This window comes from Lentibacillus salinarum (genome assembly GCF_042679865.1).
Taxonomy (GTDB): domain Bacteria; phylum Bacillota; class Bacilli; order Bacillales; family Amphibacillaceae; genus Lentibacillus; species Lentibacillus salinarum.
Window position 1 is genome coordinate 1 of sequence record NZ_JBHTNH010000008.1, and the last position, 56,059, is coordinate 56,059.

Genomic DNA, 56,059 nt, shown 5'->3' on the forward strand with positions numbered 1-56,059 from the left:
AGGTCAAGGACAAGCAGCTGGCGCTGTGGCTCAGAGCAATCTCTTAATGATGACGCTTTACCAAAAAAACGGCAGCTGAACTTTCTACAGGAAAAGGGTCATTTACACAAGATTATTGACACACCCAGCAAATCACAATAATTTAAAAAATATAAGCGTCAATATTCCCAAAAATGCCTTAGTCTCTGTATGTGGCGTATCTGGTTCTGGTAAAAGCACCTTAATGTTGGAAGCATTTCCAGAAAGTTATCCAGAAACCATCATGGTAGGGCAAGGCAGTATAGGCATCTCTAACCGTTCGACACTCGCTACATATATGGGAATGATGGATGATATTCGCTCCATATTTTCAAAAGAAACAGGCCAACCAGCCGGTTTGTTTAGCTTTAACTCCTTAGGTGCATGTCCTGTCTGCAAAGGAAAGGGGGTCACAACACCGGATGTAGCATTTGCAGATCCAGTGACTATTCGCTGTGAAGCATGCAGCGGAACGAGATATTCAGACGAAGCACTGTCATATCGATATCGAGATAAAAATATAGTCGAGATTTTAGATTTAACGATAGACGAGGCTATGAATTATTTTAAAGAACATAAGATTATAAAAAGAGTGACTACACTAAAAGACGTTGGGTTAGGGTATCTAACCTTGGGACAGACGACAAGCTCTCTAAGCGGCGGGGAAGTTCAGCGTCTAAAACTTGCAAGCCATTTAAAAAAAGAAGGACAAATCTATCTATTAGATGAACCATCCTTAGGACTACACACAAAAGATAATGGAACACTCTTAGATGTCTTTCAAAATCTGGTAAACAGAGGTAATTCCGTTATAATAATCGAACACAACCTAGACTTTATAGCGACGAGCGACTGGGTAATAGAACTGGGTCCAGGAGGAGGAAAACAAGGCGGACATATTATATGTGAAGGTACACCAGAAGAGATGTTAAATGCAGAAACATTGACAGCGAAATGGTTAAAGGATGGCGCCTATCTGGAATAAGATGGTTGACGGAAAGTCGATGTAAAAATAAAAATGGTACGAGGAGGATTAATGATGATAAATGATTCGGATTTGAAGCATCTGCGACGTTGCATTGAACTAGCAAGGGCTGCTCTGGCGAATGGTGACGAGCCATTTGGTTCAGTGCTCGTCTCAGCCAACGGAGACGTGCTTGCGGAAGACCATAACCACGTTGCAAGTGGTGACCATACTCAACACCCGGAGTTTGCTTTGGCGCGCTGGGCAGCCAGGAATATGACACCTCAAGACAGAAGCAAGGCGACAGTATATACCTCAGGCGAACATTGCCCTATGTGCGCTGCAGCCCACGGCTTGGTTGGTCTGGGTCGAATCGTTTATGCAAGTTCGTCCGAACAGCTGGTACAATGGTTGAGTGAAATGGGGATTACTGCATCGCAATCGCGCGTTCGTCATCTTCCAATCCAAGATGTTATTCGTGATACCACAATAGATGGCCCTGTTCCTGAACTCGCGGAGCAAGTTCGCCAACTCCATCGTCAGTTTTACGCGAGGAGACGTTAGGGTATCACGCCCTTGGTGTTTAAAACTTACACACGAGGGAGAAAATACAGTGCAGGAAAAGTAAGACATTTAGATCCAACGATACGTTCTCTTACAAGATATAAGGGAGCTTTATTGTCTTTACTTCAAAAAGACTATTTTCTGATGCTCTATAGATGGACGCTTTAGTTGAACAAAAAATTTATCAAAAATACGCTCGGGCCAATATGTTCCGTGCGTATTTTTTGCTTGTAACAGGTGTAATGAATGATGTTAGTGACTAAATGAATTGCGAACAGGACAGTTCCCGGGGGCGAGGCGTATGAACGGAGATCAACAAACCCATAACAGCGCTCGAGCTTTTTTAAACAAAATTTAACCTTTGTTGAACCAGGATTTAAACCTTGTCATTTATCATTAAAGCAGAGGTGAAACAAATGGGACATGTGATACAGACAAATCAATTAGTCAAACAATTTGGGCGTGAAAAGGCAGTGGACAGCATCAGTCTGGCCATAACTGAAGGGGAAGTGTATGGCTTTCTCGGACCGAATGGAGCCGGAAAGACAACCACCATCCGGATGCTGCTTGGGCTGATGAAACCAACATCTGGCTCGATTCATATCTTTAACCAGGATTTAAACAAAGAACGAATTGGGATTTTAAAACATGTCGGATCGCTCGTGGAAAATCCATCGTATTACCCACATTTGACGGCAAAAGAAAATCTTGAAGCGATCCGGAAAATCTATAGAGTTCCCAAATCACGGATTGGGGAAGTGCTGGAAGTTGTCCGCCTGCAGGATGTGGCCAACAAAAAGGTTAAAGAATTTTCCCTTGGCATGAAACAGCGGCTCGGGATCGCGATTGCCCTATTGCATCAGCCAAAGCTGCTGATTTTGGATGAACCGACGAATGGACTGGACCCGTCTGGTATCATTGAAATCCGTAATTTGATTAAACGCCTGCCGGAAGAATTCGGCATGACCGTCCTGATCTCAAGTCATCTGTTATCTGAAATTGATCAGATTGCCACATCGGTCGGGATCATTTCGGAAGGGAAGATGATTTTTCAGGATTCGATTGAAAAACTGCGTGAACACGCGCAGCAAAGTGTTGTCCTACGTGTCAGTGACAGCATCGAGGCAAGTCAGGCACTCCTGATCAGGGGCATTAACGCGGAGAGCCAGGACGGGTGTGTTTACCTGCATGAAAACTCGGATGAGCACGTCGCACAAGCCATACGGATGCTTGTTCAGGACGGTTATGCGGTTTATCGGGCCGAAGAAGAAAAGCGGTCACTCGAGGATATTTTCTTGCAGATGACAAAGGGGAATGCGTTATGATCGGACTACTACTGCATTCGGAATTTTTGAAAATCAGGCGGAAAGGATTTTGGCTACTAACGCTGATTGGTCCGCTCGGTGTTGTTTTTCTGCAAATGGTCAATTATGGAGTCCGCAAAGACTATCTTCTCCAGCAAAGTGATGATGACTGGAGCCATTACCTGGCGAATGTGAATATGTTCACGCCGCTTGCATTGGTGTTGGGTATTGTAATCTTGACGTCGCTCATGGCCAGTGTGGAAAATGAAACGAATGCTTGGAAGCAGCTAATGGCCTTGCCCGTTTCTAAAATGGCGATTTATTTATCAAAGTTTACCGTTATTGTCACGCTTCTGCTGGTGGCGTCCATTTTATTGCTGATTTTCACACTTGGTTTCGGTATGTATCTTGATTTGGGTGATAACGTTCCATACCTTGAAGCCGTAAAATTTAGTTTTTATCCGGTTATGGCCGCGTTACCGGTACTGGCATTACATCTTTGGATTGCGTTAATAAGCCGTCATCAGGGTGTTCCGGTGACAGCGGGCGTAGTAGGTGTCATTTTAAACTATATGGCGTATAACTTGCCGGACTGGCTGATCTGGAAGTGGCCGGCGCTGATGAATGGCTGGGCGGAGCCGCTCACCATTGTCTCGCTTGGGATTGGCTTTGGCGTGCTGTTATATGTGGCCGGGATGATCGATTTTGCGCGAAGGGATGTGACGTGATATGTTTCTTTCAGTTTTGCAGTCGGAATGGTTTAAGTTCCGGAAGTCTGGGATGCTGCCTGTTTTATTTGTGGGGCCAGCCATCGCCCTGATGACCGGTCTCATGACCAATCTCGCCGGCATGGAGACGGGGGCGAACGACTGGTATCTGCTGCTGCAGTTCATGATCCTGCCATATGCGTTATTGTTTTTGCCGCTGATGACAGGCATATTGGCAGGTTTAATCTGCCGGTATGAGCACCAGGCAGGCGGCTGGAAGCAATTTCTGTCGCTGCCGGTCTCGAGAGGCAGTGTCTTCACTGTGAAATTCCTGTTACTGATGGCAGTTGTCTTCGTTATTCAGCTGTTGTTTCTCGGTGCGGTTTATCTGGCAGGCACTGTAAAGGAAGTAGCCGACCCGTTTCCAATGATGATTATCTGGAAAAGTGTCCTTGGCGGCTGGGTAGCCACATTGCCGCTTGTAGCCCTGCAATTGACGCTGTCGATCCTGTGGAAAAGCTTCGCGGCGCCTTTTGCGGTGAATGTCATTTTTACCCTTCCATCGATATTAGCGGTTAATTCTGAAACGTACGGTCCTTTTTATCCGTGGGGTCAGCCATTTTTAATGATGTACGGCGGCGGGGCGCAGGAGAGTGTGTTCTTTGTTCCGTGGGAGCAGGTGCTGACGGTTGTGGGCGGTAGTCTGATTGTATTTTTTGCTGCCGGCTGGCTTTATTTTCAGCGCAAGGCTGTCTAAACTGACTGTCTGACCAAAACAAATAACCACCTTATGAGCCTGGCAAGCATGTAGGGTGATTACGTTACGCGGCATGTAAGTCGCCCCTTTGTAGGGCTATTGTACACGGCCGCCGGTGCTCAGCATTGGCGGTCATTTTCTTTATCTATAGTATAACGAATATCGCAGCAAATGAACACGGTAAAAAAATAAAGATAAATAAAAAATCATGGGAACACTTGTTCTAAACAATGATTTGTGTTACTATTTTTATAGTGAAGACACCTTGGCATTCCACTTCATAAACCACAAGGGATGTGCTAAAATGCCATTAGCTACTGTCGTACGGGAACAAACAAAAACCTCTGAGTACACCAAACACGATCTGCTATTCAAAGAACTTATTCAAACCTTCTTCAAAGAATTTATCGACATATTTTTCTCGGATGTTCACAGGCATATCGATTATCATGACATGACATTTTTGTCCGAAGAAGTGCATACCGACTTGCACGATGGAAAAACACGAAGGCTGGATATTATCGTTGAAACGAAGCTTAAAGGCGAAGGTTCTGTCATTATCGTTCATGTCGAACCGCAAAGCTATGGGCAGCCGGACTTCCATGAACGGATGTTTCACTATTATAGTCTACTGTATAATAAGTATCGTAAGCCTATTGTTCCGATTGCTGTTTTCAGTTATGACGAAAAGCGTTATGAGCAGGATGCGTTTACAATTGAGTTTCCTTTTTTCCATGTTTTGACGTTTAATTTTTTAACATTGGAGCTTCGAAAAAAGAATTGGCGTGACTATATCGAATCAGACAATCCCGCAGCTGCGGCATTGCTCAGCAAAATGGGGTATACCAATCAGGAACGGATTGAAGTGAAAAAGGAATTTCTACGAATGTTAGTAAGAATGCCATTAAACCCGGCCAAGGAAAATATGATATACGGCTTTTTTGAAAGTTATCTAAAACTTAACGAAAAGGAGGAGGCAAAATTGCACGAAGAGTTAGGTAAAATGGAGGATGGTGAGAAGGTTATGGAGCTAACAATTTCTTATGAGGAAAAAGGGAAGAAAGAAGGCAGAAAAGAAGGAAGAATTGAGGGCGAACAGGCAGCAAAGCAAGAAGTTGCTGTTGAAATGTTGAGAAAGGGAGTTTCAATTGAATTTATCGCTGAAGTCACCCATCTTGAACAAGTTGAAATTGAAAAGCTGAGAAATAGGTTATAACAGTCATCGGCCGCTGTCGTAAGTTTAACAGCGGTCATTTTAATCCTATGAATCATTGAGCGAAATCCGATTTCCTAGTAAATGAATACTTTAAATGGTTTCATTCGTATTAGATAAAGGAAGTTCAATTCATATTGGCGAAGTAGTCTTGTGTGCATTATTAAAAGGGATCAGTATGGCTGATTTTTGCCCGTGAATATCTTTCAGCACGGGTCGTTCAAATCAACTAGGTTTCAATCTACAACAATGATTGTACTGATAGATTCTAAAATGCGCTGATAAAATTTGTTCAAATTAAAATCTTGGGGGAAAATAATATGACCCAAACAAAAATAGGCATCGATGCTGGGGGAACACTCATCAAAACTGCATATATTGAAAATGAGAGGATTCAATACCGGTCGTTCCCGTCACAGGCCATTGATGACGCCATCAAGTGGCTGCATGATTATTTCGAAAAGCCGGCTATATGTGTGACAGGCGGAAGAAGCCAGGTGCTTGCAAAAAAATTGAACGTGCCAGCTAAAACGGTTGTCGAATTTGATGCCACAACAGAGGGGATTACCTATCTGGCAGGCCCGCAAACCCTTGGGCGTCAATTTTTATTTGTCAATGTCGGTACTGGGACGTCGATTCATCATGTGACAGATGGCAGACAGGAGCGCATTGGTGGATCAGGTATCGGCGGCGGGACATTATTGGGTCTTGCCTATTTGACGACGGGCATGCAAGACTATGAAGAAATTGTTCGAGCGGCCAGCGATGGTAACCGGGAACACGTGGATTTGAAGGTAAAGGATATTTTTGAAGGATTACTGCCGCCGATTTCAGGCGATTTGACCGCCAGCAATTTCGGCAAAGCTGAATGGATGCGGGAACACAAGCCCTCCGATTCGGATATGCTGGCAGCTATCATTGGTCTTATCGGCGAAGTCATCGTGACAATCAGCACACAGGCGGCAGCACAATATGACACTGGAGCGATCGTTTATATTGGCTCATCATTCCGCTCGAATCCGCTTCTGCAAGATATTTTAGTGGCATACACGAGGCTGGTTGGGAAGGAACCGGTGTTTTTACCAAATGGCGAATATAGTGGCGCTATTGGCGCCCTTCTGGCTATTGACTGAAGGAGGAATTGTATGCGTCATGAAGACCGCAAAATCAATCATCTTGGGCAACGTGTAACAGTAAAATGGTTTTCGTTGCCTAAACCTGCTCGGTATGGTCTTGTTTACACCGGGCTAGGGCTGCTTGTTTATGCTGCTAATAAGGCGATATGGTTTTAATGCTTAATATCGTTTATTTGATGGGAATGTAAGCGGGGGATTAAAAGGAATGAAATGTTTATGACGGGACGCTCTGAATCATTCCTGCCGTTTTGGTTGTCGTAATTCTTAGCTGCGCCGATCTTCTGGGCCATAACGATTATTTGGTTCGTGCTTTTGGCTGTCATATCCGTGCTGCAAATCTGGTATAATGATGTTATGTGGAAACGGGAAAAGACTTGAAAGGTTCTCATATTCCAAATCTAATCAAGCAAAATGGCAGGTGTTCATGTCATGACGTTAGAAGGCAGCAGTAGTTTAGCTATGATCATTTTCATTATATCGATTATCATTGCGTTGGCTGCCAGTTACCTATATGGCTGGAAGATGACTGAAATGACCGGCTGGTTTGGGTCGCACGTTTTTGTCGCAAGTGTTATCAATCTATTTCTGTGGGCGTGCACGATATTTATCTGGTTTTTTTACGCATTTAAGGTAAGCGTCGGACTCTTTTTCGGCGGATTAATGCTGGGATCTGTATTACTGGTGATCAGTGAAGTGGCACTTATCATAACATTATTCGTCCGGCGAGATAAATTGCTAGAAGTTTACCACGAGCAGGCGGACAGCGCATCTGAGGCGGATAAGTTGTCAAGGAGGGGAGAAAATTAATGGATTTCACATTATTGGCCCTGGGCATTGCTGCAGCTGGTTATTTTATCGGTGATGGGTTGAAGAATTTTAAGAATCCAAGAGCGATCGACTCGATGGAAAGTATATTTGGAAACGATGATCACGAATTAATTAAACATAGTGATGTCCATTATTTCATGGGTGTCTCCAAAAAGGATGCCGAGATGTTACTTCGTGATTATCCAGATGTGCCGCACATTAAATTGAACGGCGAAGTCTATTATCCGAGAAAGAAATTGCGGGAATGGTTGGAGCGTTTAGGCGACTGAATATAGCACTAACGGAGGACAATATGAAGAATCTATCTTTGTTCGGCAAACTGAATCTTGGCCTGGGCATCATCTTCTCCATTATGGGGATTTATCTCTTGATTCAACGATTTGACGGAAGTTTCGTTTTCAAAGAGCATTATCAGGCATTGGGTTTTATATGTTTGGGTATAGCATTATGTTTTGCGTCGTCTTTGAGTAAAACTGAATAAACGAAAGGTGGCCTGCATTAATCGTGGTTCAACGTTTGAAAACGCCCCGAATCCTAGGGGGTATGTCGCTTGTATTACTGGTAGCCGCTATGACTGCTTTGTCAGTGTTCACGATAACACTAGAAGATAATATAACGTTGCGCACACTGCTTACCGATTTCTTCAGCAACGACCCTAAGGCTCAAAGGGAAAACGTGGATGCTGCTGTCATTGAAAACATTACGGGGGATACGATCGTTTTCTTAAAAGGGATATTAATCTTCCCCATTGGTTACTTAGGGCTGTTAACCATCGCGAATGGAACGGCGCTTTTCCTTACAAAGCGTTACCCTTATGGTTCTGCCGTTACATTCATAGTGGTTGGTGCTCTTTCATTTTTCACAGTGATGACGCCTCTCTTGTTAGTTCCGGCCGGGATGATGATGCTGAAGCGAATGCCGAATAGGAACGTAAACCAATAAGTAACCGCCATTGGATTTGATCATCACGTGAAACGTGGCTTTTAAAACCTGTGATTTAGGCAAGAATCGCAATCAACGTTCCAACCGCTCCTTTAATCGCATCTTTCATTCGTCGCTGATACCTATCGGTGATCATGTTGGATTTGTTCTCTCTCTGTCTGTAACGTCCCTTTTTTTCATTCTATCGCCTTTAAATACAGATCCAAAGAATCCTCTGTTTCCTTGGCGACCAGTTGAATAAAATCATCATATTCTTTTTGGGTATTGGCTTTAGCCAAAGTATCATAATAGTCCAATCGATTTTCAACTTTGATAACAATTGGTGGAAAGCCATCTTTCATGAGTTCCAGATTTAATAGCAAACGTGACACGCGACCATTTCCGTCGATGAAAGGATGGGTCCCGACAAAAATGGTATGAAAAACCGAGTAAACGTTTGGATACACAAATTATAGAACTGTGTTTTGCAAACCAAAGCAGTCCGATCGGTTCATCGCTTATGCCAAATTGCCACGATTATAGTTTATCTCCAATGATCCCCCATTTCATCTAAACTGCCAGCTCGTCGTCCGATAAGATCAACTGCACTTTCAGCGTATTTTCTTAATACGCTTACGATGTCACACGATACATCGGATTGTTCTTTACAGGAATATAACTTTGGATTTATGTTTTAACGGGCGATGGTATTGTATAATATAAATAAGCAGAAGACAGTATTACGCATCAAAGGGCGAGGGACGAGGTCAAATGCGTAGAAGAGAGCGGTGGAAGATATGGCAGAAGAAAACAAACTGAAGGAAATCACCGAAAACCACCTGGATGGACAAATCCACATATATTTGGGCGATGAATTATTATCGTCACCGCATATTAAGGCCGTCATGGACGGTGAGTCATTTCAATTTACCGGGAAGTACGCGGAAGATAAGGCAGAAAAATTTATCGAAGCGGTGAAATATGAATAGCGGGCTTTTCCAGTTATAAAGGGGAATTGTTATGCGTAGTTTATTATTGATGCTTTTATCAGCCCTATTATTAACTGGCTGCGGGTCAGGAACAACGGAGGATGAAACAATGACAGAAGAAGGGCCAATTGCTCGGGAAAAAACGGAATTGTCATTTCAAATGATTGATCCGGATGAAGCACCGGCCAGGGTGCAAACATGGCTGGAGAAAAATCGATCAGAGGAAGCAAAAAAGGTATTCCATGCGGACGGGAAGACATATGTGATCATATTGCTGGGTCAAAAGTCAACCGGCGGGTATGCGGTTAATATTGAGCGGATGGAACTCGCTAAAATTGTATCGCCCGAGTCCAAGCAGGGTAAAGGAACGGTCAACGTCACCTACCATGTCACGAAACCGGAAGAAGGCAGTTTCAACATTCAGGCGCTCACGTATCCGATGGCGATTGCCGAATTAAACGGTGAGCTTGCGTACGGTTTCCAGTTCAATTCGTCATCCAAATCGGGGGGACTTGACGACAAAAAAGCCGATGATGACGATACGGAGGATAACCCCGAAATCATCAAGCCCCAGGTGCTGACAAGCGAGGGGAACATGAAAGAAAGTGACGGCTGAAAGGAAGAGCATGCCGATGATCATCAGGCCAATTGACGTAAGTGATGCAGAAGCATTTTTAGAACTGAACAAGCGCATTGATGAATCCGGATTCATGCTGCACGAGCCCGGTGAACGAAAAACAACAGTCGAGCAGCAAAAACAGGCAATTGAACGGGCTTCATCCGAAGAGCGGTCCGCCTTTTTTGTGGCGGAATCTGATTATCAACTTGCCGGCTTCATTGCAGCATTTGGCGGCAAAATGAAACGGAATCAGCACTCGGCGTATCTGGCACTGGGTGTGCATGATGCTTTCCACGGACAAGGCATGGCAACAAAACTGATCACGAAGGTGTATGAATGGGCTGAAGCTATCAGCATATCCAGGCTGGAGCTCACGGTCATCAAAGATAATGTGAAAGCCCTTAAGCTCTATCAAAAAATGGGTTTTCAGATTGAAGGAGAAAAGGTTCATTCATTGATGATAGATGGTAAACCAGTGAATGAGTATTATATGTATAAGCTGGTATAGATGTGCAGCATGTTCCTGATGTATTAAGTAAGGGTGAGAGGGAAAATTTTACCGATGAATAACGATCAAAAGATATCATTAACTGTGTTAATTGGTGTTCCGATTCTCTTTTTAATCATCACACTTATAACCGAAAGATGGGGTTTCTTTTTATGGCGTTTATCTCCCAGTTTTACTGCAGGTAGTACGGGATTTTTCCATGCCAAAAATGACGGGGATAAATAAGATAGAGGGGGCGTAAGGCGATATGAATCGGACGCCAGTCGTTGTTTCGGTTGCAGCTGTTTCCGGCGGAGGGAAAACTGCTGTCATCAACCGATTGCTTGAACGGGTTGATTATTCAAAGGCTTTGTATTTTGACAACTATGTATTTGAAGGCCCGGATGATCTTGGGAAATGGGCAGAAAATGGAGCGGATTATAACGGTTGGGATCTTTCACCGCTTATTCAAGATGTTGAATGTCTCCTTACCAGCAATCACCTTCATTATATTTTTCTGGATTATCCATTCGCTTATTTGCATGACGATATGAACGGTCTCATTCATCTCTCCATTTACATTGATACACCACTGGATATAGCGATGGGAAGGCGGATACTCAGAGATTTTGCGATAGGTCCAATTGAAAACGTTCATAAGGCTTTAATAAATTATCTATCTAGTGGAAGAAAAGCTTATTTAGAAATGGAAAAGAATGTTAAGCCGAACTCAGACATTGTTATTGATGGATCAATGTCCCTGGATACAATCGTTGAGCAAATAATAAAGAAAATAGGTGACTTTTATGCCAAATAAAAACCCAAAACTACCCTTATCAGCTGAAGAAAAAGAGCATCTAAGAAAATATAAAATCAAAATAGGTGATATCCGCGAACTGGAAATGGATGATCTAGCCCATAGTTTGAAGGTGTCAGAGGAACGGGCAAAATTTATCAAGGCTTTAGCCACGTTTCAGCAGATCCCTTCAATCGGCCATCAATTCGCGGATACACTTGTTGATAACCTTGGTTTTCATAGCCTGGGCGAATTGAAAGGCAAAGATGGCGCAATATTGTTGGATCAGCTCGAGCGCGATCTGGGGCATTGGGTTGATCCCTGTGTCGAGGATCAAATCAGATGTGTTATCCATCATGCCAATCATCCCGGATCGACGAAGCAATGGTTTGATTTTACCGAAGAACGTAAAGCGTATCGTGAATCAAACGGCTATCCGAAAACAAGGCCGGAGAAGCCATTTATGATATAGAACGATTTTACGAATTATCTTTGCAGGGGAACGCTAAAGGTTGTGTTATAATAAAAAGCCTTTTTCAAACGAAAGCCAACATATCAATTTAATCAATGGTATAATAAGCAAAAAAGGGGGGAGAAGGCTGATGGAAGAGACGTTAAACCAAATTTTAAGTGAATTGAAGGAATTACGAACTGGCTTAGATGGCGTACGTACAGATATAACTGATATGCGCACAGATATAACCGACTTGAAACAGGGGCAGAAAAGACTTGAAGACAGACAAGGAAAATTAGAAGCAGGCCAGCAAAATCTTGCAAATCGACAGGAGAAACTGGAAACCGGACAAAGAAATCTGGCAGACCGTCAAGAGAAACTGGAAGCTGGGCAGAGAAATCTGGCAGACCGTCAAGAGAAACTGGAAGCTGGGCAGAGAAATTTAGCAGACCGTCAAGAGAAACTGGAAGCTGGGCAGAGGCATCTGGTAGACCGTCAAGAGAAACTGGAAGCTGGGCAGAGAAATCTGGCAGACCGTCAAGAGAAACTGGAAGCTGGGCAGAGAAATTTAGCAGACCGTCAAGAGAAACTGGAAGCTGGGCAGAGAAATTTAGCAGACCGTCAAGAGAAACTGGAAGCTGGGCAAAGAAATCTGGCAGACCAACAAGAGAAACTGGAAGCTGGGCAGAAAAGACTTGAAGAAGGTCAGGAAAATCTTCAGAAAAACCTGGTTGTCAGCTTGGGCCAATATTCAGAAACGATTATTAATCACTTTGATGATAAGACAGATGTGCTGAACAATCGCGTATTTAAAGTGGAAACAGAAATGAAAACCCTAAGCAGGCAGCAGTAAGGTGAATCCTTGCTGTTTTTTTGTGCGGTGAAATACATCTTCGTTTGCCACGGATAAATTCTATACAATGACAAACCCTACCAGTAGAGAGTTTGAAAAGGTGGGGATTTACATGAACGTAGCAGATATTATGACCGTAATCGGTTTTGTGGTTGTGACGGTTATCGTTCTGATGCTTCTCATAATCGCTGTTTACATATTCTTTGTCGACCGAACGCAACGGCAGCACCCGGTCTTGCGCAATTATCCGGTTGTCGGGCGGGCGCGATATTTTTTTGAAAAAATTGGTCCGGAATTACGGCAGTATTTTTTCAATAATGACCGTGAAGGCAAGCCGATTTCCCGGGATGAGTACCAGCATATCGTGAAAAAGGCGAAATATAAGCGGGATGTGGAAGGTTTCGGGTCCCAGCGTGATTTTGAAAAAGAGGGTTACTATATCCGCAACAGTATGTTCCCGAAGTTGACGGAAGAATTGAAAATGGACCGGGAGACCAAGCTGACAACGAACCGTTATTTGTTGACGAAAGATCCGCTGTTTACGCAGCGGGAAGAGCATTTGGAGGAAGAGCAGTCGCCGGTTTACCTGCTTGATGAGGATGATGCCATTGTCATCGGTGACAGCACCTGCCGAGAGCCGTTCAGAGTCCGCGGGCAAATTGGTATGTCGGCAATGAGTTACGGATCGCTTGGTGAACGCGCAATCACGGCCTTATCGGAAGGATTGGCCATGGCCAAAGGGGCGTGGATGAATACAGGTGAAGGTGGTCTGTCGGATTATCATTTAAAAGGTGGCGGTGACCTGATCATGCAGATTGGTCCCGGCATGTTTGGCCTCCGGGATAAAGAAGGGAATTTTAACTGGGATGAGCTGAAGGAAAAAAGTCAGATTCCGCAGCTTAAGGCGTTTGAGGTGAAATTGGGCCAGGGTGCGAAAACGCGCGGCGGCCACGTTGATGCCGAAAAGGTAACTGAGGAAATTGCCCGTATCCGGATGGTAGAGCCGTATACCTCAATTGACAGCCCCAACCGTTTTCCGGAATTCAGCGATTTAACCTCACTGTTTGAGTTCATTGAACAGGTCCGGGAACACTCCGGCAAACCGGTTGGCATGAAAATCGTCGTTGGTAGTCATTTCGAAGCTGATGAATTAGCCCAACAGATACGTGACACCGGCAAAGGACCGGATTTTATTACGATTGATGGCGGTGAAGGCGGGACGGGTGCCTCGTATCAAGAGTTGACCGATAGTGTCGGGCTCCCGATTAAATCCGCCCTGCCTTTGGTGGATAACGCTTTGAAAAAATATGGTGTTCGGGATCCGGTGAAAATCATCGCTTCCGGTAAGCTGTATTCACCGGACCGGGTGGCGATTGCCCTGGCCATGGGCGCTGATATGGTCAATATTGCGCGCGCGTTTATGATTACGGTCGGCTGCATTCAGACGCTAAAATGTGCCTCCAATATTTGCCCGGTCGGTGTTGCGACGACGGATCCGGATCTGCAGAAGGCGCTCGTCGTTGATGAAAAGAAGTACCGGACTGCCAATTATCTGGTCACCATGCGTAAAGGGCTATTCCGGGTGGCAGCAGCAGCAGGCTTGGATTCGCCGGTCCATTTTAAGCGGGAGCATGTTGTCTATAAAGATGAAAAAGGCAAAACATGGTCACTTGATGACATTTATCAGTCGATGATTGATCCCGGCGGCGAAGGGTCGATGAATGCGTGAATGGAACGTCAATAAAAAACAAGGCGATTGCCCGATTGCAATCGCCTTGTTTTTCGCTGTCATGTCGTCTCAGCTGTGCTGTTTTTATGTGCTAAATAAATTTTCTTGGAAATCAGCGTCTGTCCGATAATGAACAATCCCCCGACGGCCCAGTACAACGGCAGCGCTGCCGGTGCATTCAGGGAAATGATGCCGATCATGACCGGTGAGACCAGACCAAGGATAGCCATTTGCTTTTTTTGCTGCGGTTCCAGACCAATTTGCGTTACTTTGAACTGAATAAAATAGATCGCAACCGCGATAAGTGTCAGGACAATATCGGTCTGACCAAGGTCAAACCATAAAAATTGATGGGCGGCAATTTCGGGTGTGCGGCGGATTGCCCAGTAAAAGGCGATCAAAATCGGCATTTGGATCAGCATTGGCAGACAGCCGGCCAATGAAGCGAGCGGATTGACGTTGTGTTTTTGATACAGTTTCATCATTTCCTGCTGCATGTTCATTTGCGATTCCCGGTCTTTGTGATCTTTGTATTTTTTCTTGATGGCGTCCATTCCTGGTTTGAGTTCTTTCATCTTATCCTGCATTTCCAAACTGCTTCTCGTCTGCTTCAGCATGAATGGCATTACGACAAGTCGGATCATAAGCGTTATCACGATGATCGACAGGCCGTAGCTTCCGTTGAAAAAGGATGCCAGCCCTTTAATCAATAAAGAAAAATTGTAGACAAAGAAGTGATTGAAAAAACCTTCCGTGTCAGCATTGACCGGTTCATCAATTGATCCGCAACCGGCCAGGAAAATGATCAGTATCAGTCCGATCAGGCTATATTTTTTGGCAAACGTGAATACAGATGTTCGTTCCATCGTGGCCCTCCTCGTTTTTTCATTGTCGTTTTGAAAAAAGAGAGGGTGTGGTCGTCTGTGTCATCATCCGGCGCGTCAATTCGCTTGGCTTTCTGTACAATCCAGTCCATGATATCTGTCGCCTCTCCGATGGATGCCTGGATGGGGGCTGACTGGATTTGGATCGCATGAGATTCTCTTGTATAGACATGCGCATGCCCGATGAATTGATGCAAATCGAACTGGGTGAGATTAATCGTGCCGATAACAGACAGGCAGATGCTGAAATAAACGTAAAAAGGTGACGTATCAGCAAACAGTTCGTGCAATATCTCAATTATCATCTGTATTCACCTCCTTTGTTCCATTCAAATTTCTGCACGACTTAATGATACTACAAATCAATGAAAATCGTAAGGGTGAAGTGGTTCCACGAGTAAACGCTATGACCGATTCGTTGCTATATGGCTGCCGAGCACGACTAAGTTGAAAATGGCGCCGCTAAACCCGACCAGCACTCTATACGACGAACTGGCGTTATTCGAGAGTCGTTCGGTCGTTTAGAAGCACTCTATACGACGAACTGGCGTTATCCGAGAGCTGTTCGGTCGTTTAGAGGCGCTCTATGCGACGAACCGGCGTTATTCGAGAGTCGATCGGGCGTTTAGAGACGCTCTATACGACGAACCGGCGTTATCTGAGAGTCGATCGGGCGTTTAGAGGCATTCTATGCGACGAACCGGCGTTATTCGAGAGTCGATCGGGCGTTCAGAGGCGCTCTATGCGACGAACTGGCGTTATTCGAGAGTCGATCGGGCGTTTAGAGATGCTCTATGCGACGAACTGGCGTTATCCGAGAGTCGTTCGGACGTTCAGAGGCGCTCTGTGCGACGAACCGGCGTTATCTGAGAGTCGTTCGGGCGTTTAGAGGCATTCTATGCGACGAACCGGCGTTATTCGAGAGTCGTTCGGGCGTTTAGAGGCGCTCTATGCGACGAACTGGCGTTATCCGAGAGCCGTTCGGGCGTTTAGAGGTACTCTATGCGACATTCCGGCGTTATCCGAGAGTCGTTCGGTCGTTTAGAGATGCTCTATGCGACGAACCGGCGTTATTCGAGAGTCGTTCGGACGTTTAGGAGCACTCTATGCGACGAACTGGCGTTATCCGAGAGTCGTTCGGTCGTTTAGAAGCGCTCTATGCGACGAACCGGCGTTATCCGAGAGTCGTTCGGTCGTTTAGAGGCGCTCTATGCGACGAACCGGCGTTATCTGAGAGTCGTTTGGTCGTTTAGGAGCGCTCTATGCGACGAACCGGCCGATTCCGAGATCTGATCAGGTGTTTAGAAGCACCTATGCGCCTAGGCGCCAACGACTGTTGCAAAAACCGCTATACATGTCCAATTCGCGCTGATAAACCGCGGGAAATCGCCGCTAGCCTCAATAGCCTTTTCGGTTAATACATGAGCAAATCCCGGCAGTTGACGTTATGGTAAAGGTCATGTTTAATTTTAAAAGACGCGTCGGATCGGGAGCTCATTTTGTTTGAATGCATCAATTCTATGGAATAGTCAAGGATACGAAGCCAAAATGTTACAAAGCATTCGATGACAGCTGCGAGGAAGGAGCATCTTTTTTATGGGCATCTATCAGTTCGAGGACATGAAGCGCTATAATCAATCGTTGCTCGTTGCCGGTATTATTATCATCGCCTTTAATCTGCGTGCGGCGATTACGTCTGTCGGGCCACTGGCAGATGCGATCGGGGCGGATTTGGGCCTGTCCAGCTGGAGCGTCGGGATTCTGACGAGTCTGCCGCTTGTGGCGTTTGCGGTGATGTCGCCGGTTGCCCCGAAACTCGGTAATAAATACTCAAATGAAATTGTGCTGATTGCCAGTATGGTCGTGCTTCTGGCTGGGATTGCAGTGCGCCTGATTCCGATGCCGGTCTTTTTGTTTGGTGGGACAGTGTTGATTGGGCTGGGGATTGCTGTGTCCAATGTGCTTTTGCCTGGTGTGATCAAAGAAAGGTTCCCGAATCGGGTTCCACTGATGACCAGTGTCTATTCGGTAGCCATGGGACTGGTGGCGGCGCTGGCATCCGGGCTCAGTGTGCCGCTTGCAGATAATGCCGGACTTGGCTGGGAGTGGTCACTTGCTGTCTGGGGGCTGCCCGCGCTGGCCGGTGTTGTTATCTGGGTGTATTTTGTCAAGCAGCGCCGGGCGGCCAATGAAGTAAGTGTGCATTACGTCACGGCCAGTGATGTGCGGATGTGGAAGTCGCGTCTTGCTTGGGAAGTGGCGGTCTTTCTCGGTTTGCAGGCGTTGTTATATTATGTCGTGATTGCCTGGCTGCCGGTTCTCTTACAGGATTATGGGGCAGACAGCGGTACGGCGGGCTGGCTGTTGTCATATGCACAGCTTATCGGATTGCCCGCCAGTTTACTGCCGGTTCTGGCCGGAAAGTTTAAGTCGCAAAGCTTCCTCACGGCGGGAATCAGTCTGGTGGCATGTGCCGGGATAGCTGGATTGCTGTTTGGCCAGTCAAGTATTATGATGGTAGCAAGTGTTACATTACTCGGTATAGCGACGGGCGGTATGTTCCCGTTGGCGCTCGCCTTTCTGGGCATGCGGACGTATGGGGCACAGCAAGCGGCGGAGTTATCCGGGATGGCCCAGGCGCTTGGTTATTTTTTGGCGGCGCTTGGGCCGACGTTGATCGGCTTTTTGAACGACATGACGGGAGGCTGGCAAGTGCCGCTTGTTGCTGTGCTTGTCCTGAGTGCCGTCATGACAGTAGTCGGTTATGGCGCCGGACGGAATCGCACGGTTGAAGATGAACTGACGGATATGGCTTGGCGGGAAAAGACAAAGGCTGCAGACTGACGGCCTTTAGGCTGGTAAGATAGGTTCTATCGGCCAGTCATTTTTAGGGAAGATGGGTGATGCTCATGGATGTTCTGCTCGTTATGGCAGGCGGGTTTTTGGGAGCGATGGCGCGTTATGGGCTGGGTGAGTGGGTTTATACCGATGACTTTCCACTCAATACGCTTGTGATTAATTTAGCCGGTTGTCTCTTTCTCAGCTGGTTTCTGACGTTTATCGGTTTACGTGGTTGTGTGTCCCGACAGATGTCTTTACTAATAGGGACGGGGCTGACAGGCTCATTCACGACATTTTCGACGTTTTCGCTGGAGACGCTGCAACTGGTCCAGGCAGGTTCTGTTTTCGATGCTGTTCTGTATAGTTTAGCCAGTACAGTCGGTGGCCTTCTGCTCGCGTATGTCGGCTACTCGTTAGCGTTGTCACAGCATAAGGCGGGTGGTGCTGCATGATGTGGCTGATTGGACTCGGCGGCTCATTGGGTGCGGTACTGCGTTATTGGCTGAGCGATGTGATTAAAAAACGGCATACACAATCGTTTCCGGCCAGCACATGGGTTGTAAATGTTGTTGGCTCGTTTCTGCTTGGCTGGCTTGCCGGTCTTTATGCAGCCGATGCCATCGGTGAGGGGTTATGGTATCTGTTTGGCATAGGGTTCTGTGGGGCCTTTACGACGTTTTCCACATTCGGCCGTGAAACGATGCTATTACTGCAGGCAAATCAGGTGAAAACAGCAGCAGTGTATGTCGTCACCTCTGTTGCTGTCGGCCTGATGGCAGCGGGGGTGGGTTTGTGGATTTGAATGGCGTGCCTTGACGGCTGTGGGATGCGCAACCACATGAGGCGCGCGCCCCTGGTCGTAACGCGCGCCGTGTTCAAACGCATTCGCACAATGACCACGCCGGGACGCGCAACCAGTCCATCAACGCGCGCAGCATCCATGTAACGTGCGCAGCACCCGCCAAAAAACGCATGCGAAAACGGCTGCTACGCAAGCAGCCGTTTTCACACCATTTATATTTAGCTTCCCGTTTCCTTATACCCCGTGTGGGCTTTAACTTTCACTTCATCATACCGTTTCGCATCGCGTTCGCTGGACAATATGGTGCCCAGGTAACCGCCAAGAAAGCCGATCGGTACTGAGACGAGTGCCGGGTTGCTGAGCGGGAAGAACGGCTCACCGACGAACAGAGCAGCACCTTGTTCTGGTGAAAAGACACTCGGACTCATGGATACCAGAACCAATGCCGAGATCAGGCCGGACAAGAGGGCTGTAACCGCACCCGCTGTATTGAATCGTTTCCAGTATACCGTATACAAAATGACCGGTAAATTGGCGCTTGCACCGATACAGAAAGCGAGTGAGACGAGAAATGCCACATTCAAATACTGGGCAAACAATGACAGGACAATCGAGAGCACTGATACAGCCAAAGCTGCATAACGCGCTGCCAGCATTTGCTGCTTGTCGGACGCTTTCCCTTTTTTAATGATTTGCCCGTATAAATCATGGGCAAATGCCGATGCACCGGACAGGACCAGACCGGCAACAACGGCCAGAATGGTAGCAAATGCCACGGCAGAAATAAATGCGAACAGGAATTCTCCGCCGATCGCCTCGGCCAGCAGAGGGGCCGCCATATTGCCGCCAGGGTTCGCCTCAACAATGGCAGTATCGCCTACGAAAATCGCCGCTCCAAAACCAAGAAACAGCGTCAGGACATAAAAAATACCAATGATCCACGTGGCGGTAACAACAGATTTTCGGGCTGTTTTGGCATCTTTAACCGTGAAAAAACGCATGAGAATATGCGGCAGTCCGGCTGTTCCCAGAACGAGCGCCACCATCAGCGAAATTGTGTCCAGCGGCGCTGTATATTTCAATCCGGGCATCAGGTAGTCAGCCCCGTGAACTGTGGCGGTTTTCGCCTCGCTGAACATGGACCCGATATTAAAGTTAAAGTGTAATAGCACAAGAAACGAAATGATCAGCATACCAGCCATCAAAAGGACTGCTTTGACAATCTGCACCCAGCTGGTGGCAATCATGCCGCCAAACAATACATAAATGGTCATCATGACACCGACAATCAGGACAGCGATCGTATAAGGAATATCAAACAGCAACTGGATAAGAGCACCGGCCCCGACAAGCTGGGCAAGCATATAGAATATGGATATGGTAATCGTGCTCAGTGCTGCGGCTCCTCTGACTTTTTTGGCATCAAACCGGGCGTTGATCATATCGGCAATCGTATACTTCCCCAGATTTCGCAGTGGTTCTGCCACAAGAAATAAAACCACGAGATAGGCAATTAAAAAGCCAATGCTGTAAAAGAAACCGTCAAACCCATAAAGGGCAATCGATCCGGCTATCCCGAGGAAAGAGGCCGCCGATAAGTAATCCCCTGATATGGCCAGCCCGTTTTGAAAACCGGTCAACTCGCCGCCTGCTGTGTAAAAGTCCCCGGTTGTCTGGGTTTGTTTGGATGCCCAGAACGTAATGGCAAGCGTCAGAGCCACGATAATCAGAAACAGCGTAATAACAGTCGGGCTCATCGGGCATTCCCTCCATTCCCGATCTGATCTTCAATGATCCGGTCGGCCTGTTCATCGAACGAAGCAGCCTTTTTCACATAGATCGTGCACAATACCCACGTCATGATAAATTGGGCAAACGCAAACAGCCATACCCAGGAAATGTCCCCGATGACCGGGGTGTTCAAAAAAGTTGTGTAAGATGTTAAAACTGGCAGCAAAAAGTAAAAAATCAGGAAAAAAATCGTATACGGGACAATGAATTTTTTCTTATCCTGCATAAATTGTTTAAACTGGCCGCTTTGGACCACTTTTTCATAATCAACCGTCTTGTCTGTCTGCGTTTGCAAATCCGTTGCGTCAGGCATCATAAACCTCCTCAGATAAATTTTAGGGGGACTCCCAGTCAGGTTCTGGAAAACCCCCGCTCAAACTGTGAATTATTTTTCCATCGTGGATAAATCACCTGTCGGCAGGTCAAGCTCCCATGCCTTCAAAACCCGGCGCATGATTTTGCCACTTCGGGTTTTGGGCAAAAAGTCGCGGATTTCGACTTCCCGCGGTGCTGCATGCGCGGCCAATCCTTTTTTAACGAATTGCTTTAGTTCTTCCTGTAGGTCGTCATTTTTCGTGTAGCCATCTTTCAGCGCGACAAATGCTTTGATAATATGGCCGCGCACCGGATCAGGTTTCCCGATGACGGCTGCCTCAGCAACGGCCGCGTGCTCGACTAGTTTGCTTTCCACTTCAAACGGTCCGACCCGTTCCCCGGATGTTGTGATCACGTCATCATCGCGGCCCTGGAACCAGAAATAGCCATCTTCATCCCTGGAAGCCAAATCACCGGAATCGAACCAGCCCTCGAACGGGAAGTATTGGTTAAACCGTTCTTCATTGTTCCAGACTGTCCGCAGCATCGAAGGCCAGCCGGCTTTGATGCATAGTTTGCCCATTTGCCCCGGTGGCAGTTGGTTGCCCGCTTCATCCAGAATGGCGGCTTCCACACCCGGAAATGGTTTCCCCATCGAGCCCGGCTTCATCGGCATGGACGGATAGTTGGCAATGACAACGCCGCCGGTCTCAGTCATCCACCAATGGTCATGGATGCGCACGTTGTAGGCATTCATGCCCCAATGGACAACTTCAGCATTAAGCGGTTCACCAACACTGAGCACGTGGCGCAGTGAATTTAAGTCAAAATTTTCCGTGACAGCTTCACCCGCTGCCATTAGTTTGCGGAATGCTGTCGGGGCGCTCAGCCAGACGGACACCTGATATTTTTCGATTGTGCCGTACCAGTCTTCCGGGCTGAAGCGTCCACCGCGGACCAGGTTGGAGGTTCCGTTCAGCCACGGCCCGAAAATACCGTACGAGGTGCCAGTCACCCAGCCCGGGTCAGCCGTGCACCAGAAAATATCATCCTCTTTCAGATCCATGATCCATTTGGCCGTCTGGTACTGCTGGATCATGGCATTGTGGACGTGTAGCACCCCTTTTGGCTTCCCGGTTGACCCGGACGTGTAATGCAGAATCATACCGTCTTCCCGGTCCACCCATTCGATGTCCAGATGCCGTGAAGCGTTTTTCATTTCGTCTTCATAGCGATAAAATTGAATGTCCTGATCATCTTCAGGCGCTTTACCGTCACCAACCAGAATAATGGTCTCCAGATGCGGCAGTTCGTTGTACGGGACCCGGTCAACGAGTGAAGGCGTCGTCATCAGTACTTTGGCCTCGCTGTTTTCCAGACGGTCACGAACGGCCTGTTCCATGAAGGCCTCGAATAACGGACCGGCAATCGCGCCGATCTTCAACATCCCCATCATGCTCACGTATAGTTCCGGCGAGCGCGGCAGGAATAAAAAGACACGGTCGCCTTTTTCCACGCCAATCCTGCGCAAAACGTTTCCAAATTGATTGGACAGGAACTTCATGTCCTGAAAGGTATATGTTTCATCGCGTTCATCGTCGCTGTAATAAAGGGCCGCTTTGTTCTTCCGCCATGTTTCGGCATGCCGGTCGATCGCCTCATAAGCCATATTGACCTGACCGGTTTCATACCAGGAAAACGCCTTTTCCACCTCATCCCAGGAAAAATTCGCCCGGGATTCATCGTAATCGGGCATGTTGGTATGCGTCTTAGCTGGTGCAATCGTATTACCCACGTTCACTCCCCCTCACGAAAAAATAATCTGCGGGATGCAAAAGCTGCCTATGGTTATCTATTAGCCGAACGTCATCACCTCCACCTATTGTAAGCGCTTACGTTATAGTATAGATGATGAAGGGACCTGCTGTGGGGAATTTTGTTTCGATTGCAGCTGGTTATGTTTGAATTGCCAAAATTAACTGATGAATGGTCAGCTTTTAAATGTTTCCAGCAGCACTTTTCTTGCTGAACGGCTGACGGGCAATGTCGTCTGGTCTTTGTCTGTCAGCGTGACATTGTAGGCGCCGTTAACCCATGGGGTAATTTCCTTGATGTAATTCAGGTTCACCAAATAGCTTCGATGGGTCCGGAAAAAGGAAAGCCCATGCAGCTTGTCCTCCAATTCCTGCAGTGTCATCCGGCACTCGATCACTTCATCCTGTGTATGAATGGCCAGCATGCGGTTGTCCGGGACAGCGTAATAAATGGCCTCAGGCGCGAGGACAACCATGCGTTCACCGTCGTCAATAAGCAGTTTTTCGGTAGCCGGATCGGTTTGTGTCTCAGCATGCTTGTCTTGTTTCATGCCGGTTTGCGCCATTTGTTTGCGGATCCGACGCATTGTCTTTTGAAAACGGACATCATCATAAGGTTTCAGCAAATAATCGACAGCTTCAATCTCAAACGCTTCCATCGCATATTCATCATAGGCTGTCGTGAAAATGAACAGCGGCGGGTGAAGATAAGCAAGCTCGACTATTTGCTTCACGGCATCCACTCCGGTCATCCCGGGCATTTCCACATCCAGAAAAATAACGTCAGGTTCGTATTCAACATACAGGTTAACCAGCTGATTGCCCGTTTCAGCACTGGGACAAAGGACGACATCCGGTTCCTTTTCCAATAAATAAATCATGTCCTCCCGCGCCAGCTGTTCATCTTCGGCAATCATGGCGTGAATTGATCTCATCATCATACCTTCTTTCTTTAAGGCTGTTTTTTAAAAGGTTGTTGTTTTAAATACAAAACCCATAAACTGCGACGTAACTGCTGTTGGATTGTTTTCTATAAGTACGTGTCACTCCCGCCGTCCGGGATCGCTACGGGCGGATGCTTTCCGCGGGCACGGCCTCAGACCCCTCAGAAGCAAAGAACGCTTCTTCCGGGGTCTTCGGACACGTGCTGTTCCCGCAGGAGTCACCGCCCTCCACTCACCCGGACTAGTAAGTTAGTCAAGTTGAGTGATGCGATTTACTATTACTACCACGGTTAGTAAATCCAAACTAGCGGAGGAAAAGCACAGAGACTCCTGTGAGAGAAGACTCCTAGATGAGACCCCGCAGTGCGACGAGCAATCTTTTCTGCGAGGAAGCTGAAGCGTTGCCCGCGGAAAGCGACTGCCCGGAGCGGAAATCAACGTAGCAGTTACGTCGCAGTTTATTTCAATTGCGAAGGTTAAAAAGCTGCAAAATTTGCGAGTATAGCCTTTTTAATGATCCTTGAATGGAATCGTAAAATAAACTTCACTTCCCTGATCAGGCAAATTGCGTATAAACAGCTGGGACCCGTCGCCAAGTAGACTGATCAGCCGCTGGTTCACATTGTATAAGCCGGCGCCGCTGTTAGACTGGCCGGTCAGCGACGTATCGCCGGCAATATTTAACCTATCCTCCGGGAAGCCTGACCCGTTATCACGGACGGCCACACGAACGGTCTGATCCTGCCTGGTGATCGTGACGGACACGTCGCCGCCATCGGTCACATCTTTCAACCCGTGCCGGACGCTGTTTTCCACAAGCGGCTGAATGGTTGACGGCGGGATTGAACCCCCGTTCAGCGCATCCGGTACGGAAACATGAATCTTCAGCCGGCTGGAAAAACGGGTCTGGATGATGTCGATATACGCTTTGACGTGCTGGTATTCCTTTTCCAGCGGCACAAGGGATGCTGACACCAGCCCAATATTAAAACGCATATAATGGGCCAGCTGGACCGTAATACGCCGGGCCTTTTCCGGATCTTTCCGGAACAATGCCGCAATCAGATGCAGCGTATTAAACAAAAAATGCGGATTGATTTGGGCCTGCAGGTTTCGTAATTCGGCATCACGGATATGCGTTTTTAATTTTTCCGTGGTGATTGTATTCAGCTGATTGGAAATGAGCTGTCCCAATCCTTTAGCCAGAACAAGCTCCACCGGTCGGATGTGCTGAGCTTTCTGGAAATAAAATTTAATCAGACCGGCTGAATCATGTTCATCCATGATCGGAATCATAATCGCCGCTTCAAAGGGACAATTATCATGCCGGCACTGGATTTCCGCACGTGAATAGGCGACCTGCATCTGTCGGGAAGCGATCGCCTGAAGGGATAACGTTGTCATGATCGGGTCCCCTTCCTGGTGATGGTCCGTCCCCATCCCTCTGTGGGCCAGAACTTCCCGTTCGCTCGTGACGGAGACAGCAGCCAGTTCCAGACGGTCATAAAGCAAATCAGCAATACCGGCAGCCATCTCCCTCGCTGAATCTTTCTTCAAAAACGGAAGCGCCTCCTCTGCGATGGCGAGTGCCTGTTTGGTTGCCTGCGCCGCCTCATGTTCCTGCTCTCTTAGTACAATGCCGATCATCGCGGTAAAAATGGCAATCGAAATGCTGTTGGACAGGACAAGCGGTAGACCAATCGTGTTCACAATGTCGATCATGGCCACGGAATCCGGCTCCGCGATCAGCAACATATGCATGTGCAAAACCGGCGGAAACACCCCGATAAACAACGCTTTCATTGGGGAAATGACCCGCTCGTTGGAGAAAAAGCGGGCGGTCCATCCGGCCAAAACGCCTGTCAGCGGATTGACAAGACTGTTCGCTAAAAAGCCTATGCCGCCGAGGAAAAAAAGATGTGTCCCGGCGATAACCCCAGCACCTAAACCGACGACGGGGCCGCCCAACAGACCGGCAATAACAATTGCTACCAGGCTGGAGCTGACAATCATCTGGTTATCATCTACGGCTGTCAAAACAAAAGCATGTGTCGCAGCCGTTCCTTCTTCCAGCACAACCCCTGTAATCGTCCCGGCGATTCCAAACAGGCCGAATACACAGGCATGGACAAGCGTCATTTTCCGGCTGAATTCCCGTTCCAGAAGCGACCTGAATCCGGACGTACGTGTCAGCACAAAGGCGATTACGAGCAACAACCCGAGCCGTTCAAATAATGTGAGTGTTAACGCTGTCATCGGTGCTCATCCCTTGTGTCAATCCCTGTCTGGGCTTTAACCGAAAACTGCCGGAATACTTTTAGCGTTTGCGGTGCCGGCTTTGACAGCACTGACCCGATATAGGCTCCCAAAAACCCGATCGGAATCGCCATGATGCCAGGATTGGCCAGTGGGAAAAGCGGCTCATAGGGAATCCAGCCGCCATCCGGATTCATAATATGCGGCCCCAGCAGCAAGAGCGTTAGTGAGGCGATCAGACCGCTGACCATCCCTGTCAAAGCGCCTGTTTCGTTAAAGCGCTTCCAATAAATCGTAAAGAGAAGCACCGGCAGATTGCTCGCTGCCGCCACGATAAAGGTGAGCGAGACGAGAAATGTGACATTGATATTTTTCAAACCCAGCGCAAACAATGTGGAAACAAGACCGACGACAAAGGCTGTCCACTGTGCCGCCCGCAATTGGTTTTTCTCGGTTGTTTGGCCCTGTTTAATAATGTGGAAGTAAACATCATGGGAAAAAGCAGTCGTGGCCGAAATGACCAGACCCGCAACAACCGCAATGATCGTCGTAAAGGCAATCGCTGCGATGAAGGCCATCAGGAAGTCCCCGCCTAACTCCCCGGCCAGCAGCGGTGCAGCAAGGTTCCCAGTCGGATCAAGGGTCACCAATTGCTGATACCCGATCAGAGCAACGGTACCGAACCCTAATACAAGGGCGATGATGTAAAATGCCCCGATAATCCAGCTGGCGGTCAAAAGCGATTTGCGCACTTCCCGGGTATTGCGGACTGTAAAAAAGCGGATGAGAATATGCGGCAGTCCCGCCGTCCCAAGGATTAACGCCAGATGCAGCGATAATTTTTCCAGTGGCTGATCATATAAATTGCCGGGCAGGAAAAAGTGCTCCCCCAATGGTGTACCCGCCTTCACCTGGACGATCAGTTCGCCTATCTGCCAGTCAAACCGTGCCAGGACAATAAAGGCTAGCAGAAATGTCCCCGACATGAGCAACACGGTTTTGACAATTTGCACCCACGACGTCGCAAACATCCCGCCGAACACGACATAGATGGTCATGAGCGTGCCGATAACCATGACAGAGGTGGAATAGTTAATATCGAGCAGCAGCCGGAGCAAGAGACCTGCCGCCACCAGCTGCGGAATCATATACAGAATGGAAATAATCAGGGCCCCAATCGCCATCATCCAGCGCATCCGGTTACCTGGAAAACGCGAACACACTACATCACCGAGCGAGTAGGTGCCTAGCCGATGAACGGGCTCGGCGATAAAAAATAAAACAATTAAATAGGAAACCAAAAATCCGATCGCATATAAAAACCCGTCATACCCACTGATGGCAATGGTTCCGATAATCCCTAAAAACGACGCTGCACTAATGTAATCCCCGGCAATCGCCATGCCATTCTGAATGCCCGTCAGGCTGCCTGAGGCGACATAGAACTGATTCGTCGTTTGACTTTGCTGCGCTGCCCAGTAGGTAATGATTAATGTACAGACAATAATGCAGAGGAAGAAGAGAAAATAGGTCAGATTCATTGTGACACCTTCTTTACAACCATGCTTATGAGCGGGTCATCCGGTTAAGACAAGACATTCTAATTGATAAGATTCGGAAAATTACTTACTGTAAATCGTACCGCAAACCGGCCCGCCCGTAAAGTTTTAATTGCCAGTTGAGGGAGCTCTTCCCGGCTGCTAACTTTTTTCGGGCCCGTTTTCCAGCTTCTGAATTCGGGTATGCCATAAAAGACCGAATGGGCAACAAAGCGAAAGGGGGACGTTATCCAGTGTCAAAAGCCATCATCGTCGGTCTGATTCCGGCTCCCGAGCTGGCGGAAGAGGTCGCTGGCAAATTAGTCGACAGGCTGCCACAAGCCTTCACCGAAACGATTGATGACGGCATTTCCTGGACAGTCAAGGTGGTCCGGGACCCGCTGACAGGTGCAGCGGAAAATGTGGACAAGCTGATTCATCGGGCTAAAACCATTAAAGAAGACAACAACTGGGACTATACCGTCTGTCTGACTGATCTCCCCATCTTTTCCGATAAAGGTGTTGTGCTGGGGGATGTGAACGAAAACGAAGGCGTTGTGCAAATATCTATCCCGGCGTTCGGGCTGCCCCCCGTCACAAAAAGGGTAGAAGAAGCGGTTATCCAGGTTGTTGGTGAATTGTATTTTCGCGTGAATAAGGCGCTTCACGATAACGGCCACAGTGTCAATACACATAGAGGGTTGATGAAGCGACGGTTTCTACTTACCCCTGTTCAAAAAGTTACACCCCCTGATGACATTGCAGAATCCGATGTCCGCTTTATATTGAAGCCGAGAATGTACGGTCGATTCAAATTACTGCTCGGCATGACCCATGCGAACAGTCCATGGTCGATCATCCCGGCATTCAAACGTGTCATGGCGGTCGCATTTGCCACTGGTGCGTACGGGTTGATTTTTCCGACATTATGGCGGCTGAGTGTGTCTTATGAAACGACCCGCTTTGTTTTGTTGACACTTGGTGCCATTATTGGTATGGTCGTTTGGATTATTTTCGCGCATAATTTATGGGAAAAACCAAGCGAAAAAAACGACCGGAAAATGCGGCTATTGTACAACGCGGCCACCCTAATGACGTTAACGGTTGCTGTCAGTGTTTATTACGCCATGCTTCTTGCCATGTTTTTAATGGCGGTTGCTTTTATCGTGCCGCCTGAATTGTTCAGCGACGTGACCGGTCTAGAAGAAGAAGCGGCCGGATTCAGCCATTTCTTTCATCTTGGCTGGCTGATCACGTCGGTGGCAACGGTTGCCGGCGCAATTGGCTCCGGTCTCGAGAGCGAAACCACGGTCCGCAACATCATGTACGGCTACCGCCAGCAGCAGCGCTCCAAGGAAATGGATTACTATGGCGAGGATGATGATAAGTAGGGACATGTGTATGGCTGACTGGGAATGGCTCTGGCGCGAAGGAAAGGAGTTTGGCACATGATTGAGGTATATACAGACGGGGCATCCAGCGGCAATCCCGGTGCCAGTGGAGCGGGTGTTTATATAAAAGCACATGGACACGTGAAGGCATTTTCCTTCCCGCTGGCTGTCATGTCTAATCACGAAGCAGAGTTTCACGCTGTGGTGAAAGCACTGGATGTTTGCCTGGACTTTTTTCCCGGTGACATCCTATCATTTCGCTCGGATTCCAAGTTGGTAGTGGATACCGTTGAGTCCGGCTATACGAAAAATCCGGCCTTCAAGCCGCTGCTCGCAGCTATCCAGGAAAAGGTACGCCACTTCCCTTATTTCTTCATCAAATGGATTCCCGAAAAGCAAAATCCCCATGCAGACCGCTTGGCCAGACAAGCGATTGTTGGCACGTGAGAAAAGGTGAGACATTGACATCTAACGGTTCATTCTTTAAAATTTATCTTTATCCCGCCTTAACAGGCAGTAAGATCCCCACTTCAATATGTTCAGGAAAACGAAAAAGATTGGTGGGGGCGGGCTGCCTGGCCGATAATAACGCGACGTCCTGTCGCATTATCGGCACTAGCACGTCCTGTGCGTCGTAAAGGTCCGATTCTGTTCGGGCCTGCACGATGCAGGTCACAAAGGCGTTGCAACACGACGTTGCGAACTTAGCCTTTGTCCCCCTACATTCAGCAGGGAAAAACATACCCAGTTGAATGAAGTTTCACTTTATCCCGCCTTAACAGGCAGTAAGACCCCACCTCAAAGTTTTAAGGAAAACGAAAAAGATTGGTGGGGATCAACTGCCTGTAAAGGTCCGATTCTGTTCAACTAACATTCAGCAGGGAAATACACCCAGCTGAATGAAGTTTTACTTTATGCTCTTGATTTGGACATCAACAAAATCGCATGAACATCTGCTTTACAAGAAAGAAGGAATGCTTTAGTGGCTACATCAATCATTAAAGATGCTTTCAACGTGAAACAAACCCCCTCGTTTTATTGGTCGGCCGGCATTCCGCTTCAAGCCGATTGCCACATTTGATGGCTAAAACGATTCGCAGCCAATCACAGTTATTTTTCAAGATTTTTTCCGGTGACAGTGTCTCCACCAGTCGGGATTATAGCCGTACGCAAAATAAGATGCGAACCAATTTAAATAATTTACGTACGGTTTACGACACCGCATTAGGCGAAATTCCAAATCGCGTTGATGCGTTGAGTCTTTTTTCACCAGCTATTATCGCCATGGAGCAGCTTGGTTATTTCTTTAACACGGCTGCAGATAGTGGGGTCAAAACAACATTGACGAAAGGTGAAACCGCCCCGTTTATTTACTTTTTTGAGGCGATGGCACAGTCCATCGAGCAGCAACAGTTACTTGAGACGTTTGACATTCCTAACATTCCAAGGCACCCCCAAATTCGCCAGGAAATCAATGCATTACAAGAAACGTTGACGCTTGGCTTAAATCAGTCAGCAAAACAAGACAAAAACGAATGACGATTACATGTCCAACGTTGTTTTGAATCATGTTGATGACAGGAAATGCCGGATCCCGCCCCAAGCGGATACTTAACCATTATCTTTGCGCGGTATAAGGGGCAAGCAGGCTGTTTCCGTCATCACCCCTCATCAAATCGCCTTCTGGCTGAATGGCAGAAATAATTTGATGCCCCGTTTATTACCCGGCACAAACCGCATATCGGCCAGCAAATGACTCGCATACGCCAAAACAAGCGTCCAATATAAGCTGTTTACTGAAAAGCGCTCACTGATATAAAAGGCAATCAGACTGAAAAACGCTAGGCCGATCAATGAATGCGTATAGCCCCGGTGCGATACGAGCGCGGCGACTGTGACATACAGACCAGTCAGCCAAACCCAGATTTCCGATAGGGCTATCCCCGTGGTGATAATCGCGGCCCCGCTGATAAACAGCATCAATTTTTGCGAAAACTTAGGCGCAATCAATAACAAAAACGCCCCTAAGGCGAGGCCGATGTACATAGCGTATCCCGATAAGCCGAACCACGCGTATCCCGCGGTCAAGATGCCGGTCGTCCGCACAAACCCCTGAATCATTTTATGGGACAGTGAAATTTTATTGGCCAGTTTTCCTGCTGTATCCAAATCCGGCGCCAGTGAAGCAATGATCCCGGCCGTCAGTAGTACAGCCGTATTGACGGCGTCCTGGCCAGTCGCCTGGGCCACCGCAACCCCGGTCCCCGCCCCGATGACAGCATGAATTTTTCCGTCCATAGCAATTCTCCCTTAAGCTTGATAACACCGCAATTATACAGGATGCCAGGTCGTTTGTGCAGGGCAAAGACGGATTCCCGCCAGTTTATTCAGTTTTTCCGCTGTAACTTCGGCCGGAGCACTGCACCTTCAGCCCGAGCACCGCATCTTCAGCCTGAGCGCCGCAACTTCAGCCCGAGACCATATCTCCAGCTCGAGTTATTCATATTTAACATATTGACGTATATACTAATGTTTTTGCAATATATACATTGCAAAATGACATTGGACAGTATATAATGAACTGGAACATAACAACGGGGGGCCAAGAAAATGTTTTTCCGTAAACACAACACGAAAGATGAGCGGATAACCAACATTGAAAATAAAATTTACCGTGAAATCTATATTTTGGTGATGCTTATTTGCGCTATCTCTGCAGCTATCAAGTTTTACCAGAACGGATTCCACCTTGAGGCGGTCTACACTGAATGGGTCATTTTCATCGCCACTGGTATCTACTTTTCCTGGCGGTCAGCAAGTCTGGGGATTTTTTCGGATGAAGTGGAAATGCATGACCGGACGAGTAAAATGACAAAAGGGCAGAAACAGCTTGTCATTGGCATGGTGATTGGCGTTGGAGCTGCACTGGTTATTGGCATGCGTAGCGCCATTTTATATGGTGATGGTTTTGCTAACAGCATCTATACGTTTTTCCTTGTTTTTGCGGCTTCAATCATGATGTATGTACCGTTTCTCGTTCTGGTGATGGCCATCAGCTATACGATGATGAAGCGAAAAAGCGACAAAACAGTGGCCAAACAGCTGGACGATTCGGCCGAAGATGGTGACCCTGATGAAAAATATTAAGCTAAAAATGGCCAGGGCGGAGCATGACTTATCACAGGAGGAACTAGCCAAGCGGGTTGGCGTATCCCGGCAAACGATCGGACTGATTGAACTGGGCAAATACAATCCGACGCTCAGTTTATGCAAAGCCATCTGCAAAGCATTGTCCAAGACATTGGATGACTTGTTTTGGGATGACGATGAATAGAGGGGGAGTGCTGAAATGGAACCGGTTTTATCATTGCAAAATGTTCATAAAAAAATAGGAAAAACGCCTGTCGTTCAGGATGTGTCATTTGATGTGTATCCCGGCGAAATATTCGGATTTCTGGGTCCGAACGGCGCGGGAAAAACAACAACCATCCGGATGATTGTCGGACTGACGAATATCACATCGGGTGATATCACGGTCAGCGGACATAGTATTGCCACGGATTATAAACAAGCCATCGAACACGTGGGTACAATTGTGGAAAACCCGGAATTGTATCAGTACCTGACCGCCGAAAAAAATCTGATCCACTTTGGCCGCATGAGCAAAAACGTCACAAAAGAATCCATACAAAAACGCTTGGAACTTGTCAGGCTTGAGCATGTCAAAGATCAAAAAGTGAAGAAATTTTCCCTGGGCATGAAACAGCGACTGGGAATAGCCCAGGCGATGCTTCATGACCCGAAAGTACTGATTTTGGATGAACCGACAAATGGACTTGATCCATCCGGGGTCAAGGAAATGCGGGATTATCTTCGACAAGTGGCCAAAGAAGAGAATGTTGCGATTTTGATCTCCAGCCACTTGCTGTCGGAAATCGAGCTTATTTGTGACCGGTATGCCATTATCCAGGAAGGACGGATGGTGCAGGTGGAGCGTGTTGCTGATGCATCCGAATCGATGAAGACTGTCCTTTCCTATGCTATCGAAGTCAACGATACAGCTAAAGCGAAAGAACTGCTGGCTGAGCATTTCCCGGATAGGGATGTGGAGCTGCGGGGTAACAATCTCCAGCTTCAAGCGACAAAGGAACAGGCAGGTGACATCATTACGCATCTAACTGCCAATGGCGTAGTGGTATACCAAGCTGTTTTAGAAAAGCAATCACTGGAAGAGCGCTTTTTTGAAGTGACAAACGGGGGGTTGGCCTAATGCTCTTTAAGTTGATTCAAAACGAATGGATGAAGCTGTTTAATCGAACAAGTACCTATGTGATGTGCGGTTTATTGGTTGTCGGCGTTATGGCGACAGCTGTCTATACCTTTTATAATCAAGCGGATCAGGAATTGCCCGGAAAAGAACAGTGGCAGGCAGAACTGATCCAGCAAAATGAAGAATATAGCGAGCAGGAAGCGACGACCAATAATTACTACATCGAGAGCAACGCCATCAATCAGCAGGCAATCAATACATACAGACTGGAAAATGATATATCCCCATATGAAACGGAAAATGTCTGGGGCTATATGGATACGAATATGGATCTCGTCCAGCTGATTGGTGTACTCGTCATCATTGTCGGCGCGTCGATTGTTTCCCTGGAATTCAAGAATGGGACCATTAAACTGCTGCTCGTCCGGTCGGCCTCCAGAACACAAATCCTGATGGCAAAATTCATCACAACGATTTTATTCGGTTTATATCTGCTTACACTGTTGTTTGTGCTTTCCTTTGCTATAGGTGGGTTGTTATTCGGCTTTGGTGGATCAGCCACGCATATATCGGCCAGTCATGGTGACGTATATGAATGGCCGCGGATTTTATACTTAGGGATCAATTATCTAACGAGCAGCATTTCACTATTAATGCTGGCCGCATTTGCTTTTATGGTATCGACCATATTTCGAAGTGATGCCATTGCCATTGCCATCTCTGTCATGCTGATGTTTGTCGGCACAACCGCCACGAATATATTGGCCCTGCTGACCGACTGGGCGAAATTCTCGCTGTTCGCCAATACGAATCTGAATGCCTATTTCTCGGGTGGTCCAATGGTAGAAGGTATGACACTCCAATTTTCCATTATCATGCTCGTAGTCTATTTGTTTGTATTTTTGTTCCTGTCATTTATCTTTTTCAAAAGGCGGGACGTCAGTATTTAAGTTGAAAAAGGCGGTTGGTTATGAAGAAGGTGCTTACAGCGTGTTACGAAAATGGGCGCTCTTGCATAGGCTGAGATGGAGATTATTTTATCCATCAAAAGGAGGCCATTTATTATGTCTGCACAATCACCTGAAATCGACTGGCTGGGGCGCTTAGAGGACTGGGCAAAGCAATGCGAACAGCTGGCAGCTTCATCCGAAATGCGGTCTGATGCTCAGTCTGGGGAGGAGCTGGGTGTGTGGCAGGAACGTTTTCAGGAACTCGGCCAAATGGCGGCCGATTCCCGTGAGCAATTGATCGACGAAGATGAGATAGCGGATGCCGCAACAGAAATCGAAACATTGAACACAAAGGCCCGTGAACTTGAATCAGAATTTTGGCAGCTGATAGACGGAGCGTCGGACGATCAGGCAGACGATGAGGCTGAGGAAACGGCCGATGAGCGAAAGTCTGATAAATATCAGACGGTTGCAATTGGCAAACATACCCTGCCGCCGCTCCCGTACGCCTATAATGCTTTGGAGCCATATATCAGTGAGGAGATCATGCGTCTCCATCATCAGAAACATCACCAGAGCTATGTTGATGGTCTAAACAAGGCGGAAACAGAAATGCAGAAAGCCAGAAAGACAGGAAATTTTGAATTGATCCGGCATTGGGAAGGCGAAGCGGCGTTTAATGGGGCCGGCCATTATATGCATACGATTTTTTGGGATAACATGAGCCCGAATGGCGGCGGAAAGCCAAATGGCGCTATCGCAAACGAAATTAAGCGGACGTTCGGCAGCTTTGACAAGTTTAAGGAACATTTTACGAATGCAGCTGACAAAGTTCAGGCAGTCGGTTGGGCGATGCTCGTCTGGTCACCGCGCTCACGCCGGACGGAAATCCTGCAGGCGGAAAAACATCAGAACCTCACCCAGCAGGATGTGATTCCGCTGCTCGTCCTTGATGTCTGGGAACACGCGTATTATTTGCAGTATCACAACAACCGCAAAGAATACATCGATGCGTGGTGGAACGTCGTCTGCTGGGACAGCGTGAACCAGCGCTTTGAGGAAGCAAAGAAAGTCATGTGGCAGCCGTATTGATGCGTTTCTCCCAGCTTTAGTGACCGCTGGCTTTTTTGGCCGTGCCAATGGACCTAGCCGTCATAGGTCCTTAACATCATTTTCCAATTTAAAGCAGGATTAATGCCCTTCTGGATAAAAGTATATATATAGATTCCAAAATTTTATCTGGAGGGGTTTTGATGAAAAAAGTTATGACAGCAATTATGATGGGTGTATTGGTGTTCGGTGGAATGGCGCTAACGTCACCATCTGTGCTGGCGGTTGGCAATGGCCCAGGTTACGGGGGAAATGAAAATGTTAATACATCAATGCTGCATACGTACAGTGAAATGGTCGATTTTCTCGAAAAGCAGGAAACGAAACAAAAGCAGATGGCACTTGAAGAGATTGGACAGACGGTGCAGGGTCGGGATATTCATCTGGTCAAATATATGAATGATCCTGATAATCCGACCGTTCTATACCTTGCGCAGCAGCACGGGAATGAAGCATTAAACACTGAGGGAATGCTCAACTTCATTAAGCATCTGGGAACAGGCAAATACAAAGACGTGCTGGATGGCGTGAATATCCTGCTGATGCCGATGTATAATGCGGATGGCGCCATGGGGGACGTGAATTTCTCCCTGGAGGATTATGTAGCTGACGGCGATCGGCATCTGACACGCTATAATGCCAACGAGGTAGATTTAAACCGTGACCACATCGCAAAGGAGCAGCCGGAAAGTCAGGCACTCCACAATAATGTTTTAAGCGAATACGATATTGATTACATGGTTGATATGCATCATCAGGGTGTATGGAGTGAACGCGATGGTGACCTTGTTTCAGGTTCTATGCTCCATCCGACGGCGGATGCTGTTGACCAGGATGTCCTGCATCAGTCAAAGCAACTTGGAGCGGTTGTATTTGATGCGATTGAGCCAAAGGGTTGGGGCCATATTGGCAAATATCAAGGCGGCACAGGTGAAAACATCGGCCGCAACGGTATTGCCGTGCAGTATGACATTTCAACACTTCTGCTCGAAATGCGCGGGATGGCGGACCACTACTATGAACCATACGTGCTTGGTCAAAAAAGCAACGGCTATCTGATCAAACAAGCAACGACAGCACTGGAGGCAACTGCAAACGCAATAGCCGATGGGTCCGTGAATGACAAAGATGTCAGCTTCTGGGATTCACTTTCCTATCAGGAAACGCGTCCAAATGAATAATATGCTGTACGAAACAATCCGCTTTGAGCCTGTGTCAAAGCGGATTTTTCTTGTTCAGACAGGAATGCTTAAGCGAACGCCGACAAACACTACATTTCTTCCCGCATGTAAGCAGTCTGGGCCCTTCCCTGACAAAGTTACATCCACGTCTGCAGCCACAACCCAATCCCGGTGCCGATGTAGTTGCCAATATTGTAACCAAGCGTGCCAACGAGCAGGATCGGCACAATCAGCTTTTGCCAGCCTTTGGCGATCGCCATCGCAGCAGCAGTTGTCGGCCCACCGAGGTTGGCGTGGCTGTTCATCGAAACAATGACCAAAACAAATATGAGCAACAGCGGTGCGGTGGTGATCACGAGTGATAAGGATGCCGGCACACCAATAACGACGAAAAATAAATAAATCAAATACGTGCCAAGCTCCTGGGTTCCCTGGAGCTTGGCAAAAAACTTCGGGAACGCCACAACTGCCAGAACGGTCAAGGTTATCAGCATGAGGTACTGATCACCGATAATCCCGCCCAGCATCTGATAGACGAAGGCCGCATCCTCACCCGTTGGAACACGACGCCGGCAAAGAAATCGGCCAGCTGAAAGGAAACCGCCACAAGGACAACAGCTGCGGCCACACTTGTGGTAATGTCCTTCAGGGAGATTTCTTTCCGCTTCTAGAAGGCTGCTGCCTAGGTTTCGCCTTCATTATCGGACGTATCGGCTTCGACTTCCGCCATATGGGGTGCCGTATACCACTTCCGGAAAAAGGTGATCGCCGGAATCGCCATCAACACAAAAAAGAACAGCGCCATCATGGCATTATCCGCCACGACCGTTGCTGACACCATGTCACCCGGTGTATCGAATTTGCTGCCATCGCGGCAAGGTTGACACTACCACCGGTATACGACCCGGCAATATCGCCGCAATCTTGTCGAGGTTGGGGACGACATGTTGCAGCAGCGTAAACGTCACAATCGTACCAGATACCGTCCCGATCCCGCTCAGCAGAAAAATGGACAGCATCCGGCCGCTCTCCTGCCAGATATTTTTGATGTTCGCTTGAAATAAGAGAAGCGGAATCGCCAGCGGCACGACATAATCCCAGACCGCACCATACACATGCGATTCGAGCGGGATCACATTCAGGTTGGCCAGTGCCATCGCCCCGATAGCGCAATAATTGCCCCGGAAATTTTGGATGCCCACGCATATTTCTGTTCCAGATAAATACTGACAGCCGCCCAACCTGTAAAAAAAGCCCACAGCGCCCACGTATTATCCGGGGATATCAGGGATGTTTCCAATTTGGCTCACCTCGTTATTGTATTGTTGATATATTTATAGTATATGAATCATTTGTTATGATAAAAAGGAAACATGTTTGGCTGGGAAAAGCTTTTCCGATGATAAAAAAGTGTAGACCATGAAAACAGGTGATCTATTATGGCAGATAACATGTCAAAAGAAGACCGCAGTATGAACATGGCTGCTATCAAGTCAATATCCAAATTGGAAAATATAGTGAGTCGGGAATTATGGCAGCGTGGTATCCGATTCAGAAGAAATACAAAAGATTTATACGGAAAACCCGATTTTTCCATCAAAAAATATAAAGTCGTCATATTTATAGATTCGTGTTTTTGGCATCAATGTCCATTGCACGGAAATATGCCAAAAAACAATAGGGATTTTTGGAAAAGGAAACTGACAAGAAACGTTGAAAGAGATCGGGACGTTACAAATGTCTATAAAGAAAATGGGTGGCACATTTTAAGGGTGTGGGAGCATGAACTGAAAGATGACTTCGACCGGACATTAGAGAGTGTCATCGATTTTATTAATAAGGCAAAGAATTCTCCGGGTTAAGAAAAAGATGCTGAAGGGAAGGCGGGATTTATCCTTCCCTAGATAGACGATTGGCGCTTCTTAACCAGTGTCAAAAAATCACTTAAGTCCATGAGTTCGCTCCGCTGGGTTTCTTTGAATGTTTCGTGTAATGGCTGGGGCAATATCAGATTTAATTTTTGGGTTTTCATTTGACTGGTCTGAGATTCACTGATGCCTGGTTCAAGCGTCAGCAAATGTTTGGTCTCTATTCTGGCAGCCTCAGCCAGTACTTGTCGCCAGCGGTCTTTGAGAGTGGATTTGACACCCAACATTGTCAGCTTTTCACTCGGAAAACCAGCATCCCTGTAGTCTTGAATGTCCGGGAAAAGAAAATCGGGTTTATATTTTTCTTCTGTGACGTTACCTCGTGAATGCTTAATGTCATGCCGTTGGAAAATACGTTGCAAATGATTTTCCAATGCGTGTCCGGCACGGGACTTTCTGCGGTTATGGACACTTAATGAAAATTGGACAAACCCGTCCACATCCGTTATACCCTTGGATGTAAATCCCACTTCGAGCCTGTTTTTAACAATATACCTTTCAAGTCGCTTGAATAACTTCTCTTCCTGTTGAACCCACTGCATTAACGTCAGGTCTGGTTCATTAATTGGATCACAATCTTTCACAGATGCTTCCGCCAATCTGGAAAACTCTCTGGTAGTCGGAAAACCTTTCTCAATATATGGTTCTATAAGGGAATCCAGCCAGGCGGCATCCGGCTCCTGAACATCAATACCTGCTTCTTCCAGTATACGCCTGGCAGCAAAGTCTATTTTTAGATTGTGACCTTCTTCAATAGCCTGATAGTTAAAGCCCTTGCCGGCCTCTTCTATATCGAACAGCCATAACAGCTGGTTTTCAAACGTGGAATCTGACTGGACAACAAACATAAAAATTTGCCGGTCCGGTCTTCTGGCTACGATTAAAAGATCCTGTTCATCAGCCAGGTCAGTGATGCCGTTGGAGCTGAAATACAGCCTCCATTCAGCTGACCGGGCGGGATTACTTTCTCTCGCATCATACCACGTTATCGATCCTTCCTCGGAAAAGGCTTCGTTTTCATCGCCGCCAAGCCATACAAATGTAACAGGATAATGATTCAGCCGTTCGCTTCCGAATAAATTTTTGAGCGGACCGGTTCCGTTAAACTCATGCTGATTGGATCGTTCGGTATCAACTTCCACGGCACTAAGCCTTTTTATGACAATAGCCTCAAAATACTGGGAGAGGAATCCTTTTTTCATTCAGCACACCCTTACTAAAAAATTATACGGACGGCATCTCAGGTTCATATTCAGGCATATCAAATATATCAAGTTGTTCGGGTTTTTTGTTGGAGGTGTTTTCCGTATTTCCCAGAATATATGGCAGCATATGCTGGGCAATGGTTTCGACGACCGGAACGACAATTGAATTGCCAAATTGCTTATATGCCTGTGTGTCGGATACAGGAATGACAAACGGCTCTTTTTCGTCAAAGCCCATTAACCGGGAACATTCTCTTGGTGTCAGTCGCCTTGGATTCTTCCCTTCCTGTCTGATCAGGATCTCTGAGCCGTCTTTATAGTAGCGTGCAGATAATGTACGGGCGACATCTTCCGGACCATTTAATCCGAAACCGAATCCGTTTCCTTTTTTCTTATGTTTTTCGGCGTAACCCTGCAGATAATGCCATAGCTTGTCACTCAGCGTATATTTCTCACGAACCTTTCCGTTTTCATCCGTATAAGGGGGGTCCGGCAATTCGGTACTGTCCTCAGGGTGTAAAACGGCGTTAAGTGTTGGTCCTTTGCAGGGATCTTTTACAACAAAATTATCGAATGAAAAACCCGCGGAATCTCGGAAGCCGACGATAAAAATACGCTCTCTGTTTTGGGGAACCCATCCCTTTGAATTGATAACTTTATAATCAACATGATAACCGAGTTCTTTTTCTAGTGTCCGCATGATAACGGAGAACGTTTTTCCTTTATCATGGGTCTGAAGGTTTTTGACATTTTCCAGCACAAAAGCTTTCGGACGATGATATTCAATCATCCGTGCAACGTCAAAGAAAAGAGTGCCCTGCGTTTCATCCCTGAAGCCGTGTTGCATACCAAGTGATTTCTTTTTGGATACACCGGCAATGGAGAACGGTTGACATGGGAAGCCCGCTAATAATACATCATAGTCAGGAACAGCGTCTAAGTTGACATCCTTTATATCTCCCAGAACCTCATGGTCACAGTCATAATTTGCCATATATGTTTTTCGGCAATGTTCGTCCCACTCACTTGTAAAGACACACTTACCACCGACAGATTCAAATGCCCGGCGCAGGCCGCCAATCCCGGCAAACAGGTCAATAAATTTGAACCGGGGTTCTCCGGTAGTGTATGGGTTGTTTTTGGCTTCGGCTATAATTTGCAGCTTGTTCAAAATCTGAGGATCCGGACTGTACGCTTTATTTTCCCATCTGTAAACTGTCCGTTCGCTTTTATTCAATAGTTTAGCCGTTTCTTTTACCGAAAAGCCGGCTTTTTCGCGTACAGTAGAAAAATCATCATAAGTCATGATTATCAGCTCATTTCTTTTAATTGCTGGGAATGATTTTGACACAATACTACCATGCGAACATATTTTCGTCAATTATTTTTATTTGATTCAGGGAAATAAAAAGGTTGTCATGATAAAATGGATGAAATTATAAAAGATACAGGGATTGATGCTGAACCATGAAATCTATCGTACTGTATTATCAGGAACAAAGTGATTTAAACACCACTTCAGCTGTTACTAAAATGAAGTCCGATCTGAAAAAGGAAAAAGGCGATGATTGCACAATCTATGTAGACAAGCAAAATGTGTATGAAAAACTGATGTATTTGATCACAGAAGAATTGAATTCCATAGATGTGGTTTATATCTACAGCCGAAATAATATACGGGATGATTTTTATTGGGATCTTTTGGTTCAATCTGCTAAAGCGGATAACGTCGTAATAATGGTTTATACCTGAGGGTTTCAGAAAGGCTATAACTTTATTGAATCCATGTTAAGAAAAGACATGTTAGCAATAGCTCGATAAAACAGACTTCCCTTGAGCGCTTGCTAGGTATCGAGGAAAGGTCTATTTCTCCTGGTGCGAGCCCCTTTGAAAGGATGGCCCTATTGTACCGTCGGTGTAGCTGCATCGATGGTTTTATTTTGCAATGTGTTCAGTTGATTATACCACAAGTTATAAGAGAGGATATACAAATTAATGTATACCATTGGTTCTTTTTCCGCTTTAACCTTCACCATCAGTGTCCTGAAACGGCAATCTGACGAAAGGGATCATTAAAATGGGCGAGTTTCCTTATCCCCTTTTGATGAATATATCAATTGAGATAACCCATACTACACATGGACACTTTCCAGTTTGGAGGTTGTTGTTATTGGCTTTTCCGATATTTTTCTTTCTGGCATGGCTGGTCACCTTTCTATTTGGCGTGATGCCAAAAAAGCTATCCTTAGTGGAATACACGTTTGTATTTCTTATTGGCCTGATTGTGAGTATAAACTTTTCATGGGTGACGGTGAATGAGCTGGAAGTCATTAAACGGACAGAGGAGGCACTGCCATACACGGCATATTTGCTGAACCGCAGCATTATCATCCCCATGCTTCTGTTAATCCAGCTGAATATGTCTATGCTACGTGACACATTTCTGTGGAAGACGGTGACGATTCTGTCTATTGTCCTGATATTGGTTGGGGTGAGCTATCTTATGACCGCTCTGGATATGACGGCACATACGCACTGGAATCTTGGTTTTGATGCCATATACTTCTTTTTGCTCAATCTTGTGGCACTTCTTGCTTATTGCATCATGGAAGGCGTCTCTGAGAAAGCGGTGAATCATACATGATGTTATGGGAATCGTTTGATAAAAATGAAATATATGTTTTGGTCATGCTGGTTATCAGCTATGCTGCCTTTTTTATGTTCCCCAAAAAATTACCGCGGGACATGACTTTATTGTTTTTAGTATGGGGGTTTACGATCGCCACATTCCTTGATTTTACCATTGGTGGCGGTGTCATGGATTTCTACAAAGTTAACGACTCCGATAAATATGAATTAACGGATCTTCTCACCTATTTCTTGTTTGCACCATTCAGCTATTTCTTCGTCTATTTCTACCGTCGTTTTCAAATTGGCCGGAAAACCATCATTTTCTATATAATCGGATGGACATTACTGGCCCTGCTGATGGAGCGTGTATCGCTATTTATGGATGTGGTACATTATAATAATGGTTACAGTATGACATTTTCGATTGTCGTGTTTCTTGTTGTTCAAACGACGACAGCGCTTTATTATGAGCTGATTCTGAGACAACAGCGACAGACGGGGGAATGAGCAGTCGTGAATGATAATCAGAGGTTAAAGCCCTCACCATTTATGAAAGGCGACCGCATTGAAGCAGATCAATTTGCAGTTATAAGCTGTAAAAATTGGTGCCATACTAAGATGGCAATCTTGATGAAGGAGTGATGATGATGGCGGAACAGTCACGCTTCCACGGTGGTGAAAAGGCGCCGAACAATGGGGTTTACATTGAAAAAGGTGAAACAGGAAGCAATGTTGAAGAGCCGCAGCAGGTGGAACTGAATGCCGGAGATAAATTCCCGGAAACGGAGAACCAGGATCGTGTTTGGGTCAATAAGCGTGACCTGTCAAGACCTGGCGTAGACGACCGGAGTGGTCATTGACATAACGGTTTAATCGAAGGGAAAAGGGACGTAACAGCTCGGGGAGACCCGCGCTTTCTGGAACGGGTATTTGCCCAACGAATAAAGCTGCTGATCAATGGTTCAGCAGCTTTTTTGTAAGATAATAAATATCATTTTAGGTGATGTTTTCAATACTGAAATCGGCTAATTCGCCGATGTCTTCAAGTCTGACTTCCGGCCTCTGACCTCTGGAAAGACGAGGCGGGAGCCGAGTTTTTCTTATAAATACCACACGTTGACAAGCTGACGTCATTTTTGTTGACAAATTGTCAACACACCGGTATAGTTCAGGCAAAATGGGTGTTAACCATTAATCTATCAGGACAGAAAAGGGTTTACAAAATGGCGAAACGATATCGATATGAACTGGCTGACATTATCCAACACCATATGGAAACACGGGATCTGTCCACACGAAAGTTGGGGCTGTCAGCCGGCATTGATCCGGCGACGCTTTCCAGAATCATGAACGGGAAGCGAAAAGCGACGTTGGATCATCTGCATAAACTTGCCACGTGTCTCGATATACCGCCGGCTGATTTGCTCAAGGCGGCTGGTTATCCGCTGTATGGCGGGGACCGGGATGACACAGCAGCAGACCCTTCCGCCGAAAAGATCCGGCAAATGCTGACTGCTGCCGATTTGCCGCCGTCTGACTTCAGCAGACAGCAGGTGGATGCGCATTTAAAGACGTATGAAGCATACAGCCGGACGGAAGAAGGCCATCATACGATTTTGCAGCAGTTTGGCACCAAGATAACGAATACGGGCAGCGGCGGACCGTATATTGACCAGCTGAAGGAATGGTTTGTCCGTTATAAGCAGCAAAAGGGATCCGCAAAAGAGTTGGCAGCCATCGCGAGTGCGCTGCTCTATTTTATTGTCACGCTCGATGTGATTCCGGACTACTTAATGCCGGTCGGGTATTTGGATGATGTCTTTGTCGTACAACTGATCACGAAATCATTGACGCTGGCCAAATAAAAGCGTCGCGGATTCATTTATTGAAAAGGTAAAGAGGGTTTTCAGTCTATGCAGCAGGAACATAAACCACAAGTTGATGTCGTGCTTTTAAGTTTAGTCGTGTGTCTGTTTCTATTCAGTTTGCTGGCGATATACAGCGGATCAGGTCAGTATGTTGAGGGGGATCTGTTTTATTTTGCGAAGCGGCAGGCGATCTGGTATATAGTAGGTCTGTTGATCATGGCGGCTGCAGCGAGTTTTGACTATGAGCTGCTGGACCGTCTGACGTTTTGGCTGTATTTAGCGGGTGTCGGGATGCTGCTGCTTGTTCATTTTGTTGGCTTGTCCAAAAAAGGATCGCAGCGGTGGCTTGATTTAGGGGTGTTTGAACTCCAGCCGTCCGAGTTTATGAAAATATTTCTCATTCTAGTGCTGGCCAGCCAATTAAGTAAACTCGGCACGGATCGCATATCCCTGAAAGCCAGTATTTCGGTTACGCTGAAAGTGCTGGGGATAGCGCTTGTCCCGTTCGCTCTGATTCTTGTTCAGCCTGATTTAGGATCGGCGCTGATCATGGCTGTGATTGCCTCCGTGATGATTTTTGCCTCCAGTATTTCTTGGAAAATGCTGACGATGCTGCTGACTGGTGCGGTAAGTCTTGCCGGCGGTTTTATTTATATGTATGCCAACCATCTGGATATCCTGACCAAAGTGTTCAAGCCGCATCAGCTTGGCCGGATATATGGCTGGCTGAATCCGATCGAATCCGGGTCTGATTATGGATATCAGTTAAAACAGGCGATGATGGGCATCGGTTCCGGGCAGCTGACTGGTTCGGGTTTCACACAAGGGACACAGGTGCAGAATGGCAGCGTGCCAGAGGTGCATACGGACTTTATTTTTGCCGTGGTTGGTGAGGAATTCGGGTTTATTGGTTCGGCGCTATTGCTTTGTATTTATTTTCTGCTGATCTATCGGATTATCATCATTTCGCTAAAGGCCAACAACTTGTTCGGTGTCTATATTTGTGTCGGGACGGTCGGGCTTCTGATGTTTCAAGTGTTTCAGAATATCGCGATGACGATTGGGCTGATGCCGATTACCGGTGTTGCGCTCCCATTCATGAGTTACGGCGGTAGTTCCCTCATGACCAATATGCTGGCTCTTGGACTGGTGTTTAGCGTGCAAATGCGTTCGCGGCGGTATATGTTCGGTCACTGAAGGGCTATCCCCGGAAGGCTGTGCGGACGCTGATCCCCTCAGGCTAACACCTGCCCTCCGTTGACATGCAATACTTGACCGGTGACAAAGCGTGAGTCATCTGAGGCCAGGTAGACAAACGTTGGGGCGACTTCGAATGGCTGCCCTTGCCGATCCATCGGGTTACCGGCAAGCGTCACCTGATCGGCCGAAAAACTGGCCGGAATGAGCGGTGTCCAGATCCGGCCGGGCGCGATGGCATTGACGCGGATACCTTTATCGACCAGGTTGTTGGCCAGAGCGCGGGTGAATCCCACATTGGCTCCTTTTGTCGCTGTGTAATCCATTAGCTGATCGTTTCCTTCGAATGCAACGACAGAGGTTGTATTGATGATCGAACTGCCTGCCTCCAAGTATTTCAGCGCTGCACGTGTCGTGTAAAAGTGCGAATAAATATTCACCTTGAATGTATCATCGAACTGCTCATCGGTGATATCTTCTAAATTTAATTGCTGAAATTGAATACCGACATGGTTGCACAGCACATCCAGCTTACCAAGTGTTCCGACTGTTTTTTCCACAATCGCGATGCATTGTTGTTTGTCGCGAAGGTCACCCGGGAGAAGCAGACAGCGCTGGTCAAGTTCTTCCACGCGTGTTTTCGTACGATACGCATCGTCATGCTCATCCAGATAGGCAATCGCAACATCCGCACCTTCTTTGGCAAAGGCAATCGCAGCTGCTGCACCGATGCCACTGTCACCGCCGGTAATGAGAGCGACTGTCCCGGTCATTTTTCCGCTGCCATTTTCATGCGGATTTTCCACAATCGGCCGCGGCACCATAAATTTCTCTACCCCGGGCTGGCGGTATTGACGTTGTTCCGGAACGGTTATGGCCACATCCTCATATTGTGTTATTTTCCCGTAATTGGGATATAACGGATATTGCTGTTGATTGGTTCTTTTCTCAGACATGTGCTGATCCGACCTCCTCCAAAAGCTGTTTCAACATACGTTATGCCAAGTGGGCGAATGTCGTGCACAGCGCTTGTACAGGCGCAAAAGGTGAGAAAATGAATAGGCTGGCAGGGAAGGAGGTCGGTATCGTGAACGGCTATAGTGACAATCCGAGCGTAAACGCTTTATGTCTTTGTCAGGCAAACGGAAGCGTGACGGTGGCCTATGCCAGCGGCTCCACTCAATTCGAGCTTCCTGCCATCGGGCCTAGACCACCCTGTTATATAAATCCGCGCTTTGAGCCATATTATCCGGTCATTTGATCGTCAGAACGAACGGATTTTTTGTTTTAAACCACTAAAATCGGTAAACTAGGAATAGATTATTCTTGAAAGGAATCACGCTATGGACATCGGTGTCACATCATTCGTACTGCTATTCGCGCTTATGCTCCTTGTTGGTGTATTTACAACGAAATTCTCAGCCCGGTTAGGTTTGCCTTCACTTGTGCTTTTCCTGTTTGTCGGGATGCTCCTCAACGAATTCATTTACTTTGAGAATGTCGAGCTGACCCAGCTTATCGGTATCATAGCGCTGATCATTATATTATTTGAAGGTGGTACACAAACCAAATGGAACAACATGCGTCCGGTCCTTGCCCCGGCGGGTGTATTAGCGACGATTGGGGTTTTGCTTACCGCCGTCATGACCGGATTTGCCGCTTATTATATCCTCGGTCTTACCATGCTGGAAGGGATGCTGTTTGGGGCGATTGTTGGCTCAACTGACGCTGCAGCGGTCTTCTCTGTGTTGGGAAGTAAAAACATTCATAAGCGCTTGACGGCGACGTTGGAAGCTGAATCTGGGACGAACGATCCGATGGCGGTGTTTTTGACGGTTGCTTTTATTGAAATGATCCAGATTCCGGACAGTACGATTTGGACGGCAGTCGGCAGCTTTTTTGTGCAAATGGGTGTCGGCTTGATTTTTGGTCTGCTGCTGGGCAAATTAAGCGTAATGGTGATCAATAAAATCACCTTGGACGTCTCCGGCATGTATCCGCTTTTGGCATTGGGAAGCGCCATTTTCACATATGGCATTACCGATTATGTTGGCGGGAGCGGCTTTTTAGCCGTCTATGTCATGGCTGTCCTGGTTGGTAATAGTGATTTGATGCATAAATTCGCCATTGTTCGTTTTAATGAAGGATTTGCGTGGATGATGCAGATCATCATGTTTATTTTCCTTGGTATGCTCGTATTCCCAAGCGATTTGATCAAGGTTGGCTGGCAGGGGATTCTATTGGCCATTATCCTTATGTTCGTGGCCCGCCCTGTCGCCACCTTTCTATGTATGATTTTTTTCAAATACAATCTGAAAGAACAGCTATTTCTTTCCTGGACAGGCTTGAAAGGGGCAGTTCCGATTGTACTCGCGACGTATCCGATTGTCGCGGACGTGGAAAACGCGTACGTGATTTTTAATGCTGTCTTTTTCGTCGTGCTCATTTCCGCACTCGTGCAGGGCAGTACACTGTCACCGCTGGCATCAGCGTTAGGCTTGACAGCGGAAGGGCACGATTTTGATCCGAGCGGCTTTGAAATGATTAACCTGGGCAATACGAACTCGGAGATCATCAAACTGCCGATTGGCAAAACAGCGCCGGTCGTTCATTCAACGCTGACCGATATAACGCTGCCGGATGATACATTGGTGATTGGCATTGTCCGGGACGAAGACTTAATCACACCAAGTGGCGATACCGCGATTGAAGCCGGCGATACATTATTTGTCCTCAGCGAGAAAGAAAAACGGACGAACGTCAGGGAGGTTTTTTTAGGGAAGAAAGCGAGGAAGGAAAAGCCGAAGAAGAAAAAAGGGATGTTTGGCTGGTTGCAAAGACTATTTCACAGATAACGTGTGACGGTTCAGCAGGCAGAAAATGACGGTCTCGTGATAATGGGGCCGTATCGTATGCTCGCCTAAGTTGGCCCCTTCTTATGTTCTAAATGTCATGCCATGTAGTGGAAATGCCTTTTTGTCAGTATTGACCCCTTATATGTCTTATGTCTTGTATTGCTTAACAATATGCATGGCTAATAAATGACGCGTTTGGATTGAAAAATTACTTCATATAGTTTGCCACTAATTCATAACATCTTTCTTTTGTAAGACTTGCTTGCGTCGCCACATATTCTAGCGACTCCGTTGAGCCACCTTCATATTTTAGTGATGCTTCTTTAGCAGCTTCATCTCTATGTTTTACCCAGTTCCGTTGTTCTTCCCTTAATTGATCTATCTGTTCTTTACGAAGCTGTTCTTTCAACACGCCGTAGATTTCGTTCAATGCTTTATCCCAGTTTTTATATCTTTCTGCCTCTTGTTCCTCCATATCTGACGTTGTTGTTTTAGCCTCTGCGTTTTTATCTGATTCTTCCATTTCATTCAATTTTTTGAGATATCCTTCCTTTTTTCCTTCAGTCATTTCACTATCACTACGACTGGACTTCAATGACTCCCCATCATTATTCGAATTATCTTCTTGGTTATTTATCTGGGTGTCGTCCGTATCTTCTGGAGCGTTTTCCGTATTATTTTTATCTGTATCGTTTGAACTTTTAGTTGATGCGCTGCCATTTGCATTTTGCGCTGAACTGCTATCCGGTGACGTGTTGTTTGATTTAGCATTTGACTCCTCAGATGAATTTCCGCAAGCAGCCAATATAACGAATACGATTGTTAACATGACCATTAAAAATTTACGATTATTTTTCATTTAAAAACGACCTTTCTTCTACTGTGATCTTGGCTCGATCTAAGGATAGATCCTTGTTCCGGTTTAGTGCCCGCTAGTTAAAGAATGGAATCAAAGCCTTTCCCATCCGTTCTCAAATTTAGCTGTCTGCGCAAACTTTAGACCCTTAGCGCGCCGCGGAAACCTCTAGCGCCATAGTAAGAGGACGCGCCGTTGTGATACACAAAGACGTGCCCGTAGCGAAAATCGCAAAAAAGGGCACCGCCGCGTTCTCTAATATCAGCGGGTGTTTGCACCCAACTTGACGTTTTCATGTCGACATTTTCTAGTTCCTGCAACGCTCGATATTGGTCTTCCGTTAAAAGTTCAATGCCCATGTCAGCTGCCATATCCATAGCGTTATTTTCTGGTTTATGTTTTTTCCTTGCCTCCAGCCCAGCAAGGTCATAACAAACACTTCTGCGACCTTTAGGGGTTTCCACTGAACAATCATGAAAAATGTATTCGCCCTTCTTGTGATCATGACCAACAACATCCGGCTCACCGCCAGTAATTTCCATTTCATTAAGCGACCATAGTTTTTCAGGATCAGCATCCAACTTTCCTTGGACTTCACCCCATTCTAGATCTTTATGGCGATGCATGTTGTTCTCAAAACGGGCTTTCAATGCTCTCAGTAATTCGTCACGTTGTTCCGGTGACAACTCTTTTTTATTGCGCTTTGCCATGTTCATCAACTCCCTTATTGTTTTAACAATGGCTTACGTATTTAAATCGTTGTTTTATCATAAATCGTTGAAACAATTGCGTGAATTCAGTTTACACGAAATGATATGATTAAGTAAATCCATTCCCCAGTGTCATGAAACAGCTGCGTTCGGAAAAAGAAAACTGTTTTTCCACTTCTATATCCCATTGTACTCGAATAAAGTAAACAGTGGGATTTTCCGATTTTATAAAAAATGATATGATAATTGAAACGTTATACGGTTTGTCATCGTATTATTCTGTATAGATCCATTTACATAGGTCGATGGATCGGATTCACCATTTACAAGGGAGCGGATTTTTTTGTTTCAAGATGCCTTAATATTAATGATTCTGGCAATTATTGGAATTGTGGCGATTGTTGGAGGGTTAATAGCGTTTATTATCTTCAGGCTCCGCTACAAAACAGCGAGCTCTAATGAAGCGCTCGTTGTCACCGGGCCGAAGCTTGGGGATCCGGAAAAAGAGCGTAATGTCTTCCAGGACGAAAATGGGCGCTCGGTCAAAATTATCCGTGGCGGCGGGTATCGTCTTCGTATGTTCCAGACCGCCACACCGATTGACTTGACATCATTTCAGTTGCAGGTTGATTCAGAAAAAGCGTACACAATGGAAGGGATCCCGGTACGCGTGGTCAGCACGGCTGTCATCAGTATCGGCAGTGAGCTGGCGATTATGGCCAACTTTGCTGAAAAATTTCTCGGGAAAAAACAAAATGAACGTGAGGAAGAGTTAAAGGACGTATTAAATGGGCATCTGCGCGCGATTATTGCGTCGCTTTCCATTGAAAAGATTTATAATGATTTTAAAGAAGTCAACACACAGGTGAAGAAGATTGCAGAGGCAGACCTGAAAGGCATGGGCTTTGAAATTACCTCGTTTGCGTTGAATGACGTGGAGGATGTGGATGTTGAAAATGGCTATATCGATGCGTTAGGGCGCCCGCATATTGCTGAAGTACAAAAGCAGGCGAATCAGGCAGAATCCGATGCGAAGAAGGAAACCCGCATTTATCAGGCGCAAAATGATCAAGAAGCACAAGACGAAGAAAACCGCCGTCTGACAGCCATCGCTCAATCCAAAAACGAAAAAGATATTAAGGAAGCTGAATTTGAAAAAGAAACCAATCGTGCCAGAGCGAACGCTGAGCAGGCGGGTGAGCTGGAACGGCAGCGCCTTGCCCAGCAAGTAAAGGATGAAGAATTAAAGGTTCAATACATCGAGAAGCAACGTGCGGTTGAACTGGAAGAAGAGGAAAATAAACGCCGCCGCTCCATAGCTGATGCCGAAGCTTATAAAACGACGAAAGCTGCTGAAGCCGAAGCGGAAAAAGAGCGTATTAAAGGGGAATCCGAGGCAGAAGTTATCCGCCAGCGCGGGATTGCTGAAGCCGAGTCTAAAGAACGCATGGCCCAAGCAATGGAGCAATACGGCGAAGCAGCGATTATGGAAATGCTTATCAATGTATTGCCTGAGTACGCTGAAAAAGTGTCTGCCCCAATTTCCCAGATTCAAGATATGCGTGTCATTGATATGGGCGGCAGTGATTCACAGGGCGGATCATCAAAAGTCGCCAATAATGTGACCTCGACAATGCTCGGCATTCAGGAATCATTGAAGGAAACAACCGGTATGGACTTGAAGGCCATGCTTGAGAGCTATGTCTCCCGCGGGAATGCCGATCACTTTGGTGCACAAAAGGAAAAATATTACCAGGAAGCCTCAGCAGCCAAAGGATCGGATGAAGATGCGAGGTCAACAGAGGGAGATGCCGCCCAGGAATCGGCAGATGAGGCATAACGGTCAGAAGCTAGGTGTTAGGTGTGTTTCAGAAGGGCGCAATTCTTTTGCTGGAATGGCGTCCTTTTTTAAAAGATAAAAAAGTATAAAATTTTGAAATCGGCTACCTCGCCGATTTCCTCCAATCCGACTTCTGACCTCTGGCATCTGAAAAGACGCGTCAGCGTTTTTTTTTAGAGGAATTCGCCCGTTTGTTGTCGAAAAGAGGATATGGACTGAAAAAATTTTAATAAGGAATGAAGCGACGTGTCACGGAAATTATTATTTTGGTTTGGATTCGTCCTGTTTGCCATCGGACACTTTTTTCTGGTGGGCTTGATGGAATTTAATAACCTGGTTAGTAATCAGGTGATCGCATATATCATTGCAGCCACGGGATTGAGTTTCATCGCCATTTCCAATTTGCTGAAGCAGAATGGTTAGTACGATGCGGGCGATATGTGGGAGGGAGATTAACATGGTTAAATCGCTGAAAGGACAATTCATTTTTTCGCTATTGGTTGCTGTTGGATTTGTGGTCAGTTCGTTTTCATATACGGAATTGACGGCGGGTGACAGATACTACGTTACGCGATGGCTCATGTATTTTGCTATGATTGTATCGGTCTTTAATGCAGGCATATTAACGCAGAAATATATGGCATCAAGGAAAACGTAATACGAAAGTGACACCGTTATCTTGTGAAAGGTCGTGTCAAGGTGAATGATGGTAAAGCGTTTGAAGAGGAAATGAGTGGTTTTTTATCAGGGTTATAGTTTAATCACCGGTGACTATGGCATACAGCCTGAAATGCTTTCTAACAACAAGCTTGTACGCGAAATATTCCTGATATCTCAATGAAAAAACTAGGCGAACAACTATAGATTAAAGAAAAAGTCCTTCGCAAGCTAAGGATGGTTTAGATGGATGCCGGAAATCTTTTAAAACGAAAAATAACTGTAACGTTTGTTGTCACAGTGGTGACGTCTATATTCCTGGCTTTCTTGACAGTAGATCCGATGAAGCCGGAACCTGCTTATAACATGGGGCATGATTTCCTGGGATGGGCATCTATGTTCAGTCTATATGCAGGTGCCGTTATATTGATTTATGGGAATCTCGTTTCGGTTGGTCTGGAATATCTGCTGCAAAGAGGAGCTATTAAGCGCAATTTATCCTATATGTTACTGCATGGCGTTTTTGGTTCAGCAATTGGTTTAATATTTCAGGAAGCGATGATAGCGCTATTTGGCGCGGCGATTGCTATTTTTTATGCTTCGACAGATAGATGGCTATTGAACAGAATGAAGCACCAGAAAAAGATCTGGCTCTTTTATCTTTTCCCGATCTTAATATGTGGTTTCGTTTGGGGATACCTCCAAGTGATATCCGATCCGTTACCACCTTTTACAGCAGAGGATGCGGTTGCACGCGCCACGGACGGCCAGGGGACGGCTACTGATTTATTCCCTGAGGAGATTGGCACATGGGAAGACACGATTAATGGATATCACGTCGAGCGGGAAACATCTGCAGAGGTAATAGGAAACGAAACATATATCGTTACCTTTACAGAATCATGGCAAAAAGAAGAGGAAGAAGGTTCTTTTGAAATCGCCTACGAGGTGGACCGTCATTCTTTAACTGCCCGTGGGATGGAAGGAGCTAATACAACGCCTCCCTACTATGATAACTAAACGATGCACTGTCTTCCTTACTTCATAAAGACGCAGGTTAACATGTTAATAATTGTTTGTTAGTTAATAACTATTTATTGAAATGCGATAAATAATGTATTATCCTATAGCCAACGACAAAAAAGTGAGGTGCTGGTTATGAAACGGGGAAGGACCGCTTTTTTAAAGGTGGCTATTTTTGTGATTGGCTTTATAACGCTCGGTCTGTGTTTATTTCTGTTGCCGCGATTGGCAGGACATACCGCCGAAATGAACCCGGGGTTTGCTTATTTGCAGTATCCTGTGATTATCGGCATCTACATGACTGTGGTACCGTTTTTCATTGCGCTGTATCAATCCTTGAAGCTGTTACGTCTTATTGAGCAAAAACATGCTTTTTCGGAGTCGGCGGTGATTGCCTTAAAGCAGATTAAGCACTGTGCGGCGGCCATCGTCATCCATTATTTAATGGGGGTAATTTTTCTTGGAACACAGGGCGCGTTACACCCCGGCATAGCCCTAATGGGACTGGGCATTATGTTTACGGCCTTTATCATTGCCCTCTTTGCCGCTGTCCTCCAGGAAGTGTTGCGGAATGCGTTGGAAATCAAAACAGAAAACGACCTGACCGTCTGAGGTGACACCATGGCGATAGTGATAAATATGGATGTGATGTTGGCTAAACGAAAAATGAGCGTAACCGAGCTGATTGCCATCAACGCGATACAAATCCAATTACATTCCCCGCAAGACCCTTCTGGTGCAACAGATCCCAATTAAAACAGCTTAAAAAATTTAATCCTTCACCCTCACGCCAAAGACTTCAATAAATCCACTCGCCTGTTCCGGTGCAATCACCGCACCGCGCAGCTCCTGCTCGTCCGCGTGTATATGGGTAAACCGGCAGCGGCTGAGGTCGACGCTCTTTAATGACGTACCGGTAAACTGCACATCCTCAATGTCTGAAGTGCCAAGCTGCAGATTGTCCTGGGATGCATTAATAAAATTGGCGCCTTTCAATAAACAATTGTCAAACTGCACATCGCGAATCTCGGTCTGATTACAGATAAGGTAAGGCGCCTGGCAGTTCGTCCATGTTACATCCTGCATCACCAACCGGTCAAAATCGGTTCCGGCCAATTTGCAGTCACGAAATACCACCCGGTTAAACCGTGCACCACTCAGTCCAGCGCCGGAAAGATCACAGTTTTCAAAAACGACATCCAACCATTGGGAAAACGGTAGCTCTGTTTCGCGGAAAGTGACATTCTTAAAGTGCATTTGATCAAATCGAACGTGTTCGGCGTATACCGGGCCGATTGGTTCGTTGATGGTGCCCATTTCGTAAAATGATTGATCTGTCAGCTGATCCAGTTTGATCGGGTCGAGTTGTTCCGGCAAATCCGGTGTTTGGATACGTCTATTTTTCTTTTTCACGGTTGCGGCCTCCCTTTGTCCTGATTATAGATGATTCGTTAGAGGCATACAACATATGTTATCTTGAGGACAGCGTTCAATGAGCAGTTGAACGGCTGGCAATCACAAAAGGTTTCGGATGATGCACGTTCTAGCCTAACGAATTATACTTATAAAAGTGGAGTGATATTACCGTTCGAAAATTCCTTATTAGAGGTTGTTCAAAAAGTCCGGTAAAAATGACACGTCGAATTTCTTCGTTGGCTTGTTTTTCCGCTGCTCATGTATCTAAAGGCATACACTCCGCTGCTCGAAACGGCACCGCCTCGAACTTCTCGGTCCTTTTTATCCTCCTTTTTGAACACGCACTATTAAGTACGATTGAACATGATTTGTCTGATTTGTCTGTCACCTGATATTCTGTTATACTGACCTTAGATAAACGCCTCAGTAAGTCCCCACATATCATAAAGGATGTGCTGACATGTCACGAAACACGCTTGTTAAGGAACATACCCCGAATTATCTTACACGAAGAACCGTAATGGAAGACCCTCAGAACTACCAGAAAAAAGCTAAGAGGAAATCAGGTAACATTCTAAAGCGGATACCGCTCGAACGATTAATGGATCTTAAAGTTGATTATGCTTTCAAGCAGCTATTTGGTAATGAAAAGAACAAAGACATCACCGTCGTATTTTTAAATGCCATTCTGCAAAGAACCGGGCGAAATCAAATAAAGGACATTTCATTTACAAATACGGAATCAGGCGGTGAACATGCAGAAGATAAGCAGTCCAGGCTGGATTTGCTGGTGACTACGAACGCGGATGAACAAATTAATGTAGAAATGCAATTCACCAATCAATATAATATGATTAAACGTTCCATTTACTACTGGGCGGGGGTATATCGGGGCCCGTTTAAAAAGAAAATGACATACAGTGAACTAAGACCGGTTATTGCCATTAATATCCTCAATTTTAATTTATTCCCGCAAACTGAGCGTTTCCACACGACGTACCACTTGTATGAGGATGAGGAAAAATTCAAGTTGACGGATGTGATGGAATTCCACTTTGTTGAAATGTCCAAGTTAATCAAGGACTGGAAAGACGACAAACTGGATCCATGGAACGATGTGCTGGCTAGGTGGCTAATGTTACTTGGGATGGTGGATCACAGGAACGATGAAGTGTATGAAGACATTTACCGGGAACTGGAGGTGATAGCCATGAACGATGAGTCATTACGCATCGCGTTCGAAAACTGGGAAGAATTGAGTATGACGGAGGAACAGTATCTGGCTTATGAAGGGCGTTTAAAACGGATACGGGATGAGGAAGCTGCTGAACGCGAAAGGGAACTTCAAAAACAAGAAGCGAAACAACGTGTACAAGAAGCGAAACAATGTGTACAAGAGGCGGAGCAACGAATACAAGAAGCGGAAAAACAAGCGCAAGAGGCAGAA

The 56,059-nt window shown here is 46.4% G+C and carries 61 protein-coding genes and 2 pseudogenes (1 of these 63 cut by a window edge); 46 read left to right on the plus strand and 17 right to left on the minus strand.

Annotation, left to right across the window (positions count from 1 at the left end):
• Positions 1–127: 127 nt before the first annotated feature.
• The 11 genes and pseudogenes from ACFQ4A_RS05900 to ACFQ4A_RS05950 form a co-directional block, all read left to right on the plus strand.
• A pseudogene (locus ACFQ4A_RS05900) lies at positions 128–1,003 on the plus strand (ATP-binding cassette domain-containing protein); the annotation flags it as partial.
• A gap of 54 nt (positions 1,004–1,057) precedes the next feature.
• Positions 1,058–1,546 (plus strand): nucleoside deaminase, encoded by a 489-nt coding sequence (locus ACFQ4A_RS05905; RefSeq protein WP_382398565.1) that lies wholly within the window; start codon positions 1,058–1,060, stop codon positions 1,544–1,546.
• 416 nt (positions 1,547–1,962) lie between these two features.
• On the plus strand, positions 1,963–2,871 hold the full coding sequence (locus tag ACFQ4A_RS05910) for an ABC transporter ATP-binding protein (RefSeq protein ID WP_382398770.1): 909 nt from the start codon (positions 1,963–1,965) through the stop codon (positions 2,869–2,871).
• Positions 2,868–3,578, plus strand: coding sequence for an ABC transporter permease (locus ACFQ4A_RS05915; RefSeq protein ID WP_382398567.1), 711 nt, complete (start codon positions 2,868–2,870; stop codon positions 3,576–3,578). Before ACFQ4A_RS05910 ends, ACFQ4A_RS05915 begins: the two co-directional genes overlap by 4 nt.
• 1 nt (position 3,579) lies before the next feature.
• Positions 3,580–4,314, plus strand: coding sequence for an ABC transporter permease (locus tag ACFQ4A_RS05920; protein WP_382398568.1), 735 nt, complete (start codon positions 3,580–3,582; stop codon positions 4,312–4,314).
• A gap of 304 nt (positions 4,315–4,618) precedes the next feature.
• Positions 4,619–5,530 (plus strand): Rpn family recombination-promoting nuclease/putative transposase, encoded by a 912-nt coding sequence (locus ACFQ4A_RS05925; protein ID WP_382398570.1) that lies wholly within the window; start codon positions 4,619–4,621, stop codon positions 5,528–5,530.
• A 317-nt stretch (positions 5,531–5,847) separates the two neighbouring features.
• Positions 5,848–6,660 carry a type II pantothenate kinase gene (coaW, locus tag ACFQ4A_RS05930; protein ID WP_382398572.1) on the plus strand — a complete coding sequence of 271 codons (813 nt, stop codon included), beginning with the start codon at positions 5,848–5,850 and terminating at the stop codon, positions 6,658–6,660.
• 12 nt (positions 6,661–6,672) lie between these two features.
• A complete protein-coding gene (locus tag ACFQ4A_RS05935) occupies positions 6,673–6,819 on the plus strand; it encodes a hypothetical protein (protein ID WP_382398574.1) in 147 nt (48 codons plus the stop codon).
• A gap of 273 nt (positions 6,820–7,092) precedes the next feature.
• Positions 7,093–7,470 (plus strand): hypothetical protein, encoded by a 378-nt coding sequence (locus ACFQ4A_RS05940; protein WP_382398576.1) that lies wholly within the window; start codon positions 7,093–7,095, stop codon positions 7,468–7,470.
• Positions 7,470–7,760, plus strand: a complete 291-nt coding sequence (locus ACFQ4A_RS05945) for a DNA-binding protein (RefSeq protein ID WP_382398578.1) — start codon at positions 7,470–7,472, stop codon at positions 7,758–7,760. The genes ACFQ4A_RS05940 and ACFQ4A_RS05945 overlap by 1 nt, the downstream gene beginning before the upstream one ends.
• Positions 7,761–8,034: 274 nt before the next feature.
• Positions 8,035–8,433 (plus strand): hypothetical protein, encoded by a 399-nt coding sequence (locus tag ACFQ4A_RS05950; RefSeq protein WP_382398580.1) that lies wholly within the window; start codon positions 8,035–8,037, stop codon positions 8,431–8,433.
• Between the two features lie 176 nt (positions 8,434–8,609).
• Here the strand turns inward: ACFQ4A_RS05950 and ACFQ4A_RS05955 are convergent, their stop codons facing one another.
• Entirely contained in the window at positions 8,610–8,879 is a 270-nt protein-coding gene (locus ACFQ4A_RS05955; protein WP_382398582.1) for a Fic family protein, read from the minus strand.
• Positions 8,880–9,209: 330 nt separating this feature from the next.
• Here ACFQ4A_RS05955 and ACFQ4A_RS05960 point away from each other — a divergent pair, with 330 nt between their 5' ends.
• The 8 genes from ACFQ4A_RS05960 to ACFQ4A_RS05995 all read left to right on the plus strand — a co-directional run bounded on the left by ACFQ4A_RS05960 (position 9,210) and on the right by ACFQ4A_RS05995 (position 14,339).
• Positions 9,210–9,401, plus strand: coding sequence for a SecDF P1 head subdomain-containing protein (locus ACFQ4A_RS05960; protein WP_382398584.1), 192 nt, complete (start codon positions 9,210–9,212; stop codon positions 9,399–9,401).
• A 31-nt stretch (positions 9,402–9,432) separates the two neighbouring features.
• Positions 9,433–10,017 (plus strand): protease complex subunit PrcB family protein, encoded by a 585-nt coding sequence (locus ACFQ4A_RS05965; protein WP_382398586.1) that lies wholly within the window; start codon positions 9,433–9,435, stop codon positions 10,015–10,017.
• Positions 10,007–10,528, plus strand: a complete 522-nt coding sequence (locus ACFQ4A_RS05970; RefSeq protein WP_382398588.1) for a GNAT family N-acetyltransferase — start codon at positions 10,007–10,009, stop codon at positions 10,526–10,528. Before ACFQ4A_RS05965 ends, ACFQ4A_RS05970 begins: the two co-directional genes overlap by 11 nt.
• 54 nt (positions 10,529–10,582) lie before the next feature.
• The gene (locus ACFQ4A_RS05975; RefSeq protein WP_382398590.1) at positions 10,583–10,753 is read left to right on the plus strand and encodes a hypothetical protein; all 171 of its coding nucleotides are present in this window, start codon (positions 10,583–10,585) and stop codon (positions 10,751–10,753) included.
• A 22-nt stretch (positions 10,754–10,775) separates the two neighbouring features.
• Complete coding sequence (locus ACFQ4A_RS05980; protein ID WP_382398592.1) at positions 10,776–11,324, plus strand: hypothetical protein; 549 nt, start codon at positions 10,776–10,778, stop codon at positions 11,322–11,324.
• Positions 11,314–11,775: a helix-hairpin-helix domain-containing protein gene (locus tag ACFQ4A_RS05985; protein WP_382398594.1), complete on the plus strand. Its 462-nt coding sequence runs from the start codon at positions 11,314–11,316 to the stop codon at positions 11,773–11,775. Before ACFQ4A_RS05980 ends, ACFQ4A_RS05985 begins: the two co-directional genes overlap by 11 nt.
• Positions 11,776–11,905: 130 nt before the next feature.
• A complete protein-coding gene (locus tag ACFQ4A_RS05990) occupies positions 11,906–12,610 on the plus strand; it encodes a hypothetical protein (protein WP_382398596.1) in 705 nt (234 codons plus the stop codon).
• Positions 12,611–12,722: 112 nt separating this feature from the next.
• The gene (locus ACFQ4A_RS05995; RefSeq protein ID WP_382398598.1) at positions 12,723–14,339 is read left to right on the plus strand and encodes an FMN-binding glutamate synthase family protein; all 1,617 of its coding nucleotides are present in this window, start codon (positions 12,723–12,725) and stop codon (positions 14,337–14,339) included.
• Between the two features lie 59 nt (positions 14,340–14,398).
• Here the strand turns inward: ACFQ4A_RS05995 and yidC are convergent, their stop codons facing one another.
• Both yidC and ACFQ4A_RS06005 read right to left on the minus strand, forming a co-directional pair.
• Positions 14,399–15,205 (minus strand): membrane protein insertase YidC, encoded by an 807-nt coding sequence (gene yidC, locus ACFQ4A_RS06000; protein ID WP_382398600.1) that lies wholly within the window; start codon positions 15,203–15,205, stop codon positions 14,399–14,401.
• Complete coding sequence (locus tag ACFQ4A_RS06005) at positions 15,160–15,528, minus strand: hypothetical protein (RefSeq protein ID WP_382398602.1); 369 nt, start codon at positions 15,526–15,528, stop codon at positions 15,160–15,162. Before ACFQ4A_RS06005 ends, yidC begins: the two co-directional genes overlap by 46 nt.
• A 1,291-nt stretch (positions 15,529–16,819) precedes the next feature.
• Here ACFQ4A_RS06005 and ACFQ4A_RS06010 point away from each other — a divergent pair.
• From ACFQ4A_RS06010 to crcB (ACFQ4A_RS06020), 3 genes are read left to right on the plus strand one after another with little or no spacing between them, the layout of a single operon-like run.
• Positions 16,820–18,067 (plus strand): CynX/NimT family MFS transporter, encoded by a 1,248-nt coding sequence (locus ACFQ4A_RS06010; RefSeq protein ID WP_382398604.1) that lies wholly within the window; start codon positions 16,820–16,822, stop codon positions 18,065–18,067.
• Between the two features lie 59 nt (positions 18,068–18,126).
• A complete protein-coding gene (crcB, locus tag ACFQ4A_RS06015; protein ID WP_382398606.1) occupies positions 18,127–18,516 on the plus strand; it encodes a fluoride efflux transporter CrcB in 390 nt (129 codons plus the stop codon).
• Complete coding sequence (gene crcB, locus ACFQ4A_RS06020; RefSeq protein WP_382398608.1) at positions 18,513–18,866, plus strand: fluoride efflux transporter CrcB; 354 nt, start codon at positions 18,513–18,515, stop codon at positions 18,864–18,866. The genes crcB (ACFQ4A_RS06015) and crcB (ACFQ4A_RS06020) overlap by 4 nt, the downstream gene beginning before the upstream one ends.
• Before the next feature lie 218 nt (positions 18,867–19,084).
• Here the strand turns inward: crcB (ACFQ4A_RS06020) and ACFQ4A_RS06025 are convergent, their stop codons facing one another.
• From ACFQ4A_RS06025 to ACFQ4A_RS06050, 6 genes are all read right to left on the minus strand, one after another.
• Positions 19,085–20,623 (minus strand): solute symporter family protein, encoded by a 1,539-nt coding sequence (locus ACFQ4A_RS06025; protein WP_382398610.1) that lies wholly within the window; start codon positions 20,621–20,623, stop codon positions 19,085–19,087.
• Complete coding sequence (locus ACFQ4A_RS06030; RefSeq protein ID WP_382398612.1) at positions 20,620–20,970, minus strand: DUF485 domain-containing protein; 351 nt, start codon at positions 20,968–20,970, stop codon at positions 20,620–20,622. The genes ACFQ4A_RS06025 and ACFQ4A_RS06030 overlap by 4 nt, the downstream gene beginning before the upstream one ends.
• A 72-nt stretch (positions 20,971–21,042) precedes the next feature.
• Positions 21,043–22,728 carry an acetate--CoA ligase gene (gene acsA, locus ACFQ4A_RS06035; RefSeq protein WP_382398772.1) on the minus strand — a complete coding sequence of 562 codons (1,686 nt, stop codon included), beginning with the start codon at positions 22,726–22,728 and terminating at the stop codon, positions 21,043–21,045.
• A 234-nt stretch (positions 22,729–22,962) separates the two neighbouring features.
• On the minus strand, positions 22,963–23,721 hold the full coding sequence (locus tag ACFQ4A_RS06040; RefSeq protein ID WP_382398614.1) for a LytR/AlgR family response regulator transcription factor: 759 nt from the start codon (positions 23,719–23,721) through the stop codon (positions 22,963–22,965).
• Positions 23,722–24,240: 519 nt separating this feature from the next.
• Positions 24,241–25,986, minus strand: a complete 1,746-nt coding sequence (locus ACFQ4A_RS06045; protein ID WP_382398616.1) for a LytS/YhcK type 5TM receptor domain-containing protein — start codon at positions 25,984–25,986, stop codon at positions 24,241–24,243.
• Positions 25,983–27,527 (minus strand): solute symporter family protein, encoded by a 1,545-nt coding sequence (locus ACFQ4A_RS06050; protein ID WP_382398618.1) that lies wholly within the window; start codon positions 27,525–27,527, stop codon positions 25,983–25,985. The genes ACFQ4A_RS06045 and ACFQ4A_RS06050 overlap by 4 nt, the downstream gene beginning before the upstream one ends.
• Positions 27,528–27,778: 251 nt before the next feature.
• Here ACFQ4A_RS06050 and ACFQ4A_RS06055 point away from each other — a divergent pair, with 251 nt between their 5' ends.
• The 3 genes from ACFQ4A_RS06055 to ACFQ4A_RS06065 all read left to right on the plus strand — a co-directional run bounded on the left by ACFQ4A_RS06055 (position 27,779) and on the right by ACFQ4A_RS06065 (position 30,454).
• Positions 27,779–28,915 carry a hypothetical protein gene (locus ACFQ4A_RS06055; protein ID WP_382398620.1) on the plus strand — a complete coding sequence of 379 codons (1,137 nt, stop codon included), beginning with the start codon at positions 27,779–27,781 and terminating at the stop codon, positions 28,913–28,915.
• Positions 28,916–28,972: 57 nt separating this feature from the next.
• Positions 28,973–29,362: a ribonuclease HI family protein gene (locus tag ACFQ4A_RS06060; protein ID WP_382398622.1), complete on the plus strand. Its 390-nt coding sequence runs from the start codon at positions 28,973–28,975 to the stop codon at positions 29,360–29,362.
• 633 nt (positions 29,363–29,995) lie between these two features.
• A complete protein-coding gene (locus tag ACFQ4A_RS06065; RefSeq protein ID WP_382398624.1) occupies positions 29,996–30,454 on the plus strand; it encodes a hypothetical protein in 459 nt (152 codons plus the stop codon).
• Positions 30,455–30,586: 132 nt separating this feature from the next.
• Here ACFQ4A_RS06065 and ACFQ4A_RS06070 read toward each other — a convergent pair whose 3' ends face one another.
• A complete protein-coding gene (locus ACFQ4A_RS06070) occupies positions 30,587–31,213 on the minus strand; it encodes a metal-dependent hydrolase (RefSeq protein ID WP_382398626.1) in 627 nt (208 codons plus the stop codon).
• A 312-nt stretch (positions 31,214–31,525) separates the two neighbouring features.
• On the opposite strand from ACFQ4A_RS06070, the gene ACFQ4A_RS06075 reads away from it, so the two are divergent.
• The 6 genes from ACFQ4A_RS06075 to ACFQ4A_RS06100 all read left to right on the plus strand — a co-directional run bounded on the left by ACFQ4A_RS06075 (position 31,526) and on the right by ACFQ4A_RS06100 (position 36,426).
• Positions 31,526–32,062 (plus strand): DUF6773 family protein, encoded by a 537-nt coding sequence (locus ACFQ4A_RS06075; RefSeq protein WP_382398628.1) that lies wholly within the window; start codon positions 31,526–31,528, stop codon positions 32,060–32,062.
• A complete protein-coding gene (locus ACFQ4A_RS06080; protein ID WP_382398630.1) occupies positions 32,049–32,249 on the plus strand; it encodes a helix-turn-helix transcriptional regulator in 201 nt (66 codons plus the stop codon). Before ACFQ4A_RS06075 ends, ACFQ4A_RS06080 begins: the two co-directional genes overlap by 14 nt.
• Before the next feature lie 15 nt (positions 32,250–32,264).
• Complete coding sequence (locus ACFQ4A_RS06085; RefSeq protein WP_382398632.1) at positions 32,265–33,185, plus strand: ABC transporter ATP-binding protein; 921 nt, start codon at positions 32,265–32,267, stop codon at positions 33,183–33,185.
• Complete coding sequence (locus tag ACFQ4A_RS06090) at positions 33,185–34,135, plus strand: ABC transporter permease subunit (RefSeq protein WP_382398634.1); 951 nt, start codon at positions 33,185–33,187, stop codon at positions 34,133–34,135. Before ACFQ4A_RS06085 ends, ACFQ4A_RS06090 begins: the two co-directional genes overlap by 1 nt.
• 114 nt (positions 34,136–34,249) lie before the next feature.
• Entirely contained in the window at positions 34,250–35,227 is a 978-nt protein-coding gene (locus ACFQ4A_RS06095) for a superoxide dismutase (protein ID WP_382398636.1), read from the plus strand.
• A 161-nt stretch (positions 35,228–35,388) separates the two neighbouring features.
• Positions 35,389–36,426 carry a M14 family zinc carboxypeptidase gene (locus ACFQ4A_RS06100; RefSeq protein ID WP_382398638.1) on the plus strand — a complete coding sequence of 346 codons (1,038 nt, stop codon included), beginning with the start codon at positions 35,389–35,391 and terminating at the stop codon, positions 36,424–36,426.
• A gap of 137 nt (positions 36,427–36,563) precedes the next feature.
• Here ACFQ4A_RS06100 and ACFQ4A_RS06105 read toward each other — a convergent pair.
• Positions 36,564–37,726, minus strand: a pseudogene (locus ACFQ4A_RS06105) (DUF819 family protein).
• Between the two features lie 139 nt (positions 37,727–37,865).
• On the opposite strand from ACFQ4A_RS06105, the gene ACFQ4A_RS06110 reads away from it, so the two are divergent.
• Positions 37,866–38,288, plus strand: a complete 423-nt coding sequence (locus ACFQ4A_RS06110; protein WP_382398640.1) for a very short patch repair endonuclease — start codon at positions 37,866–37,868, stop codon at positions 38,286–38,288.
• A gap of 38 nt (positions 38,289–38,326) precedes the next feature.
• On the opposite strand, the gene ACFQ4A_RS06115 is transcribed toward ACFQ4A_RS06110, so the two are convergent.
• Both ACFQ4A_RS06115 and dcm read right to left on the minus strand, forming a co-directional pair.
• Complete coding sequence (locus ACFQ4A_RS06115; protein WP_382398642.1) at positions 38,327–39,556, minus strand: type II restriction endonuclease; 1,230 nt, start codon at positions 39,554–39,556, stop codon at positions 38,327–38,329.
• Positions 39,557–39,578: 22 nt separating this feature from the next.
• Positions 39,579–40,865, minus strand: coding sequence for a DNA (cytosine-5-)-methyltransferase (gene dcm, locus ACFQ4A_RS06120; RefSeq protein WP_382398644.1), 1,287 nt, complete (start codon positions 40,863–40,865; stop codon positions 39,579–39,581).
• Between the two features lie 161 nt (positions 40,866–41,026).
• On the opposite strand from dcm, the gene ACFQ4A_RS06125 reads away from it, so the two are divergent.
• The 6 genes from ACFQ4A_RS06125 to rodA all read left to right on the plus strand — a co-directional run bounded on the left by ACFQ4A_RS06125 (position 41,027) and on the right by rodA (position 45,255).
• Positions 41,027–41,311: a hypothetical protein gene (locus tag ACFQ4A_RS06125; protein ID WP_382398646.1), complete on the plus strand. Its 285-nt coding sequence runs from the start codon at positions 41,027–41,029 to the stop codon at positions 41,309–41,311.
• A gap of 418 nt (positions 41,312–41,729) precedes the next feature.
• Entirely contained in the window at positions 41,730–42,203 is a 474-nt protein-coding gene (locus tag ACFQ4A_RS06130; RefSeq protein WP_382398648.1) for a hypothetical protein, read from the plus strand.
• Complete coding sequence (locus ACFQ4A_RS06135) at positions 42,200–42,697, plus strand: hypothetical protein (protein ID WP_382398650.1); 498 nt, start codon at positions 42,200–42,202, stop codon at positions 42,695–42,697. The genes ACFQ4A_RS06130 and ACFQ4A_RS06135 overlap by 4 nt, the downstream gene beginning before the upstream one ends.
• A 140-nt stretch (positions 42,698–42,837) precedes the next feature.
• The gene (locus tag ACFQ4A_RS06140) at positions 42,838–43,050 is read left to right on the plus strand and encodes a YjzC family protein (RefSeq protein ID WP_382398652.1); all 213 of its coding nucleotides are present in this window, start codon (positions 42,838–42,840) and stop codon (positions 43,048–43,050) included.
• A 363-nt stretch (positions 43,051–43,413) separates the two neighbouring features.
• A complete protein-coding gene (locus tag ACFQ4A_RS06145) occupies positions 43,414–44,055 on the plus strand; it encodes a DUF1232 domain-containing protein (RefSeq protein WP_382398654.1) in 642 nt (213 codons plus the stop codon).
• Between the two features lie 48 nt (positions 44,056–44,103).
• Positions 44,104–45,255 carry a rod shape-determining protein RodA gene (gene rodA, locus ACFQ4A_RS06150; RefSeq protein ID WP_382398656.1) on the plus strand — a complete coding sequence of 384 codons (1,152 nt, stop codon included), beginning with the start codon at positions 44,104–44,106 and terminating at the stop codon, positions 45,253–45,255.
• A gap of 38 nt (positions 45,256–45,293) precedes the next feature.
• Here the strand turns inward: rodA and ACFQ4A_RS06155 are convergent, their stop codons facing one another.
• Positions 45,294–46,211: an SDR family oxidoreductase gene (locus tag ACFQ4A_RS06155; protein ID WP_382398658.1), complete on the minus strand. Its 918-nt coding sequence runs from the start codon at positions 46,209–46,211 to the stop codon at positions 45,294–45,296.
• A gap of 387 nt (positions 46,212–46,598) precedes the next feature.
• Here ACFQ4A_RS06155 and ACFQ4A_RS06160 point away from each other — a divergent pair, with 387 nt between their 5' ends.
• Positions 46,599–48,110 (plus strand): potassium/proton antiporter, encoded by a 1,512-nt coding sequence (locus tag ACFQ4A_RS06160; RefSeq protein ID WP_382398660.1) that lies wholly within the window; start codon positions 46,599–46,601, stop codon positions 48,108–48,110.
• A gap of 208 nt (positions 48,111–48,318) precedes the next feature.
• Here ACFQ4A_RS06160 and ACFQ4A_RS06165 read toward each other — a convergent pair whose 3' ends face one another.
• The gene (locus tag ACFQ4A_RS06165) at positions 48,319–48,969 is read right to left on the minus strand and encodes a lysozyme inhibitor LprI family protein (protein ID WP_382398662.1); all 651 of its coding nucleotides are present in this window, start codon (positions 48,967–48,969) and stop codon (positions 48,319–48,321) included.
• A gap of 137 nt (positions 48,970–49,106) precedes the next feature.
• Positions 49,107–49,676, minus strand: coding sequence for a DUF4256 domain-containing protein (locus tag ACFQ4A_RS06170; protein ID WP_382398664.1), 570 nt, complete (start codon positions 49,674–49,676; stop codon positions 49,107–49,109).
• 343 nt (positions 49,677–50,019) lie between these two features.
• Here ACFQ4A_RS06170 and ACFQ4A_RS06175 point away from each other — a divergent pair, with 343 nt between their 5' ends.
• From ACFQ4A_RS06175 to ACFQ4A_RS06200, 6 genes are all read left to right on the plus strand, one after another.
• Positions 50,020–51,516 (plus strand): flotillin family protein, encoded by a 1,497-nt coding sequence (locus tag ACFQ4A_RS06175; RefSeq protein WP_382398666.1) that lies wholly within the window; start codon positions 50,020–50,022, stop codon positions 51,514–51,516.
• 246 nt (positions 51,517–51,762) lie between these two features.
• Positions 51,763–51,939, plus strand: a complete 177-nt coding sequence (locus tag ACFQ4A_RS06180; RefSeq protein WP_382398668.1) for a hypothetical protein — start codon at positions 51,763–51,765, stop codon at positions 51,937–51,939.
• 34 nt (positions 51,940–51,973) lie between these two features.
• The gene (locus tag ACFQ4A_RS06185) at positions 51,974–52,174 is read left to right on the plus strand and encodes a hypothetical protein (protein WP_382398670.1); all 201 of its coding nucleotides are present in this window, start codon (positions 51,974–51,976) and stop codon (positions 52,172–52,174) included.
• A 245-nt stretch (positions 52,175–52,419) separates the two neighbouring features.
• Entirely contained in the window at positions 52,420–53,193 is a 774-nt protein-coding gene (locus tag ACFQ4A_RS06190; protein WP_382398672.1) for a hypothetical protein, read from the plus strand.
• Positions 53,194–53,331: 138 nt separating this feature from the next.
• The gene (locus tag ACFQ4A_RS06195) at positions 53,332–53,808 is read left to right on the plus strand and encodes a DUF2975 domain-containing protein (protein ID WP_382398674.1); all 477 of its coding nucleotides are present in this window, start codon (positions 53,332–53,334) and stop codon (positions 53,806–53,808) included.
• Between the two features lie 9 nt (positions 53,809–53,817).
• The gene (locus ACFQ4A_RS06200; RefSeq protein ID WP_382398676.1) at positions 53,818–53,952 is read left to right on the plus strand and encodes a hypothetical protein; all 135 of its coding nucleotides are present in this window, start codon (positions 53,818–53,820) and stop codon (positions 53,950–53,952) included.
• Positions 53,953–53,967: 15 nt separating this feature from the next.
• Here the strand turns inward: ACFQ4A_RS06200 and ACFQ4A_RS06205 are convergent, their stop codons facing one another.
• Positions 53,968–54,609 (minus strand): pentapeptide repeat-containing protein, encoded by a 642-nt coding sequence (locus tag ACFQ4A_RS06205; RefSeq protein ID WP_382398678.1) that lies wholly within the window; start codon positions 54,607–54,609, stop codon positions 53,968–53,970.
• A gap of 463 nt (positions 54,610–55,072) precedes the next feature.
• On the opposite strand from ACFQ4A_RS06205, the gene ACFQ4A_RS06210 reads away from it, so the two are divergent.
• Positions 55,073–56,059: the 5' portion of an Rpn family recombination-promoting nuclease/putative transposase gene (locus ACFQ4A_RS06210; RefSeq protein WP_382398680.1), read on the plus strand. It continues 246 nt past the right edge of the window; only the first 987 of its 1,233 coding nucleotides appear in the window; its start codon is at positions 55,073–55,075; its stop codon lies beyond the right edge, outside the window.

Coding starts and splice junctions, on each gene's coding strand:
- ACFQ4A_RS05905 (WP_382398565.1), top strand. CDS start 1,058: ATGATAAATGATTCGGATTTGAAGCATCTGCGACGTTGCATTGAACTA.
- ACFQ4A_RS05910 (WP_382398770.1), top strand. CDS start 1,963: ATGGGACATGTGATACAGACAAATCAATTAGTCAAACAATTTGGGCGT.
- ACFQ4A_RS05915 (WP_382398567.1), top strand. CDS start 2,868: ATGATCGGACTACTACTGCATTCGGAATTTTTGAAAATCAGGCGGAAA.
- ACFQ4A_RS05920 (WP_382398568.1), top strand. CDS start 3,580: ATGTTTCTTTCAGTTTTGCAGTCGGAATGGTTTAAGTTCCGGAAGTCT.
- ACFQ4A_RS05925 (WP_382398570.1), top strand. CDS start 4,619: ATGCCATTAGCTACTGTCGTACGGGAACAAACAAAAACCTCTGAGTAC.
- coaW (WP_382398572.1), top strand. CDS start 5,848: ATGACCCAAACAAAAATAGGCATCGATGCTGGGGGAACACTCATCAAA.
- ACFQ4A_RS05935 (WP_382398574.1), top strand. CDS start 6,673: ATGCGTCATGAAGACCGCAAAATCAATCATCTTGGGCAACGTGTAACA.
- ACFQ4A_RS05940 (WP_382398576.1), top strand. CDS start 7,093: ATGACGTTAGAAGGCAGCAGTAGTTTAGCTATGATCATTTTCATTATA.
- ACFQ4A_RS05945 (WP_382398578.1), top strand. CDS start 7,470: ATGGATTTCACATTATTGGCCCTGGGCATTGCTGCAGCTGGTTATTTT.
- ACFQ4A_RS05950 (WP_382398580.1), top strand. CDS start 8,035: ATGTCGCTTGTATTACTGGTAGCCGCTATGACTGCTTTGTCAGTGTTC.
- ACFQ4A_RS05960 (WP_382398584.1), top strand. CDS start 9,210: ATGGCAGAAGAAAACAAACTGAAGGAAATCACCGAAAACCACCTGGAT.
- ACFQ4A_RS05965 (WP_382398586.1), top strand. CDS start 9,433: ATGCGTAGTTTATTATTGATGCTTTTATCAGCCCTATTATTAACTGGC.
- ACFQ4A_RS05975 (WP_382398590.1), top strand. CDS start 10,583: ATGAATAACGATCAAAAGATATCATTAACTGTGTTAATTGGTGTTCCG.
- ACFQ4A_RS05980 (WP_382398592.1), top strand. CDS start 10,776: ATGAATCGGACGCCAGTCGTTGTTTCGGTTGCAGCTGTTTCCGGCGGA.
- ACFQ4A_RS05985 (WP_382398594.1), top strand. CDS start 11,314: ATGCCAAATAAAAACCCAAAACTACCCTTATCAGCTGAAGAAAAAGAG.
- ACFQ4A_RS05990 (WP_382398596.1), top strand. CDS start 11,906: ATGGAAGAGACGTTAAACCAAATTTTAAGTGAATTGAAGGAATTACGA.
- ACFQ4A_RS05995 (WP_382398598.1), top strand. CDS start 12,723: ATGAACGTAGCAGATATTATGACCGTAATCGGTTTTGTGGTTGTGACG.
- yidC (WP_382398600.1), bottom strand. CDS start 15,205: ATGGAACGAACATCTGTATTCACGTTTGCCAAAAAATATAGCCTGATC.
- ACFQ4A_RS06005 (WP_382398602.1), bottom strand. CDS start 15,528: ATGATAATTGAGATATTGCACGAACTGTTTGCTGATACGTCACCTTTT.
- ACFQ4A_RS06010 (WP_382398604.1), top strand. CDS start 16,820: ATGGGCATCTATCAGTTCGAGGACATGAAGCGCTATAATCAATCGTTG.
- crcB (WP_382398606.1), top strand. CDS start 18,127: ATGCTCATGGATGTTCTGCTCGTTATGGCAGGCGGGTTTTTGGGAGCG.
- crcB (WP_382398608.1), top strand. CDS start 18,513: ATGATGTGGCTGATTGGACTCGGCGGCTCATTGGGTGCGGTACTGCGT.
- ACFQ4A_RS06025 (WP_382398610.1), bottom strand. CDS start 20,623: ATGAGCCCGACTGTTATTACGCTGTTTCTGATTATCGTGGCTCTGACG.
- ACFQ4A_RS06030 (WP_382398612.1), bottom strand. CDS start 20,970: ATGCCTGACGCAACGGATTTGCAAACGCAGACAGACAAGACGGTTGAT.
- acsA (WP_382398772.1), bottom strand. CDS start 22,728: ATGCCCGATTACGATGAATCCCGGGCGAATTTTTCCTGGGATGAGGTG.
- ACFQ4A_RS06040 (WP_382398614.1), bottom strand. CDS start 23,721: ATGAGATCAATTCACGCCATGATTGCCGAAGATGAACAGCTGGCGCGG.
- ACFQ4A_RS06045 (WP_382398616.1), bottom strand. CDS start 25,986: ATGACAGCGTTAACACTCACATTATTTGAACGGCTCGGGTTGTTGCTC.
- ACFQ4A_RS06050 (WP_382398618.1), bottom strand. CDS start 27,527: ATGAATCTGACCTATTTTCTCTTCTTCCTCTGCATTATTGTCTGTACA.
- ACFQ4A_RS06060 (WP_382398622.1), top strand. CDS start 28,973: ATGATTGAGGTATATACAGACGGGGCATCCAGCGGCAATCCCGGTGCC.
- ACFQ4A_RS06065 (WP_382398624.1), top strand. CDS start 29,996: ATGGCTAAAACGATTCGCAGCCAATCACAGTTATTTTTCAAGATTTTT.
- ACFQ4A_RS06070 (WP_382398626.1), bottom strand. CDS start 31,213: ATGGACGGAAAAATTCATGCTGTCATCGGGGCGGGGACCGGGGTTGCG.
- ACFQ4A_RS06075 (WP_382398628.1), top strand. CDS start 31,526: ATGTTTTTCCGTAAACACAACACGAAAGATGAGCGGATAACCAACATT.
- ACFQ4A_RS06080 (WP_382398630.1), top strand. CDS start 32,049: ATGAAAAATATTAAGCTAAAAATGGCCAGGGCGGAGCATGACTTATCA.
- ACFQ4A_RS06085 (WP_382398632.1), top strand. CDS start 32,265: ATGGAACCGGTTTTATCATTGCAAAATGTTCATAAAAAAATAGGAAAA.
- ACFQ4A_RS06090 (WP_382398634.1), top strand. CDS start 33,185: ATGCTCTTTAAGTTGATTCAAAACGAATGGATGAAGCTGTTTAATCGA.
- ACFQ4A_RS06095 (WP_382398636.1), top strand. CDS start 34,250: ATGTCTGCACAATCACCTGAAATCGACTGGCTGGGGCGCTTAGAGGAC.
- ACFQ4A_RS06100 (WP_382398638.1), top strand. CDS start 35,389: ATGAAAAAAGTTATGACAGCAATTATGATGGGTGTATTGGTGTTCGGT.
- ACFQ4A_RS06110 (WP_382398640.1), top strand. CDS start 37,866: ATGGCAGATAACATGTCAAAAGAAGACCGCAGTATGAACATGGCTGCT.
- ACFQ4A_RS06115 (WP_382398642.1), bottom strand. CDS start 39,556: ATGAAAAAAGGATTCCTCTCCCAGTATTTTGAGGCTATTGTCATAAAA.
- dcm (WP_382398644.1), bottom strand. CDS start 40,865: ATGACTTATGATGATTTTTCTACTGTACGCGAAAAAGCCGGCTTTTCG.
- ACFQ4A_RS06125 (WP_382398646.1), top strand. CDS start 41,027: ATGAAATCTATCGTACTGTATTATCAGGAACAAAGTGATTTAAACACC.
- ACFQ4A_RS06135 (WP_382398650.1), top strand. CDS start 42,200: ATGATGTTATGGGAATCGTTTGATAAAAATGAAATATATGTTTTGGTC.
- ACFQ4A_RS06140 (WP_382398652.1), top strand. CDS start 42,838: ATGGCGGAACAGTCACGCTTCCACGGTGGTGAAAAGGCGCCGAACAAT.
- ACFQ4A_RS06145 (WP_382398654.1), top strand. CDS start 43,414: ATGGCGAAACGATATCGATATGAACTGGCTGACATTATCCAACACCAT.
- rodA (WP_382398656.1), top strand. CDS start 44,104: ATGCAGCAGGAACATAAACCACAAGTTGATGTCGTGCTTTTAAGTTTA.
- ACFQ4A_RS06155 (WP_382398658.1), bottom strand. CDS start 46,211: ATGTCTGAGAAAAGAACCAATCAACAGCAATATCCGTTATATCCCAAT.
- ACFQ4A_RS06160 (WP_382398660.1), top strand. CDS start 46,599: ATGGACATCGGTGTCACATCATTCGTACTGCTATTCGCGCTTATGCTC.
- ACFQ4A_RS06165 (WP_382398662.1), bottom strand. CDS start 48,969: ATGAAAAATAATCGTAAATTTTTAATGGTCATGTTAACAATCGTATTC.
- ACFQ4A_RS06170 (WP_382398664.1), bottom strand. CDS start 49,676: ATGGCAAAGCGCAATAAAAAAGAGTTGTCACCGGAACAACGTGACGAA.
- ACFQ4A_RS06185 (WP_382398670.1), top strand. CDS start 51,974: ATGGTTAAATCGCTGAAAGGACAATTCATTTTTTCGCTATTGGTTGCT.
- ACFQ4A_RS06190 (WP_382398672.1), top strand. CDS start 52,420: ATGGATGCCGGAAATCTTTTAAAACGAAAAATAACTGTAACGTTTGTT.
- ACFQ4A_RS06195 (WP_382398674.1), top strand. CDS start 53,332: ATGAAACGGGGAAGGACCGCTTTTTTAAAGGTGGCTATTTTTGTGATT.
- ACFQ4A_RS06200 (WP_382398676.1), top strand. CDS start 53,818: ATGGCGATAGTGATAAATATGGATGTGATGTTGGCTAAACGAAAAATG.